Genomic DNA, 54536 nt, shown 5'->3' with positions numbered 1-54536 from the left:
CGGGCTCACGGTCGGGGCTCCTTGGGGGGTACGTCCTGATCGAGGTCCTTCAGCGGGGTGAGCAGCACCTCGCTGCGGCTCGCCGTCAGCAGGGTGCGGTCCGGCACCTCGCGCCACAGCGGGTCGTCGTCGTACGGCTCGGAGGCCACGACCGCGCGGTGGCCCGGCTCGGCCAGGTACCACAGGGTGTCGCCCCAAGCGGTCGCGGCGATCGTCTCGCCGTCGGTGAGCAGCAGGTTGAGCCGGGAACCCGGCGCGGCCCGGGCGGTCTCGGCGACCGTGTCGGCCAGCGCCTGGCCCATCTCGTCACCGGCCCGCAGCCGGGCCAGCACCAGCGCCCACACCAGGGCCGAGTCGGTGCGGGCCTCCAGCGCCAGCAGGTCCTCGGGGGGCAGGGTGCGCGAGAGGGCGGCCAGGGAGCGCGGCCAGCCGGCGATCGCGCCGTTGTGGCTGAACAGCCAGTGGCCCGAGGCGAACGGGGCGGCGGCGGCCTCCGCGTCGGCCCCGGCCAGCGTCGCGTCCCGTACGGCGGCCAGCAGTGCCCGGGTGTGCACCACACGGGCCAGGTCGGCGAAGGACTGGTCGGCCCAGATCGGCCCGGCCCGGCGGTAGCGCGCCGGCACCGGGTCGCCCTCGGCGTACCAGCCGACGCCGAAGCCGTCGGCGTTGACCGTGCCGTAGCGCTGCCGGCGGGGAGCCCAGGACTGCCGGTACAGGCCGTGCGCGGGCTCCACCAGGAACCGGCCGAGCGGCTCCTCGTCTCCCACCCAGGCGATGTGACGGCACATCAGATGTGCTCCACGGAACGTGCGGTGCGGAAGCCGGAGAAGATCTGCCGCCGGATCGGGTAGTCCCAGTTGCGGAAGGTGCCCCGGCAGGCCACCGGGTCCACCGCGAAGGAACCCCCGCGCAGCACCTTGTACTCGGGCCCGAAGAACACCTCCGAGTACTCCTTGTACGGGAACGCCGTGAAGCCCGGGTAGGGCAGGAAGTCGCTCGCCGTCCACTCCCACACGTCGCCGATCAACTGCCGTACGCCGAGTGGCGACTCGCCCTTCGGGTAGCTGCCGGCCGGGGCCGGGCGCAGATGGCGCTGGCCGAGGTTGGCATGCTCGGGCTCCGGTTCGGCGTCGCCCCACGGGTAGCGCATCGAGCCGCCGGTCGCCGGGTCGAAGCGGGCGGCCTTCTCCCACTCCGTCTCCGTCGGCAGCCGCCGCCCGGCCCAGCGGGCGTAGGCGTCGGCCTCGTACCAGCACACGTGCAGCACCGGCTCCTCGGGCGGGACGACCTCGGTGACGCCGAAGCGGCGGCGCAGCCACTGCCCGCCGTCGCGGCGCCAGAACAGCGGTGCGTGGATGGAGTGGCGGCGGATGTGGTCGAAGCCCTCGCGCGTCCACCAGCGGGGGTCGTCGTAGCCGCCGTCCTCGATGAACGCCTGGTAGGCGCGGTTGGTCACCGGGGTGGTGTCGATCGCGAACGGCGCCACCTCCTTCACGTGCGCGGGCCGCTCGTTGTCCAGCGCCCACGGCTCGCTGGACGTGCCCATGGTGAACGGGCCGCCGGGCACGACCACTTCGGCCGGGCCGGTGAACAGCGGCGCCGGCTCGGGGTCCGCGGCGGTCAGGGCCGGCGGTCCCGTGCGCAGCTGATGGGTGATCAGCATCGTCTCGTCGTGCTGCTGTTCATGCTGCGCGATCATCCCGAACGCGAAGCCGGCCTCGGTCAGCCGGGTGCCGTCCAGCCGGGCGGACTCCAGCACGTCCAGGGCCCGGGTGCGCACCTGGGCCGCGTACGTGCGCGCCTCGTCGGGCGGAAGCAGCGGCAGGGAGGGCCGTTCGGCGCGGGGATGCTCGAAGGCGTCGTAGAGATGGTCGATCTCGGGGCGTATCGCCTCCTGCCCGCCGACCGTGCGCAGCAGCCACATCTCCTCCTGGTTGCCGATGTGCGCGAGGTCCCAGACCAGCGGGGACATCAGCGGCGAGTGCTGCGCGGTGAGGTCGGGGCCCTCGACGCAGGTGGTGAGCAGGGTGGTGCGCTCGCGGGCGGTGGTGAGCGAGGTGAGGGCGCGCTCGCGGAGCGTCCCGGCGTCGGGCGCGGGCTCGGTCATCGCAGGTCGTCCTTCCCGTGGGCGCGCGCGTCCGCGCCGCGCAGTCGGTCCAGCAGATCGTCGGCGGGGCAACGGCCCCTGAGCACATAACGGTCCCGGTACGCGGCGACGGCGTCCGTGACCTCGGTGGTGGCGCCGAGGCGGGGCAGCGCCGCGAGTGCGGCCGTGAAGCAGTCGGCGGCCGCCTCCGCGAGTTCCGGGTCGGCGAGGCCGTCGCGGGCCGCGTCGGCCCACAGCGGGTTGTGCGGGGCGGGCAGTGCCAGCGTCCGCTCCGCCAGCGGCTTCACCGTGCGGTAGGCGGTCTCGGCTGCCTCCGGGTCGTCGAACAGGGCGGCCGTCACCGCCAGCGGGACGATCCAGCCGTCGTCGCCGGGCTGCGCGTCGATCATCCGCAGCTCCAGATGACCGCGTGGCCGCACCGGCGGGAACAGCGTCGTGAGGTGGTAGTCGAGGTCGGCGCGGGTCGGCGGCCGGGGTGCCCCGGAACGCGTCCACTCGCGGAAGGTGAGCCCGTCGGGCACCTCCCACGGGCCGTCCTCGCGCCGGACGCACATCACGGGCGCGTCCAGCACGTGCCGGGCCCACGCGGCGCGCGGCTCGCCGTCCGGTACGGGGGCGCCCGCGCGGCCGGGACCGATCTCCATCCAGCGCAGCTGCCGGGTGGAGCGCCAGCCGGTGGGGCGGTGCCCGGCCATCGGGGAGTGCGCGAAGGCCGCCACCAGGACGGCGCCCAGGGTGTGTGCCAGCCACCAGCGGCGCCCATGGCCCAGCGGGCCGGGCTCCTCGTGTCCGGCGTCCACGCAGACCTGCACGGAGGCGGAGGCGCGCATCATGGCGCGGCCGGCCGGTCCGGTGCGGTCCAGGGCGGTCTCCATGGCGTCGTAGCGCGGTTCGCGCAGGTACCGGCGCGGGGAGTGCCAGGGTTCCTGGCCGATGCCGGCCAGGACCAGGCCGTCGCGGCGCAGTACGGCGCGGACGGCGGCGAGGTCGGCGGAGACGGTGCCGACGCACTCCATCAGGGAGGCGGCGGGCGGCGAGCTGAGCTCCAGCTGGCCGCCGGGTTCGACGGTGAGGGCCGAGCCCAGGGGCACGCTCCGCAGTGCGGCGTAGGCCGCGTCGAGCCGGTCGTGGGTCACGGGGCGTTGCGGCTCGCGCTCCTCGTGGACCAGCCATTCCACTTCCACCCCGAGCCGGCGGGGTGGTCCGGTCTTGAAGCAGATGCCCCTGACCAGGGCCTCCACCTCGGCCTCGGTGACGCGGGTACGGGGCTCGGCGTGCTCCGTACAGTCACCCGCCGCGGTGGTCGACGAATCGGACATGTCGGGATCCTCCTGAGAGTCCACCATGCCGCCGGCCCGTTTCGGGTGGCCCGGGCGCGGCGCGCTCGTCCCACCCAAGACGCTCCTGCCGATTCGCACAAGAGTGCCAGGCGGCAAGTTCCGGGCTTCGTAAGGTTCCTTTCCCGCAGGTTTTCCGCCGCGTTCCACGCCCGGGAAAACGCGTTGCGATCCACGACCAGCATCGCTCAGGATGCGTGCATGAGCACGACGGGGGAACGCGCGCTCGGGGCGTCCACGGGGGTGACGCCGTGAGCGCGCGGTTGCGCGGCATCGCGCGGGAGACGGAGAAGATCGTCGAGGCGGGCCGGTACGTCCGGTCGGACGGGCACACGGTGTCGCTCGCGCAGGCGATCGAGGCGGCCCGGCAGGACACGCGGATGCTCGGTCCGGAGCCGGTGCCCGTGCCCGGGGCGCCGCCGGTCGACGCGCGGATCGAGGTCACCGGCGAGAGCAGCCTGGAGGCCGCCCGCCGCCTCGCGCACCACGCGGTGGCCGTCCTGAACTTCGCCTCCGCGCGCAATCCGGGCGGCGGCTATCTGAACGGGGCGCAGGCCCAGGAGGAGGCCCTGTGCCGGGGCTCCGCGCTGTACACCTGCCTGCTGCGCGCGCCCGGGTTCTACGACCATCACCGCACCCACCGCGACCCGTTCTACACGGACCGGGTCATCCACTCCCCGGCCGTGCCGGTCTTCCGTGACGACCGGGGCCGCCTGCTGGACGAGCCGTACCACGTCGGCTTCCTGACCGCCGCCGCGCCGAACGCAGGCGTCGTCCTGCGCTCGGCCCCCCGGCGCGCGGCCGAGCTGCCCGCCGCCCTGGCGATACGGGCCGAACGGGTGCTGGAGACGGCGGCCGCGCACGGCTACCGGCGGCTGGTGCTGGGCGCCTGGGGCTGCGGCGTGTTCCGCAACGACCCGGCCCAGGTGGCCGAATCGTTTCGGGCGCTGCTCGCGCCCGGCGGGCGGTTCGCCCACCGGTTCGAGCACGTGGTCTTCGGCGTGCTGGACCGCAAGGGCGACACCCGCACGGCGTTCGAACGCTGCTTCGAGGGCTTGGCCGCTCAGGTCCAGCCGTAGCGCTCCGCCAGCCGCCTGCGCACCAGGTCGAAGCGCATCCGGTCCAGGGCACAGGCCTCGCGGCGCATGCCCTGCTCGTGCAGCCGCAGCACCCGGTCCACGTCCACCCAGGAGTCACGCCCGGAGCGGTCCCACGGGCCGCTGCCGATCGGCACCCACTCCCGGTCGCCGTCGTGCCGCTTGCTCGACAGCTGCACCGCCAGGAAGGTGCCGGCCGCCTCCCGGGCCACGACCAGCACCGGCCGGTCCTTGCCCCGGCCGTCGTTCTCCTCGAACGGCACCCAGGTCCACACGATCTCGCCGGGGTCGGGATCGCCGTCGTGGGCGGGGGAGTACTCGGTACGCACCCGCCCGACCTGGCGCGGGTCGGCCTCGGTGGTGGCCGTGGGGCCGTAGCGGCCCGGGACGTTCTCTTCGGTGAAAGCGGTCACGGAGGCACCCTAGAGGGTCCCCCGTGACCGCGCGATCAGAGGCTCACGCGTCCTGCACCGGCACCCTCTGCGGTGCGGCACCGTTGAGGGACGGACCAACCTGGTTACGGTCGTCCGGGTTCTGGCTGTTCGCGCTCCGGCCGTTCGCGTTCTGGCCGTTCGCGTTCATCGACGCCAGCAACTGGCGGGCCAGTCCCAGGCCGGTGCCGCCCATGGTGAGCGCCTTGGCGAACACCTCCGCCATGCCGTCGGCGCCGTTGAGCAGCACCATGTTGTCGACGTTGCCGAAGGCGGACGCCCCGGCCCGGACGATCTCCGGCCACTTCTCGGCGAGTTGCTGGGCGACGACCGCCTCCTGGTTCTCGGCGAGCGCCGCGGCCCGCGCCTTGATGGCCTCGGCCTCAGCGAGACCGTGGGCCTTGACCGCCTCCGCCTGCGCGAGCCCCTTGGCCTGGGCGGCGGCCGCCTCGGCCTCACCGGTGGCCCGGGTGGCGGCGGCACCGGCCTCACCCCGCGTCCTGGTCGCCTCGGCCTCCGCGCCCGCGGCCGCCTTGACCCGGGTCGCCTCGGCCACCGCAGCCAGCTCCGTCTCCTGCGCCTTGGCCTGCGCCGCCGAGATCCGCGCGTCACGCTCGGCCTCGGCCAGCGTGCGCGTCTCGTAGGCGCGGGCGTCGGCCGGCTTGCGCACGTCCGCCTGGAGCTGCTGCTCGCGCCGGTGCGCCTCCAGTTCGGCGACCCGGGTCTCCTGCACGACGACCTCCTGCCGGGCCCCGGCCTCCGCGAGCGGTCCGGCCTGGCGGGCCTTCGCGGCCGCCTTGTCCCGCTCGGCCTGGTAGCCGGCCTGGAGGATCTCGCTGTCCCGGGTCGCCTCCGCCATCCGCGCGAAGGACTGCTGCTCGGCCTCGGTCGCCAGCCGGTTGGCCTCGGCCTGAGCGATCCGCGCGTCCCGCTGCACGGCCGCCGCGTGCGGCATCGCCAGGTTCTGGATGTACCCGGTCGGGTCCTCGATCTCGTGGATCTGCAGCGAGTCCACAATCAGACCCAGCTTCTCCATCTCCGTGCCGCACGCGGCACGCGTCTGACCCGTCAGCTTCTCCCGGTCGCGGATCATGTCCTCGACCGTCAACCCGCCCACGATGGAGCGCAGATGACCGGCGAAGACGTTGTGCACCCGGTCCGACATCAGCTTCTGCTGGTCCAGGAAGCGGCGGGCCGCGTTCGCGATCGACACGAAGTCGTCGCCCACCTTGAAGATGACCACGCCGCGCACCTTCAGCGGAATGCCCTGGTGCGTCACGCAGTCCACATGCAGCTCGGTCTCGTTCAGATCCAGCGAGAGCCTGCGCACCGCCTGCACGCCGGGCAGCACCAACGTGCCGCGCCCGGTGACGATGCGGAAGCCCATGCCCTCCTCCAGGCCCTCCGTGCGGTGCTTGGAGCCGGAGATGACGAGCGCCTCGTTCGGTTCGGCGACGCGCCACATGAGTTTGAACAGACCGATCAGAAGCAGGACGGCAACGACGACCGCCCCCGCAACGACGCCGACGACCATCGGCATTCGCCCCCTTTGCATGGTGCCCTTTCGGCACCGAACGAAGGGAGTGTGCGCCCGGTGGGGCCGCGCGGGAAGACGTCAGCGAATCCTTGTTGCAATCTTGACGCGGGCGCCTCTCACCTGCGCCGCAGCGGGCTCAACTGCCGTACGCGGCCGTGACGTAGACGGTCCGCGGCGGCAGGTACTCGACCACCATCACGACCGTGCCGCACTCCAGACGGCCGGCGCCGGAGGCGGGGTGGGCGAGGAAGTGCTCGGCGCCGCCGCGCACCCGGACGATCACCTCGCCGACCAGTCCGGGCCCGACCGTCCCGGTGACCCGCCCCATGAGCCCGACCATCGACGCATCGTCCATCGTCACAGCGTACGGGCCTCTCCCGGCGCGGCCCATGCCCGCGGCGGCCACCGTTCGTGCCAGCGCAGCTCCGCCTCCAACTGGGCGGCGAGCGACACCAGCAGCGGTTCGCTGTGGGCGGGCCCGAGCAACTGGGCGCCCACCGGGAGCCCGTCGGCGGTGAACCCGGCGGGCACGTTGACCCCGGGCCAGCCGAGCACGTTCCACGGCCAGGCGTAGGGGCAGGCCGCGATCACCGCCCGGTCGGTGGCGAACCCGCCCAGCGCGTGCAGGGCGCCGATGCGGGGCGGGGGAGCGGCCGTGGTGGGCGCGAGGATCACGTCGTACGACCCGAAGAACGCGCCGATACGGCGCTGCAGCACCGCCTCCGCCCGCCGGGCCGTCCGCAGCGGCACCCCGCCGAGCAGCCGGCCCAGCCGGGCGGCGCCGCGGGTGCGCGCGTCGAGCAGGTCGGGGAACGGTGCCCCGGCGACGCGTTCGGCGATGCCGGCGGTGGCGCGCGGCACGAAGGTCAGCCCGATCGGCCCGTACGGCGGATCGGCCTGCTCCACCTCGTGCCCCGAAGCGGCGAGTTGTTCCGCGAGCGCGACGACTCGGGCGCGCACCTCGGGCCGCAGCCGGGCCGGGACCGCGGTGAACGGCGGCTTCAGCGACAGCGCGATCCGCAGCCGGCCGGGGTCGCGGCCGACCGCCTCGGACACGGTGAGCGCGGGCGGCCGGTGCGGGTCACGCGCGTGGTTGCCGCTCGCCGCGTCCAGCAGCAGCGCGGCGTCGGCGACCGTGCGGGCCAGGGTGCCGTTGACGGTGATGCCCTGGAAGGACTCGCCGCGCGGCCAGGTCGAGATCCGGCCGCGCTGCGGCTTGATGCCGACGAGATGGGTCCAGGCGGCCGGGATGCGCACCGAACCGGCTCCGTCCGAGCCGAGCGCGGCCGGCACCAGCCCGGCGGCGACGGCGGCAGCCGACCCCCCGGAGGACCCGCCCGGCGTGTGCTCCGGGCTCCACGGGTTGCGGGTGGCGCCGAACGCGGGGCCCTCGCTGTGTGGCCACTGGCCGAACTCGCAGGTGTTGGTCTTGCCGACGATCACCGCCCCGGCCGCGCGCAGCCGCCGTACCGCCTCCCCGTCCTCGGCGACGGGCGGGAAGTCGCCGCAGCAGCCGAACGCGGTGGGCTCGCCCGCCACGTCCATGTCGTCCTTGACGGCGACCGGTATGCCGAGCAGCGGCCTGCGCACCCCGGCGGCCAGCTCCCGGTCCGCCGCGTCGGCCTCGGCGAGCGCGGCCCTGGCCCGCACGATCCGGAACGCGTTCACCGTCGCCTGTGAGGCCTCGATCCGCTCCAGCGTGCGCTCGGTCAGCTCCCGCGCGCTCACCTCGCCCTCGGCCAGTGCACGGGCGGTCTCGGCCAGTCCTGCACAGCGGTCGAGCGTCATACGGCGCACCTCCGGGACTCCGTCGTCTACCGAACGGTAACCTGCGCGGCGCGGGCGGCGGAACACCCCGGCGCCCGGCCGGGGTCGGGCGGGAACCTTCCTTACGATGGCGGTGGTCGTGCTGGAGGGGGCGGCGGGGGCGGACTCCGCGTCAGGGGGCGGGTGTGTACCGGGACGAGGGGCGTCCACAGGGGGAAGGCGCGGGCGGCGCCGGAGCGACGCCGCCCACCGGGCAGGAAGGCCGGCGTGCGCGGCCGCGGGGGCTGCCACGCCGCGCTGCGGGGTTCGTCGGGCGCACGCTGTGGAACGAGTTCCGCGGCATAGTGGCCGACCCGGTCGTCCGGCTCCTGCGCCGCGGGCCGTGCGCGCTGCTGCTGGGGTGCGTGGCCTGTGTCGGGGTGATCTTCTTCCACGCGATCGCGCAGTACCCGGTGGGCGCGACAGTGGTGCGCGTCCTCGGCGGCGTCCAGGGCGATCTGCCGCTGTGGCTGGCGCTGCTGCGCACGCCGGTGTCGCTCTATGTGCCGGCCCTGGACCTGCCGGTGTGGGCGGGCCTCACATCGCTGTTCCTGGCGTTCGCGCTGGCCGAGCTGGCGCTCGGCCGGGCCCGGACGCTGGCCGTCGCCTACGCGACCACACTGGCCGGGACGCTCGCCGCCCGGGTGATGATCGCGCTCGGCCCCGGCTGGTGGGGGCTCGGCCTGCCGCCCGAGGCCGGCCGGGTGCTCGACACCGGCCCCTCGGCCGCGGTCGTGGGGCTGTTCACCTACATGGCGGTGACCCGCCGGGCGCCCGTGCTGTTCACGCTCACCGGCGGGTCGATGGTGTGGGAGTCGATCGCCGTGCCCAACCTGGCCGGACGCGAACACCTGGTCGCGGTGGGCGCGGCGATCGTCCTCGCCGTGGTGCACGGACGCCTGTGGCGACCGCCTATTCGGGACCTGCGTCGGGCGCGGGAATGCGGCCCGGTTCCTGTTCCTCCAGCCCGCGCGTCAGATACGGAGTGATCATCAGCCGGTAGATCGCGGCGCCGACCACACCGCCGACGAGCGGTCCGACGATGGGCACCCACCAGTACAAATTGCCGTACTGATCTCTCCAGGCGGTGCCGTACCCGGTGATGAAACTCGCCAGCCGGGGGCCGAGGTCACGGGCCGGGTTGATCGCGTACCCGGCGTCCGTGCCCCAGGCCATGCCGATCGCCACGACGATGAGGCCGATGATGAACGGCGCGAGGTTGGCGCCGGGCGGGGTGTTGAGCAGGTCGGTGACCGCGAAGATCAGCAGCACCAGGATGGCGGTGCCGATCACCTGGTCACGCAGCGCACCCCACTCGCTCACCGGGGCGGAACCGTTGCCGGGCAGGGTCGAGAAGACGAACTGCGACTTGATGGTGTGGCCGGGGTCGAACTTGGCCAGGACCTCCGTGTAGTTCCAGCGCACGATCAGCGCCGCGACGAACGCGCCGGCCGTCTGGGCCACCGCGTAGGGCAGGACCTTGCGCCAGGAGAAGCCCTTGAAGCAGGCCAGGGCCACGGTCACGGCGGGATTGAGATGCGCGCCGCTGACCCGGGCGGCGACGTACACACCGAAGGTGACGCCGAGGCCCCAGGCCCAGGTGATGCTGTCGTGATCTCCGAGTCCGCCGGCCACGACCTGGGCGACCACGCCGACGCCGAAGAGGATGAGGATCATGGTGCCGAGGAATTCCGCGACCAGCTCGCCGGTCATTCCTCTGGCGGTCGTCCTGTCTGCCATGGAGCACCGCCTCCACCTTCTGAGGGGGGATGGGTGTGGTGACGATGGGGCGTTTTGCATGCGACCGTAGTGATTTGATGCTGGACGTCCAGAGCCGGAACGTCAACCGGAGCGCCATCTTCCGTGTGGATCTGTTGCCCGTCGGCCCGGTGTACGGCCGTACGCTGGGCGCCGTGTGGAACAGCTCCGACGGTCTGGATGCCGGTGCCGTGGCGGCCCGGTTCACCGGCGCGCGGGTCACCGGACAGCAGCGGCTGTCCGGGGCGCTCGCCGAGGTCGTGCTGGACGACGGGCGCGTGGTGATGGTCAAACGCGCCGGCGAGACCGGCGCGTTGCGCGCCGAGGCCGCCGGACTGCGCTGGCTGGCGGACGCAGGCGCGGTACGGGTACCCAGGGTGCACGGGCAGGACGAGCGCTGGCTGGTGACCGACCGCGTCCCCGGCGGGCCGCCCACGGCCGAGGCCGCGGACCGCTTCGGGCGCGCGCTGGCCGCGCTGCACGCCGCCGGCGCCCCCGCCTTCGGCGCCGCGCCGCCCGGCGGGCCGCGGGACGCCTGGATCGGACGGGCCCCGATGCGCAACGCCACCGGCCCGGACTGGCCGCGCTGGTACGCCGAGCACCGCGTCCTGCCCTACCTGCGGCGCGCCGTCGACCTGGGGACCGTCCGGGTGAACGAGGCGCCGGTCGTCGAGCGGGTCTGCGAGCGGCTGCCCGAGCTGGCCGGGCCCGCCGAGCCGCCCGCCCGCTTGCACGGCGACCTGTGGAACGGCAACGTGGTGTGGGGAGCCGACGGGCAGGCCTGGGTCATCGACCCGGCCGCCCACGGCGGTCACCGCGAGAGCGATCTCGCGATGCTGCATCTCTTCGGCTGCCCCCACCTTCAGCGGGTGCTGGAGGGCTACCAGGACGCGGCACCGCTCGCCGCGGGCTGGCGCGAGCGGCTGGCCCTCCATCAGCTCTTCCCGCTGCTGGTGCACGCCGTCCTGTTCGGCCGCGGCTATGCCGAACAGGCGCTGACGGCTGCCCGGACGGCCGCCGGGGGCTGAGCCGGGGACAGGCGGGGACCAAGTGTCGAGCGGGGGCTCGGTGCCCCCGTCACGTTCCCTGGTGACTCCCCGGCAGCACCGCGCATGCGCCCCCGCACGGCCCCCCGGGCGCCCAGCACGGGCGCCCGCACACAAATGCCCCCGTCACCCCGGACGAGTCCGGGGTGACGGGGGCACGGAAGACCGGCTAGGTGCGGTCGCCCTTGGGCTTGCCGCGCTGGTCCGGGGTGCCGTGCGGCGGAGGGCTGAAGGGCTCGGGGGAGGTTGCCGGGGACACCGGGGAACCCGTGCGGCCCTCGCCCTGCTCGGGGCGCAGGGCCCCCGGATCGCCCGCCGAGGGTTCGGCGCCGGCCCGCAGCTGATCCAGGCGCGCCGTCAGAACCTCGGTGATCGGCAGGCGGTCGGCGTGGGTGCGCTCGTAGGCGAGCAGCTCCTCCACCTCCTCGGCGGTCAGCGACCGCACACGGCTCTCCAGACCGCCGATCGGCAGGTGGTCGTAGTCGGGCAGGGGCAGGGTGCTGCGGCCGGGGTCGGCCATGTGGACCTCACTTCCCTTCGTGCGTGGGCTCCGGTCCGGGCGAGCGCCTCCCGGCGGCCGGGCGCCCCGCGGGTGCGGGGCGCCCGGCCGCCGGGCGGGCGACTGCGGGGTGCCGGGGGCTCAGTGGGCGCCCAGGCCGCCTCCGCCGAACGAGCCACTGGAGCCCTTGCCCCACTTGGGCCGTTCCTGCGACTCGCTCGGCCGGGTGCCGAGGTTGCCGAACTCGTGCGGAAGCCGGCGGCGTCCGTCGCGGGGCACCTCCTCGGGTTCCCGGTTCTCCTGGATGCCGTGGACCGCGCCGCCCGGGGGCAGATGCGGCTGCTCCTCGGGGCGCGGCGGAGCCGGCTCGCGGCTCTTGAAGACGTCACCGAACCAGAAGGCGCCGATCAGCCCGCCGACGAGGAAGACCCCGGCGATGACCGGGCCCAGGACCCAAGCGCCGCTCGGGGCGGCAATCTGCATCAATGCGCTGCTCATACCACACGAATACCCCCCAAACGGATTCGCTACCAGTTCACTCCGAACGGGATTGCCGGGTCCGCGAGCGGTTGGCCTTGCGGACCGCCTCGAGCAGCTCGGACTTCGACATCCGCGAGCGCCCCTCGATGTCCAGTCGCCGCGCGAGGTCGTAGAGGTGCTCCTTGGTGGCCTGCTCGTCGACGCCCTCGCCGCTGCGCCCGCCCTGCTGCCGGGGCCGGGCCGAGCGCGGGTCCGAGGGGCCCTTGCGGCCGTCCTCCTTGCGCTCCCAGTGGTCGCCGACCTTCTCGTGCGTGTGCTTGAGCGCCCCGTAGGCGACCCGGTGGGCCCGCTCGCCCTCGCCGTAACTCTCGACGGCGGAGTCGTGCGCCTTGATCCAGGTCTCCTGCGCGTGCTGCGAGGAGCGCTCGAGGGTCGACGGCAGCTCCTGTCGTCCGGGCACGTCGCTCACCTCCTCGGGTGCGGCCTCCGGGCTTCTCCGGGTTCCCGCGCCGGCGGCGCGGGAAACGGGCGGGGTGCCGGGCCCGGCCGGGTTTGGTGCGAGGGGCACCGGCTACCCGCACGGCGTGACTTCGACGACGACCCAGCAGGAGCTCATACGGTTCCTCGAGGACCGCTTCGCATGTGCCCAGGCGTGCACCGAGTGCGCCAGGGCCTGCGCGCTGCGGGCGAGCCTGGTGGACCCCGGAGGGACCGAGGAGCAGGAACTGACGCGACGCAAGGGCATCATGTGCGCCGAGGTGTGCGATGCCACCTGCCGCGTGCTGTCCGAGCAGAACAGTGTGGACGAGGCCGGCATCCGCGTGCAGGTGGAGTGGTGCCGGACCGTCTGCCTCGAAGCGGCCCACGTCTTCGACCGCCACCAGGGCGCCGAGGACACGGCACAGCACTGCCGGGACTGCGCCCGGGCGTGCTCGGACTTTCTTCGCACGCTCGCCTGATCCCGTTCACGGCACCCTCCAGGTGCCCTCGGAGAGGGAGGTGCCCCGGACTCCTACGACTGAAGTGCGTTCTGAGCATCGACGGCGCGGCGCACGTCGAGCAGATGGTGGCGCAGCTCGTGCAGCGTATGCACGGCGAGCCAGCGCAGGGAGCGTTCCGCGCGCTCGGGGAAGCTGTAGACCAGCGTGCGGTCCCAGCCGGCGGGCGACAGCCGGCCCAGCACATGCCCGAACATCAGCGCGCCGTCGCGCAGCTGCCGTGCGACATCGGCGGGCTGCTGCTCGGCGTAGCCGTCGTGCTCGACCCGCTCGTCACGCCCCATGGGCTCGGCGACCGGCGTGTTTGAACGGAGCGCGGCCAGCGCCCGCTCCCGCTGCACGAACAGCACGTCGCGGACGTGGCAGGCGTACTCCAGCGGCGACCACACCTGTGGCGCCGGCCGCCGCCTCAGCACCGCGGCGTCCAGGGCGAGCTGCGGCACCGACGGGGCCCGGGAGAGGTCGTACTCGAAACCGCATTCCGCGCACGTCGTCATGCGGGCACGCTGTCAACGCCGTCGCTAGCATGGGCAGATGCCGTCGCAACGGAGCGAACCCTCGGGGTGGCAGCTGCTGGCGCCGCTCGTGGACCTGGTGACCCCCATGGCGGTCAGAGTGGCCGCCACCCTGCGCCTGGCCGACCTGATCGCCGCCGGTGCCGAGCAGGTGGACGAGCTGGCGGAGCGCAGCGGTACCGACGCCGACGCGCTGGGCCGGCTGCTGCGCCACCTCGCCCGCCACGGGATGTTCGAGGAGGTCTCCCCGGGGCGGTTCGTGCTCGACGAGCGGGCCGAGCTGCTGCGCTCGGACCATCCCTCGGATATGCGGACCTGGTTCGACCTGGACGGTTTCGGCGGCCGGATGGACCTGGTGTTCGCCGGGCTGCTGCACACCGTCCGCACCGGCCGGCCCGCCTGGGAGGAGGTCTTCGGCGCACCCTTCTGGGACCATCTCGCCGCCGACCCCGCCCTCGCGGCCTCGTTCGACGCGACGATGGCGCGCTCGCTGCGCAGAACGGCGGCCGCCGACTACGACTGGTCCGGGGTGAAGCACGTCGTCGACGTCGGCGGGGGCACCGGCGCGCTGCTGGCCGAGGTGCTCGGCGCGCATCCCGGTCTGCGCGGCACCCTGGTCGACCTGCCGGAGACCGTCGCCCGCGCACGCCGGTTCCTGGGGCGAGCGCGGCCTGGCGGAGCGGTGCGCGTTCGCCGGGCAGAGCTTCTTCGACCCGCTGCCCGCCGGCGGCGACGTGTACGTGCTCAGCGCCGTGATCCACGACTGGGCCGACGAGCCGGCCGTCGCCGTGCTGCGCCGGTGCGCCGAGGCCGCGGGCCGGGACGGCCGGGTCCTCCTCGTCGAGACGCACGGCAGGGCCGGCGACGACGCGGCCATGTTCGCCGAGATGGACCTGCGCATGCTGGTGATCTCCGGTGGACGCGAGCGCAGTACCGAGGAGTACACGGCGCTCGCCGCGGCGGCCGGGCTCGCCCCGGCCGAGGCCCGCACGACAGCGTCGGGGCACCTGCTGATGGACCTCCGGGCAGCCTCCTGATTCCGCCGGACCGCAGAGGGGGACCACGTGAGCGACGCCGACCCGGGCCTGTTCGGCCCCGACTCGGTGACCTGGCAGCTGCACGGCGACCCCATGATGTGGGTCGCCGGCGTCCGCGCGCTCTATCTCCAGGCCCTGCACCCGCGCGCGGTGCGGGGCGTCCTGCAGAACAGCGACTTCCGGCGCGACGCCTGGGGACGGCTGCGGCGCACGGCGCACTTCGTCGGTACGACGACGTACGGTACCCGCGAGGCCGCCGAGCGGGCCGGTGAACGCGTCCGGGCCATCCACCGCCGGCTCACGGCCACCGACCCGGCCACGGGCGAGCGGTACCGGATCGACGACCCCGAGCTGCTGCTGTGGGTGCACTGCGCCGAGATCGACTCCTATCTGCACGTGCTGTGGCGCTCCGGCTTCCCGCTCACCGACACCGCCGCGGACCGCTACCTCGCCGAACACCGCGTCAGCGCCCGCCTGGTCGGCCTCGACCCCGACGCCGTGCCCGCCGACCGGGCGCAGCTCGCCGCCTACTTCGAGCAGGTCCGACCGCACCTGGCCGCCACACCCGAGGCACGCGTCGTCGACGACTTCCTGCTGCGCCCACCGACGCATCCCCTGCTGGTCCCGGCGCGCGAGGTGCTGTGGCGGCGCGTGGCGCAGCTGGCGTACGCCTCCCTGCCGCCGTACGCCCACGCGCTGTACGGCAGAGCGGCCCCGCCGCCCGCCGCCGTGACCCGGCGACTGCGGGCGACTGGCGCCGTGCTGCGCCGCATCCCTACGGGTGTGCGCTGGCAGCTGCCGCCCAAACACATCCTGCGCGCGGTCGCCCGGCTCGGCCCGGACGCCCGCCCGGCACCGTACAAAGCAGGGCGATAGCCCGCCGTCTGGGCAGGCCAGGTGGGGGGACTGGGCCCAGGCCATCCGGACGCCGTGTCCGCCCGCACCGACGAGGCCCGCTGTCTGAACGCTGTCTGCGGCGACTCGGACGGCGCGCCGAAGCGGCCGCTGCACACCGGTACGAGGCGAGGTGAATGGGCCGCACGCCCGGGGATACCCGGGGCGAAAGGGTGAAGCCGTACATCGTCCGCACGACCTGCCGAGGAGGCTCTGATGGCGGATCTCAGCCCCATCGACCTGCAGAAGGCACTCAGCGGGATGGACTACCCCACGGACAAGAAGCACCTGGTGGAGGTCGCCCGCAAGAACAAGGCAGCCGACAAGATCGTGAGCCGTCTCGACGGCCTCAAGGAGGACCACTTCGACGGCCCGAACGAGGTGCAGAAGGCGGTCTTCAACTCCTAGACGTCCGCATCCCCGGCGCGTCCCCGACCGCGTAGGCTCGGCGGATGGACAAGTCCACCGTCGCGCTTCGGACAGAAGCGGCCGAGGGCGCGCCGGCCCTGCTGCTGCGGCCCTGGGCCCCGTGCGACATACCGCAGCTGATCGAGGCCCACCGGGACGCGGAGCTGCGCCGCTGGATCACCACGCTCGTGCACGACGAGGAGAGCGCCGCCCGCTGGGTGCAGGACCAGCGCAGCGGCTGGGACAGCGGCGAGCGCCTCGCCTTCGCCGTCGTGGAGCCGGCCGCGGCCGACGGCGGCGAGACCGTGGTGGGACATGTCGTCCTCAAGAGGACCGGCACCCCCACCGGCGCCGAGGTCGGCTACTGGACCGCCGCCGCTGCCCGGGGCCGTGCCGTGGCACCCCGGGCCCTGCGCACCCTCACCGACTGGGCCTTCACCGCCCTGGACCTGACGCGCCTGGACCTGCTGCACCGGACGGACAACGCCGCCTCCTGCCGGGTGGCGGAGAAGGCCGGGTACCGGCTCGAGGCCGTGCTGCCCGCCGGCCCCGCCGGCGTTCCCGGAGACGGGCCACCTGCACACCCGGGCCGCCGAACCGCCCTTGCCCTAGTCCGCCGACGCCGACCAGCCCTTCGCCTCGATCCGTGCCGCGTCCGCCGGCCGGCGTTCGTCGAAGAGCGGGCCGTCGGCCGTCTCCACGCGCAGTGCGTCGACGTACGCCCCCCGGCCGACGTAGAGCCGGTCGGTGCCGTAGCGCCAGCGCAGGGTCAGGGACCGAGCGGGCGGCAGGGGTGCTGTGAGCCGGTGCCAGGTGCGCTCCGACCAGCCGGTGACCGTACCGACCGGGTGTTCCTCTTTCCGGCCGTCGGCGCCGGCGGTCGTGGCGAACGGCACCGGTTGCCAGGTGGCGCCGCCGTCGGGGGACGCCTCCAGCGCCAGGACGTCCGCCTCCGGTTCGGTGTCCCACCACAGCGCGCAGGTCAGCCGCGAGCCGGTCGCCGACGTGTCCAGCGGGGGCAGCGTGAGCGTGGCGGAGGCGGCGCTCGCCATCCCGGAGAACCAGGCGGTACGGCCCTGCCGCGGGCGGACCGGCACGGCGCGCGCCAGGTTGTTCCCGGCGGCGACCCGCGGCGCCGAGCCGGAGCGCCAAGTGCGCACGGGATGGACCGAGTTGCCGAGCACGACGAGGAAGGAGTCGGTCGTCGGGTCCAGGACCAGCGACGTACCGGTGAAGCCGGTGTGGCCGGCCGTGCGCGGGGTGGCCATCGCGCCCATGTACCAGTGCTGGTAGAGCTCGAAGCCCAGCCCGTGCTCGTCCCCGGGGAAGGCGGTGTTGAAGTCCGTGAACATCAGCTCCACGGACCGTGGACGCAGGATGCGGGCCCGGCCGTAGCAGCCGCCGTTGAGCAGCGTGCGCGCGAGCACGGCCAGGTCCCAGGCGCAGGAGAACACCCCGGCGTGGCCGGCGACCCCGCCCAGGCTGTAGGCGTTCTCGTCGTGCACCTCGCCCCACACCATCCCCCGGTCGAGACCCGACCACGGTCTGCGGGCGTCCTCGGTGGCGGCGATCCGGGGTCTCCAGGAGGCGGGCGGGTTGTAGCGGGTGCGGGTCAGGCCGAGCGGGCCGGCGATCTCCTCCTGCACCAGCGTGTCCAGCGGGCGCCCGGTGATCCTCTCCAGGACGAGCTGCAGGGAGATCAGGTTCAGGTCGGAGTAGAGGTAGGCGGTGCCCGGCGGGTTCAGCGGCGCCTCGTTGTAGATCAGCCGCAGCTTCTCCTCCCGCGACGGCGCGTTGTACAGCGGTATCCAGGCACGGAAGCCCGACGTGTGGGTGAGGAGCTGGCGGATCGTCATGTCCTGTTTGCCCGCGGCCCCGAACTCCGGCACGTACGAGGCGACCGGCGCCTCGAGCCGCAGCGCGCCGCGCTCGATCTGCTGCACGGCCAGCAGTGAGGTGAACAGCTTGGACACCGACGCCAGGTCGAACACGGTGTCGCGGGTCATGGGGATCTGCTGCTCGGGCGGGAGTTCGACGCCGGTGTCGGTCTTCTCGTCGTAGGCCCGGTAGCGCACCGCCATGCCGATCGGCTCGTGCAGCGCGACGGTGCCACCGCGCCCGGCGAGCAGCACCGCGCCCGCGTACCAGGGATGTTTGGGGGAGGGGCCGAGGAAGGCCCGCGCGTCGGTGATCAGCCGGCGCAGATGCCCGTCGAGCAGTCCGGCGCGCTCGGCCGAGCCGTGCCGCAGCGTGGGCCCGCCGCCGCGCGGCCCGGCGGCCGCCGCCGGACCGGCCGGAAACGGCACCACGGCCAGGGCGCCGCCCAATGCCACTGCCGCCGACCCGAGTTGACGTCGCGTCAGTCCGCCCACCGCTGCCTCCCGCGCAACCCCTGAAAGTATCTTTCCGCGACCGTTGGGCCGGATGAAACTTTCCCGTCAGTCCTGTGGGCGTGTCAACGGGCGTGCAGCGCAGGGAAACTGACGGAGGGACGGAAAAAGCCGCTATGCGTGGTCGCCGGCGTCGCGGGAGCAGACGGGGGCCGCGCTGCCGTCGCCGGGGTCCGTCGCCTCGTCGACCAGCTCGACGCAGCACACTCCCGCGTGCGGTTCCAGTACCGCCGTGGTGCGCCGGTGCCCGGAAGCGGTGAGGTAGCCGCTCAGGAAGGCGTGGTTCATCCCGCACACCAGCTCCGGCGCCTGCGCGGCCACCGGGTGGAACGGGCAGTTGTGCAGCACGGTACGGCCGCGGCCGTCGTCGGCGGGCTCGAACCCCAGGGACTCGAGGAACGCGGCCACATCTCCTCCGCGCGCCTCGGCGCCCAGCGACGCGCCGCGCTCCCGGGCGATGCGCAGCGCCGCCTCGTGCGCACTCTCGCCCGGCCGCACCGCGGTCACCGCCTCGGTCAGCAGGGACGCCAGCAGTTCGTGCCGGCGCGGCGGCAGGGTGATCTCCAGCGTCTGTGTGCTGGGCTCGTAGACCTTCGGGGCGCGCCCCACGCGACGCGGCCCGTGGCCCCCGTGCCCGGCCTGAAGCAGCCCGGCGTCGACGAGCTTGTCCAGATGGAAGGCGGCCAGCTTGCGGGAGATCCCGACCGCCGCCGACGCCTCCTCCCGGGTGACCGGACGCCGGGCCCGCCGCACGAAGTCGAACAGCCGCCGCCGCGACTCGTCGCCCAGGACGGCGAGCGCGGCCACGGAATCGGTGGTGGTCGTGGCCGGGGTGCCCGCGGCGGAGGAATCGAACGTCACGCGCCCACGGTAACTCCGTGACCCGCGGGTTGACGCCGGGCTTGACCAGCGCACTGAATAAGACCAACAATCGTTGGTGAAATACCCCACAGGTGAGGTGCAGGTATGACCGCGAACACTGATCTTCGTCAGGCCAAGCAGCCGGTCAGCGGTGCGCTGGCGGGGCCGTACGGTCACCCCTTCCACCCGATCCTGGTGACGGTGCCGATCGGCGCCTGGGTGAGCAGCCTGGTCTTCGACATCGCCTCGCACGTCGTCGACCGGCCCGCTTTCCTGGTGCGGGGCTCGATGTGGCTGATCGCCATCGGGGTGATCGGCGCGCTGGCGGCGGCCTGCGTCGGCTTCCTCGACCTGTTCGCGATCCCCACCGGCACCCCGGCCTTCCGCACGGCGCTGGTCCACATGACGCTGAACCTGTGTGTCACCGCCGCCTACGCGGGCGGCTGGGCCTGGCGGCACAGCGCCGGCACCGCCGGACAGGAGGGCGTCGGCCCCGGGCAGCTGACGCTCTCCGCCGTCGCGCTCGCCGCCCTCGGCCTGTCCGGGTATCTCGGCGGAAAGCTCGCCTACCGCTACGGAGTGCGGGTCGCCGACGAGGCCACGCAGGCCGACGGCTACCGCACCCCGTCATCGTCCTGACGCACTCTGGAGATCGCCCATGGACATCGCCGCTCTCGTCGCCTGGATCGTCACCGCCCTCGGCGGTTTCGTCCTGCTCGGCCGCTGGATCGCCCGCGGCGGCCTGCGCCCGGCGCAGCAGGCGGCGCCGACCCGCCTGCCCGCGCCCGTCGTCTTCGGCCACTTCCTGCTCGCCGCGGCCGGCCTGGTGGTGTGGATCGTCTACCTCGTCGCCGACAAGAGCGCCCTGGCGTGGACGTCCTTCGGGGTGCTCGTGGCGGTCGCGCTGCTCGGCTTCACCCTGTTCGGCCGCTGGCTGCCGGTGTACCAGGGCACGTCGGGCGAGACGGCGCCCCCGAGCGTCACCTGCCCGTCCCCGTGGTCGCCGCCCATGGCCTCCTCGGCGCCACGACCCTGGTGCTGGTGCTGCTGGCCGCACTGGGCGTCGGCGGCAGCTGAGGCACGGCGTGACGCAGCGGCGCCCGGGAGACGGACCCCGGGCGCCGGCCGCGTCACCCCTTCTCGCCGACCCTGACCACCCGCAGCACCGGAGAGGTGAGGATGTCCTTCTCGCAGAAGCGGGAGGTCACCCACTGCCCTGCCGAGAACAGCCGCGTCTGGTCGCTGAAGTGCGGCGAGTCCGGATTCGAGGACTGGGAGTACGTCAGCAGGGTGCGGGCCACCGGGCACCGCGAGCCGTCCCAGCCCACCGCCTGGAGGTAACTGGAGCCGTGAGCCACCTCGGTGTAGCCGCCGCCGGCCGCGTTCCACACCGGCTCGGCCTTGTTCCACACGCCGAGCGACTCCGTGCCCCCGGGCACCGGGATGCGCTGCCCGCCGCGCACCACGAACTGGTGCTCGCCCAGCGGGGAGTCCAGCGGGATGCCCGACGCCCGCAGCTCGGTCACCGCGTCCGCGAGGGCCGTGGCGAACGCCGGGCTGTCCGTGTTCAGGGTGTTCGGCGTACCCACCGGGTCGGCAGGCGAGAAAGGCACCTTCCACAGCTGCGCGGCCGGCAGCCTGCGCCACAGCCGGTCGAAGAGCAGCGCCCCGCGGCTGGAGGTGTTCACGGTGTGATCCCACGCCGCGAGCACCCCGCACGCCTCCCGCACGTCGACGGCCCCGCCGCCGCTGCCGGTCGCCGTGGAGCCCGGCAGCGCGGCGCACGCCTTCGCCGCGTCCGCCGCGGCCAGGTCGCCCGCGGGCACCCGGTCGGCGAACTGCTGCGCCTGCAGGTCCCGCACGGTCAGATGCCCGCGCGCCGCCATCGCCGCCACGTCCTCGAGCGCACCCCGGGTGCGCAGCGAGCGCGCGGTGCCGATGGTGCCGAAGATCCGCTCGTAACCGGTCAGCGGCAGCTCCGCGTTGGCCAGCCAGGCGCTGTCGTTGGAGTTCTCCGCGTACGGCGCGTCCTTGAGCACCGGCATCCGCGCGGGCCCGAACACGCCGGGCTGTACGGCGTCGGGGTCTCTGCCGAGCGCGCAGTCACCGCGCGAGCCGTCCAGGACCGCCAGGCCCGACGCCGGATAGGTGGCCCGGCCCAGCGGGGTCAGGCAGCGCTGCGCCAGGTCGTCGGTGACGCGCGGCAGTACCTGCGACTGGGTGTACAGGCTGTGGCCGCGGGAGTCGGCGGCGATCGTGTTCACCCACGGCAGGCCCTGGGTGCGGCGCAGCGCGGCGAGCACGTCGTCGGTGGAGCGGGCGGTGCTGAAGCCGAGGGCGGTGTCGGCGCCGCGCAGGTTGACCGCGTTGGGGTCGCCCACGGCGTACGCCGTCGTGGCCGTCCAGGGCAGCGGCAGCGAGGCGCCGAGGGAGGTGGTGACGGGGCCGTAACGGGTCCACCACTGGGTGCGGGTCAGCGGCGCGCCGTTGCTCACCGCGACCGTGACGGTCCGCCGCGTCATGCGCTCCCGTCCGCCGTCGACCAGGTAGACCGTCGGGTCGGCCGGGTCCAGCGTCAGCTGGTGCAGGTTCAGGGTGACGCCGGTAGCGACCGTGTGGCTCCAGGCGACGTACGCGGTGTGGCCGATGGAGATCGTCGGCGAGCCGAGCAGCGAGCCGCCGGCCACGTTCAGCACGCCGGGGATGGTCTGCTGGGACTGCCAGAAGCGGCGGCCGCCCTGCCAGGGGTAGTGCGGGTTGCCCAGCAGCAGGCCGCGGCCGTTCGCCGTGGTCGCGCCGCTGAACGCCACCGCGTTGGACCCCATGTCCGCGGAGTCGGTGGCGAGCAGCGCCCGTGCGGCCCGCGCGGCGTCCCCGGCGTCGGGCGCCTGCGCGCCGGAGGACCCCGCCACCGGCGGCTGCGCGGCCGTGATGCCGTCGATCGCCCGGCCCTCACCGCCGAGCACGGCCAGCGCGTAGGAGCGCGCGGCCACGTCCAGCGCGGTCACCGGGCGCACCCAGGCGGCGTTCCGGCAGGCCGGGTCGGTGATCCGGTGCTGCGCCAGCCAGGCGTTGTACCCGGCGGCGAAGCCCCGCATCAGCTCCTTGACGTCACGGCTCGGCCCGGCCGGCACCGGCTGCCGCAGCAGCTTCTCCACCGTGCCCGCCTCCCGTACGCCGCGGAAGTACAGGTCGCTGGAGAGATTGGTGCCGGCCGAGGACAGCGAGCCGTCGGTCGCCGCGTCGGCGCCGAAGTACCGCGAGCGCTCGCCCCGCACGGTCACGAAACCGTCGGCCAGCGTGCAGACCTGGTCGGCGGCCTGCGCCCAGCCGGTGCCGAAGCCGAGGCCGGCGTAGGAGCGGGCCAGGATGTGCGGGATGCCGTACTCGGTGTACCGGATGACGGCGGACAGACCGCCGTGCGCGGGACGGTCCTCGCGGACGGGCCGCTCGGCGGCTGCCGCCGGCAGCGCGGACGCGGCGGTGAGCAGGGCCGCGGCCGCGACGGCGGCTCGTCTCAGGCGGGTGCGCATCGTGCCTCCCAACATCGTCGGGGGAAGGAGCGGCCGAGCGTACCAGCCGGTATGTCCCGTTGGCAGCAGGTGTGTTGAAGGGTTCGGTCGCATCGCGGGGGACGGCGCCGTGCGATGCCGGATGCCGTGCGGGCCGGGCCGGGATCCCCCGGACTGCGCACGTGTCTTGACCGCCCCGGCGCGTGCGTCGAGGATCATGAGGCATGACGCCCGGACATGGCAGCACCGTCGACGGCGTGCTGCGCCGCAGCGCCCGCCGCACCCCCGCGCGCGTCGCCGTCACCTACGGCGAGCGCTCCTGGACGTACGAGGAACTCGACGACGCCGTCTCCCGCGCGGCGGGCCTGCTGCGGGGCGAGGGCCTCTCCCCGGGCGACCGGGTCGCCGCCTACGGCCACAACTCCGACGCCTACCTCATCGCCTTCCTCGCCTGCGCCCGCGCCGGCCTGGTGCACGTCCCCGTCAACCAGCACCTCACCGGCGACGACCTCGCCTACCTCGTCCACCAGTCGGGCAGCGCGCTGGTGCTCACCGACCCCGCCCTCGCCGGTCACCTGCCGGACGGCGTGACGACCCTGCCGTTGCGGGACGCGGACGACGCGCTGCTCGACCGGCTGCCCGCGACCGCGCCGTACGACGGGCCGGAACCGCGCGGTGAGGACCTGGTCCAGCTGCTGTACACCTCCGGCACCACCGCCCTGCCCAAGGGCGCGATGATGACCCACCGCGCACTGGTCCACGAGTATCTGAGCGCCATCACCGCCCTCGACCTGAGCGCCGGTGACCGCCCGGTCCACTCGCTGCCGCTGTACCACTCGGCGCAGATGCACGTCTTCCTGCTGCCCTGCCTCGCCGTCGGCGCCACCAACGTCATCCTCGACGCCCCGGACGGGGAGCGGCTGTTCGACCTCATCGAGACGGGCCGCTGCGACAGCCTCTTCGCGCCGCCCACGGTGTGGATCGCCCTGGCGAACCGCCCCGACTTCACCACCCGTGACCTCGACGGGCTGCGCAAGGCCTACTACGGCGCCTCCATCATGCCGGTGCCCGTGCTGGAGCGGCTGCGCGGCCGGCTGCCGCACCTGGCCTTCTACAACTGCTTCGGGCAGAGCGAGATCGGCCCGCTGGCGACCGTGCTGGGACCCGACGAGCACGAAGGGCGCATGGACTCCTGCGGCCGGCCCGTGCTGTTCGTGGACGCGCGGGTGGTCGACGAGGACGGCAAGGACGTGCCGGCCGGCACGCCCGGTGAAATCGTCTACCGTTCCCCGCAGTTGTGCGAGGGCTACTGGGACAAGCCCGAGGAGAGCGCCGAGGCCTTCCGTGACGGCTGGTTCCACTCCGGCGACCTCGCGGTGCGCGACGCCGACGGCTACTTCACGATCGTCGACCGGGTCAAGGACGTCATCAACTCCGGTGGCGTGCTGGTCGCCTCCCGCCAGGTCGAGGACGCCCTGTACACACACGAGGCCGTCGCCGAGGCCGCGGTGGTGGGGCTGCCCGACGAGCGCTGGATCGAGGCGGTCACCGCGGTCGTCGTCGCGCGCGGCGAGGTGACCGAGGCCCAACTCATCGCCCACGCCCGGGAGAAGCTCGCCGCGTTCAAGGCGCCCAAGCGGGTCGTCTTCGTCGACGCGCTGCCGCGCAACGCCAGCGGGAAGATCCTCAAACGGGAGCTGCGGGACCGGCTCAAGGACGGGTGAGGCGGCTCAGCGCAGCGCCGTCTCCACCAGCCGCCGGATCTCCTCGGCGCACACCGCGCCGCCGCTCACCAGCCGGTCGAAGACCAGGCCGTCCACGCAGGTCAGCAGCGTCAGCGTGCGTTCCTCGGCGTCCGTGTGCCCGTGCGCCGCGACGAAGGCGCGCACCAGGTCGCGGCCCGCGTTCTCGCGCGGCCGCAGGATCTCCCTCAGCTCCGGGTGCCGCACGCTCTCCAGCGCGCACGCGTAGCGCGCGAGGGAGCGGCGCCGCCCCTCCCCGGTGAGCCGGCGTTCGGTGAGCGCGGCGATCCCGGCGACCAGGTCGTCCGCGGTCCGCGGTGTCGGCGTCGCTGCCCCGGCCGCCTGCAACTCCGCCTGGTCGAGCGCCACCAGCCGCCTGACCAGCGCGGTCAGCAACGCCTGCCGGGTGCGGAAGTACGCCGATGTCGTCCCGGAGGGCAGGCCCGCCGCCCCGTCGACGGCGCGATGGGTCAGCCCGCGGATCCCGGCGTCGGCCAGGACGCCGATGGCCGCGTCGGCGAGCACGGTGCGTCGGTCGGTGGTCACCGGTCCTTTCTACACCCCGGCTTCTACAGCTGTAGAGGGCGGGCGTACGCTGCTGCCGTCTTCTACAGATGTAGAAGACCGGCAGCGAGGAAGACGAGAAATAGGGGGCGGCATGCGCGGACGTGCGGTGGTCGTGGGAGGGGGCATCGGTGGGCTGGCGGCCGCGATCGGACTGCGCCGGACCGGCTGGGAGGTGACCGTCGTCGAACGCGCGCCGGTCCTCGCGGACGTCGGCGCCGGTATCTCCCTGCACTCCAACGGTCTGCGCGCGCTGGACGCGCTCGGCGCCGGCGCGGCGGTGCGGGCGGCCGCGCGGCCCGTGCACACCGGCGGCACCCGTACCCCCGACGGCCGCTGGCTGACCCGGCTGGACGGCGCCGCGCTGGCCCGCGCCGTGGGGGACCCGATCCACGGCATCACCCGGGCCGACCTGCACCGGCTGCTGCGCGAGACACTGCCCGCCGACCGGCTGCACGTCGGCACACAGGCCACCGGCATCGACCTCACCGACCCCGCCCGGCCGCGGGTGCTGTTCGCGGACGGTGCCCTGGAGGCCGACCTGGTGGTGGCCGCCGACGGCGTCAACAGCCGGCTGCGCGCGCAGCTCCTGCCCGGTCATCCGGGGCCGGTGCACAGCGGCTCCACCGTCCTGCGGGCGCTCACCGACGGGCCGCTCGCCGTGCCCACCGACTTCTGTCTGACCTGGGGCCCGGGTGCGGAGTTCGGCCACCTCGCCCTGGCGGACGGCCGCGCGGAGTGGTTCGCGGTGCTGGGCGCGCCGCCGGGCACCCGGTACGCCGACGCCCTGGCCGCCGTACGGGAACGGTTCGCCGGCTGGCACGACCCGATCCCTGAGCTGCTGGCGGCCACCCGCCCGCAGGACGTCCTGCACCACGACATCCACGAACTGGCCACGCCCCTGCCCACGTTCGCCTCCGGCCGGGTGGCGCTGCTCGGCGACGCCGCCCACGCCATGACCACCAACCTCGGCCAGGGCGCCTGCCAGGCCCTGGAGGACGCGGTGGTGCTGGCCGCCGCCCTGGCCGCCGAGCCGTCCGTCGAGGCGGCCCTCGTCCGCTACGACGCCGAGCGCCGCCCGCGCAGCGCCGGGGTCGCCCGCGCCGCGCGCCAGGCCGGCCGCATGGGCCACCAGCTCACCCACCCGCTGGCCGTCGGCCTGCGCAACACCGCGGTACGGCTCACTCCGCCCGCCGTGATGCTGCGCGGCCTGCTGCGGCACGCGGACTGGACGCCGCCCGCGCTGACATGACGGCGGTCCGCGATCGCTGACGTGACGGCGGACCGCAACGCGTCGAACGCCGGCGGGACCCGTCGGCGCCCGCCTGCACGACTATGCGGCCCGCGCGCGTACGTGGCCCCGGCCCGCACGCATATGTGGCCCCGCGGATACGTGGCCCGCGGGATGTTCGGGCCGTAAGCACCGTGCGAACAACTGCGCGGCCTTTCGACGCCTGCCCGCGCGTCTACGCGGCGCCATTGGTGCCGGGCTGCCCGGTTGTGCGCACGGCTGCGGGGCCGCGCGACGGACCACCCGTCGGCGCTTGCCCGGGCGACTGCGGGCCCCGGCGCTCGCCCGCGCGCCCGCGCGGCACCGGCGCCCGCCGGGGTGACCGCGCGGCCCGTCGCCTCCGCGCACTCGGCTGCGGCCCCTCGGCGCTCGCCCGCGACGGCCCGCGCAGACCGCGCTCGCCCGCGCAACGGCCCGCGCAGACCCGCCGCGCCCGTCTCAGCGCGGGCGCAGGTCGACGATCCGGCGGATCTTGCCGACCGAGCGTTCCAGGGACTCCGGGTCGACGATCTCGACGCCGACCGAGACCCCGATGCCGTCCTTGACGGCCGTCGCGATGGACCGGGCGGCGGCCTCACGGGCCTCGCGGCCGGCGTCGGGGCGGGCCTCGGCGCGGACGGTGAGGGCGTCCATGCGGCCCTCGCGGGTCAGCCGCAGCTGGAAGTGCGGCGCGATGCCCGGTGTGCGCAGCACGATCTCCTCGATCTGGGTCGGGAAGAGGTTCACGCCGCGCAGGATCACCATGTCGTCGCTGCGGCCGGTGATCTTCTGCATCCGCCGGAACACGCGGGCCGTGCCCGGCAGCAGCCGGGTCAGATCACGGGTGCGGTAACGGACGATGGGCATGGCCTCCTTGGTGAGCGAGGTGAAGACCAGCTCGCCCTCCTCCCCGTCCGGCAGCACCTCGCCGGTGATCGGGTCGACGACCTCCGGGTAGAAGTGGTCCTCCCAGATGTGCAGGCCGTCCTTGGTCTCCACGCACTCCTGCGCCACGCCGGGGCCGATCACCTCCGACAGCCCGTAGATGTCGACGGCGTCGATGCCGAACCGCGCCTCGATCTCCCGGCGCATCTCCTCCGTCCACGGCTCGGCGCCGAAGACACCCACCTCCAGCGACGTGGAGCGCGGGTCGACGCCCTGCCGCTCGAACTCGTCGAGCAGGGTGAGCATGTACGACGGCGTCACCATGATGATCCGCGGCCCGAGGTCCTGGATCAGCTGCACCTGGCGGGCGGTCATCCCGCCGGACGCGGGGACGACCGTACAGCCGAGGCGCTCGGCGCCGTAGTGGGCGCCCAGGCCGCCCGTGAACAGGCCGTAGCCGTAGGCGATGTGCACGATGTCGCCGGGGCGGCCGCCCGCCGCGCGGATCGAGCGGGCCACCATGTCCGCCCACAGCGACAGGTCGCCGTCGGTGTAGCCGACGACCGTGGGGCGGCCGGTGGTGCCGCTGGAGGCGTGCAGCCGGCGGACCCGGTCCCGGGGGACGGCGAACAGCCCGAAGGGGTAGTTCTCGCGCAGGTCGGCCTTGACGGTGAACGGGAACCTCGCGAGGTCCTCCAGCGAGCGGCAGTCCTTCGGATGCACGCCCGCCTTGTCGAAGGCCTCCCGGTAGAACGGCACGTTCGTGTACGCGTGCCGCAGCGACGACCGCAGCCGCTCCAGCTGCAGCGCGCGCAGGGCGTCCCGGTCGAGCCGTTCCCCCGAGTCCAGCAGGTCCGCCGTCGCATCCGCCATCGGGACTTCTCCCTCACCAACCATGCCAATCCGGGCGACCGATCATTCGGTCGAGGTGCTGTGGATCAGTAATCCAGGCGACTGCGGAGCAGGCAAGAGGGAAGGGCGCACTTTTTCGCCTCGGTCCCGGAAATACCTTGCGGGGCACGGGTACGACGACCGATGCTCTCGATCATGCCGACCTTCACCGCTGCCGACGGCACCGAGCTGGCGTACCACCAGCGCGGTACGGGCGACCCCCTCGTCGTCGTGCCCGGCGGCCCCATGCGGGCCTCCGCCTACCTCGGGGACCTGGGCGGCCTCGCCCGGCACCGCCGCCTGGTCCTGCTGGACCTGCGCGGCACCGGCGACTCGGCGGCACCGGCCGACCCGGCGACGTACCGCTGCGACCGGCTGGTGGGCGACGTCGAGGCGCTGCGGGTCCACCTCGGCCTGGACCGGATGGACCTGCTCGGGCACTCGGCGGGCGGCAGCCTCGCCGCCCTGTATGCGGCCCGCCACCCGCACCGGACGGCCCGGCTCGCGCTCGTCACCACCGCCCTGCGGCCGCTGGGGCTGCGGGCGAGCCCGCAGGACCGGCTGACGGCGGCCCGGCTGCGGCAGCGCAGGCCGGGCTTCGAGGACGCCTTCGCCGCGCTGCGGGCCTGGCTGGCGGGGGAGCGGGAGTACGGTCTCGACGTCGCGCCCTTCTTCTACGGCCGCTGGGACGACGCCGCCCGGGCGCACGCGGAGTCCGAGGAAGCGCAGACCAACGACGACGCGGCCGACCGCTACTTCGACCCGGAGGCCTTCGACCCGCCGGCGACCCGGGCCGCGCTGTCCGCGCTGAGTTCCCCGGTGCTGTTCCTCGCCGGAGAGCTGGACGGCGGCCCCAGCCCGGCCCTGACCCGGCGCGCCGCCGAATCCTTCCCGCACGCGGAGGTCGCCGTACAACCGGGCGCCGGGCACTACCCGTGGCTCGACGACCCCGAGTGGTTCGTACGGCGCGTGACGGCGTTCCTCGACACGGCGGCGTAGGCCCTGGTCGGGCCGGACAACGCGACGCCGGTCACCACCCGCGGCGTACCGCTCCGCGCCCCACCGCCGACAGCAGGGAGCCGATCGTGGCGCCGACGGCCAGGTTCACCGCGGCGATGCCGATGTGGGCGCCGGTGCTCGCGGCCGTCGTGAAGGGCAGCACGACGGCCGCCGCCGTGCCCGCCGTGACCAGCCAGGTGAACATGCGGCCGGGGCGCGGAACGGTCAGGACGAGGACATGGACCAGACCGGTCGCGACGAGGGCGGCCACGGCCGCGCCCGCCGCCGGAATCCTCGTGGAGGCGCTCTCCATCACGTCGTCGCCCCGGGGCACGAACAGCGCAACCCCCAGCACCCCGCGCACGACCAGCAGTGCCGCGACGGCCGCGAGCCCGGCGACCCCGGCCGCCATCACCCCGCCCGCCCACAGCCGCCCGGCGTTGAGGCCGGGTGCGCGCCGCGCGGGCGGGGCAGCGGCGGAGGAGGGCGGCGTCTGCGGCGGTGACGGTGAGACGGTGGCGGAGGGTGCCGCCTGCGGGGACGAGACGGCGGTGGCGGGGACCGCCTGGGCCGCGTGCGGGGAGTCCTGGGCCGCCCGGGGGGCGTTCTCGGGCGGGTCGGGTGTCTCCATGCGTGACCTCCTGCCGTGCTGCTGCCGGGCCTTCGCTGCCCTCAGTCAAGAGCCCCGGCGCCCCGGCCGCATGTCGGGGCGGTCCGGCAGGTCACGGTTCACCCGGACGGGCTCAGCCCGGCCGGCGCCCCGACCGGCTCTCAGCCCAGCCGCTTCAGCAGCTCGGCCGCGAGCGGCGCGGAGGAGGCCGGGTTCTGGCCGGTGACCAGGGTGCGGTCGGTCACCACGTGCGGCGCCCACGGCTCGGCCGCCTCCACCAGCACGCCCGCCTCGGTGAGCCGGTCCTGCAGCAGCCACTTCACCTGGTCGGCGAGGCCGCCCTGGATCTCCTCGGCGTTGGTGAAGGCGGCGACCCGGTAGCCGGCGAAGGCGTTGCCGCCGTCCGACGAACGGGCCGCCAGCAGTGCGGCCGGGCCGTGGCAGACCACGCCGAGCGGCGTGCCGGCGGCCAGCGCCTCGGTCAGCAGCCGGCCGGAGCCGGCGTCGACCGCCAGGTCCTCCATGGGGCCGTGACCGCCGGGGTAGAAGACGGCGGCGTAGTCGCCGAGGGTGACGTCCTCCAGGCGCACCGGCCGCCGCAGCTCGGCCATCGCGTCCAGCGCGGCGGCGATCCGGTCGGCGTTGTCCTGGCCGCCGTTGACCTCGGCCTCGAGGCTGGCCTTGTCGACGGGCGGCACCACACCGCCGGGCGTGGCGACGACGATCTCGTGTCCGGCGGCCTTGAACGCCTCGTACGGGGCGACGGCCTCCTCCGCCCAGAAACCGGTCGGGTGCTGGGTGCCGTCGGCGAGCGTCAGCCGGTCGGCACCGGTCATCACAAAGAGGATCTTCGACATGGGTCTCTTCCGTGAGGTTCGTGAGGGGTGACTGTCACGGTCGACCGTAGGGCGGCCGGCCATAGGAATCCAATGAACATCTCCATGACTGCCATTGGTCTGCCTATGGCTCGGCCGGTCTTCGGCCCCGTACATTCGACGGGTGACCGACCAGCTCGACCTCAACCAGTTGCGCACCTTCCTCGCCGTGTACCGCTCCGGCTCCTTCACGGGCGCCGCCCAGCTGCTGGGCCTGTCCCAGCCCACGGTCACCACGCAGATGCGGGCCCTGGAGCGGCAGACCGGGCGCGAGCTGTTCGAGCGCGGCCCGCGCGGCGTCGTGCCGACCGCCGTCGCCGACGAACTCGCCGCCCGGATCTCCACGCCGCTGGACGAGCTGGCGACCGTGGCCGGCCCCGACCCGGCCGCCGGCGACCGCCGCGCTCCCGTGCACCTTGCCGGGCCCGCCGAGCTGCTGTGCAGCCGCGCCCTGCCCGCGCTGGCCCCGCTGGTCGCCGACGGCGTACGGCTGCGCGTGAGCCCCGGCCTGACCGACGCGCTGCTCGACGAACTGCGCGCCGGCCGCCACGACCTCGTCATCGCCACCGCCCGCCCGCGCGGCCGGGCCCTGACCTCCGTGCCGCTGACCGACGAGGAGTTCGTGCTCGTCGCTGCCCCCGTCTGGGCCGACGCCCTCAAGGAACGGCTCGCCGTCGAGGGCCCCGCCGTGCTGCACCCCGTCCCGCTCGTCAGCTACGCCGAGGACCTGCCGATCGCCCGCCGCTACTGGCGCCATGTCTTCGGCCGCCGGCTGTCGTGCACGGCGGCCGTCACGGTGCCGGATCTGCGCGGGGTGCTCGCCGCGGTGGAGGCGGGCGCCGGGTTCACCGTGCTGCCCCGCTACCTGTGCCTGGACCAGCTGGCCCGCGGCACCCTCGTCCCGCTGCACGAACCCGACGACCCACCCATCAACACCGGTTTCCTGGTGCAGCGCCCCGGCGTCGGCGACAACCCGGACGTCGCCCGGGTGCGCGAGGTGCTGCTGCGGGCCGCGCGCGGCTGGTAGGCACCGTCGGGGGGGGGGGGCCCCCCCCCCCCCGGGGGGGGGGGGGGCGCCCAGGCGTGCCCCGCCCGGCGAGGGGTGGAGCCGCCCAGAACACTCGAACCCTCCGGGGGCCCGGGGGGGCCGCCCCGCGGGCACGGGGTCTCGTGGTGCCGGACGGCGCCCGGGCCGTGGTGCTGTTCGCGCACGGCAGCGGCAGCTCCCGGCACAGTCCGCGCAACCGCATGGTCGCCGACCGGCTGCGGGAGGCCGACCTCGCCACCCTCCTCGTCGATCTGCTCACCGAGGACGAGGACGAGCGCGACCGGATCACCGCCGAGCACCGTTTCGACATCTCACTGCTCGGCGCGCGGCTCGCGGCCGCCCTCGACTGGCTCGGCCGGGAGGCGGCCACCCGCGAGCTGCCCGTCGCGCTGTTCGGCGCCAGCACGGGCGCCGCGGCGGCGCTGGTCGCGGCGGCGCGGCGGCCCGAGCGGGTCCTCACGGTCGTCTCCCGCGGCGGCCGCCCCGATCTGGCGGGCGACGCCCTGGGCGCCGTACGCGCGCCGGTCCTGCTGCTGGTCGGCGGCCGGGACGGGGAGGTGCTGCGGCTCAACGAGGCCGCCGCGCGCGAGCTGGGCGGCCCGCACACGCTGCACGTCGTGCCCGGCGCCACGCATCTCTTCGAGGAACCCGGCACCCTGGAGGAGGTCGCCGACACGGCCCGGCAGTGGTGCGTCGACGTCCTGGACGCCGCCGGGGGCGCCCAGGACGGATGAGGACGGCGGGTCTCAGGGCAGCGGTGTCCCACCCGTCGCGTTGACGATCTCCGCCGTGATGTACGACGCCTCCTGCGAGGCGAGGAACACATACGCGGGCGCCATCTCGGCGGGCTGCGCGGGCCGCCCGATCGGTGCCTGCTTGCCGAACTCGGCCGTGTCCGGCAGCGTCGCCGGGATCAGCGGCGTCCACACCGGCCCCGGAGCCACGGCGTTGACCCGGATGCCCCGGTCGATCAGCATCTGCGCGAGGCCCTGCGTGAAGGTGACGATCGCGCCCTTGGTCATCGCGTAGTCCAGCAGATGCGGGCTGGGCTTGTACGCCTGCACCGAGGCGCTGTTGATGACACTGCCGCCCTCGGGGATGTGCGGCACGGCGAACTTCGTCAGCCAGAACATGCCGTACAGGTTGGTGCGCATGACCCGGTCGAACTGCTCGGTCGAGATCGCCTCGATGCCGTCCGGCTGGGACATCTGGTAGGCGGCGTTGTTCACCAGCACGTCGATCCGGCCGAACTCCTGCACCGCCCGGTCGACCATCGCGCGGCAGGTGTCCTCCTCGCGGATGTCCGCCGGCACCGCGACCGCCCGGCGGCCCGCCTCCTGGACCAGCCGGGCGGTCTCGGCCGCCTCGTCCTTCTCGCTGTCCAGGTGGGTGAACAGCACGTCGGCGCCCTCGCGGGCGAACGCCAGGGCGACGGCCCGGCCGATTCCGGAGTCGCCGCCGGTGATCACCGCCTTGCGGTCCGTCAGCCGTCCGCTGCCCCGGTAGGACTCCTCACCGTGGTCGGGCGGCGGGTCCATGGGGCCCGTCCAGCCGGGATGCGGCTGGTCCTGGGCGGGGAAGTCGGGCTGCGGGTGCTGCTCGGCGGGGTGCTGGGGTTCGTTCACGGTTCGCCTTTCTCCGTGTTCTTCACGTTCTTCGCGTTCTTCCCGCCCGATCACCGCTGGTAGAGGCCCACCAGGGTGCCGCTCGCGAGCTGCTGCTTCTCCACCGCCTCGTGCACCTGCTCGGCCGAGGGCGCGTCGGGCAGGGCGCACGGCGCACCGAGGGCGTAGAGGCGGAAGAAGTACCGGTGCGCCTCGTCGCCGGGCGGTGGATGCGGCCCGCCCCAGCCGCGCCTGCCGTAGCCGTTGACGAGTTCGGTGCCGCCGGGCGGGCCGCTGCCCGTCTCCGCGCCCGTAGTGCCCGGGTCGACTCCTACGACGACCCAGTGCACGAAGGTGCCGGACGGGGCGTCCGGGTCCTCGCACAGCAGCACCAGTTCCGCCGTGCCGTCCGGCACACCGGACCAGGCCAGCGGAGGAGAGACGTTCTCGCCTTCCAGGGCGTAGCGGCGCGGTATGACGGCATGGTCGTTGAACGCGCTGCTTCTCAGTTCGATACCGGCCATGCGGCCGGAGTACCCGTGGGACTGTCGTGCATGCGGGGGGCCCGGGGTACGTGGGTTGCGTCCGGCGGGGCCGCCCCGGCAGGGTGGGGAGCCGTGGCCACCTTGCTGATCGTCCATCACACGCCGTCGCCGAACTGCCAGGCGCTGTTCGAGGCCGTCGTCTCCGGCGCGAGTGCCCCCGAGATCGAGGGCGTACGGGTCGTACGGCGCCCGGCGCTGGCCGCGACCGTCTCCGACGTGCTGGAGGCCGACGCGTACCTGCTCGGCACCCCGGCCAACCTCGGCTACATCTCCGGGGCCCTGAAGCACTTCTTCGACCAGGTCTACTACCCGTGCCTGGACGCCACGCGCGGCCGGCCCTTCGGCGCGTGGGTGCACGGCGGCAACGACGTGACGGGCGCGCTGCGGGCCCTCGACGCGATCACGACCGGCCTGGGCTGGCGCCGCGCCGCCGAGCCGGTGACCGTGACCGGCGAGCCCGCCAAGGCCGACATCGAGGCGTGCTGGGACCTGGGGGCCACCCTGGCGGCCGGCCTCATGGAGTGACCCCCGGTCGTGTGCCCGGCCGTCTCACCGACGCAGCTTCACCTTGCTGATCGCCGAGACGCCGAGTGCCGCGAGGGCGATCTGGATGAGCCACTCGATCCAGTCGACGCCCTTGGTGTTCGCCACGCCGAGCCCGGAGGCGATGCCGGTGCCTATGAACGCGGCGACGATGCCGATCACGATGGTCCACAGGATGCCGATGCGCTGGCGGCCGGGGACGGCGAGCCGGCCCAGAACGCCGATCACAATGCCGATAACAAGGGCGCTGATGACGCCGGAGATCTCCATGAGCGGTCTGTCACCCCTTCGTGGTTGGTGACTGCGTCGTTGATGGCGCCCGAGTGCCCGTTCGAACGGCCGGCAGTCCTCACGGCGCCCCGCCCGGCAGTCCTCACGGCACCCCGCCCGGCCGTCCGTTTGCCGTAGCCCGTTCGGGCTACGCTGCAAGCAGTCAGCGTTCCCCGGACGGGGGAGGTACCCCATGAGCCGGCTCATTCGTGACGTGATGCACCCCGGCGCGGTCGCGGTCGAACCTATGACCACCCTGGAGCGGGCCGCCCGGGTGATGCGCGAACAGGACGTGGGTGACGTCCTCGTCGCCTACGACTGCGACCTGTTCGGCGTCCTCACCGACCGCGACATCGTGATCCGTGCCGTCGCCGACGGCTGCGACCCGCACACCACGGCCGTCGGCACGGTGTGCAGCCGGCCGCCCGTGGTGACCGTGGCACCCACCGACACCACCGACCACGCGATCAAGCTCATGCGCGAGCACGCCGTACGGCGCCTGCCGGTCGTCGAGCACGGCGGCTGCCCGGTCGGCATGGTCAGCCTCGGCGACCTCGCCACGCTGGAGGACTCCACGAAGGCCCTGGCCGGGATCAGCGCGGCGACACCCAACCACTGAGACCCGGGCGCTCCCCGGGGTTCGCCTCCGCTGGTCGCGGCGGGGGCTTGCCGCGCCGCACGCGCTCTGCTTGGATTGTGAGTCCAGACATTGGACACACAATCCAAGGAGTGCTGGTGACCCCGTCGGACACCGCCCGGGACGGCGAACGTGACGCGATCCTCGCCGCCCTGGTGCCGGTCGTGCACGGCATCGCGGCCACCTTCGGCCCGGTGTGCGAGGTCGTGCTCCACGACTACCGGGAGCCGGAGAAATCGGTCGTCGCCGTGGCCGGATCGGTGACCGGACGGACGGTCGGCGGCGCGATGAGCGAGATCGGCATGCGCGTCCTGGCCCGCGGCGACGAAGCGGACGACGACCTGAACTACGTCACCCGCACCGCCGACGGCACCCGCGTCAAGTCCTCCACGATCGTGCTGCGCGACTCCACCGGCGCGGTCTTCGGCGCTCTGTGCGTCAACCTCGACGTCACCGCCGTCGACCGTGCCCACGCCCTGCTCGGCGCGCTCGCCGGGGCCGCGGGCGGCGCGTCGGAGCCGCCGGTCACCACCTTCGGCGACGACATCGACTCCGTCGTCGACGCGATCGTCGACGCGCATCTGCGCCGGCAGGACCAGACCTGGGCCGGCCTGGACCGCACCCGTCGGCTCGCCCTGTTCCGCAGCCTGGACGACCAGGGCGTCTTCGCCGTGCGTCGCGCGGTCGAGCAGGTCGCCGGCCGCCTCGGCATCTCCCGCGCCTCGGCCTACAGCTACCTCGCCCAGTCCCGCGCCGCCGCCCCGACCCCCGAGGGAGCCCACCCGTGACCCCAGCGCCGATCACCCTGGACGACGTCCGCGACGCCGCCGAGCGGATCAAGGGCGTCGCCCACCGCACCCCTGTCCTGCGCTCGCGCACCCTGGACGAGCGCGTCGGCGCCGAGGTCTTCCTCAAGTGCGAGAACTTTCAGCGCGTGGGCGCCTTCAAGTTCCGCGGCGCCTACAACGCCGCCTCCCGGCTCACCCCCGAGCAACTGGAGCGGGGCATCGCCGCCTACTCCTCCGGCAACCACGCCCAGGCAGTCGCCCTGGCCGCCCGCGAACTCGGCACCACCGCGGTCATCGTCATGCCCGAGGACGCCCCGCCGTCCAAGCGGGCGGCCACGGAAGGGTACGGCGCCGAGATCGTGACGTACGACCGCTACACCGGCGACCGGGTCGCCCTCGCCGAGGCGCTGGCCGCCGAGCGCGGTCTGACGCTCATCCCGCCCTACGAGCATCCGCACGTCATGGCCGGCCAGGGCACCGCCGCGCTGGAACTCCTCGAGGAAACCGGGGAACTGGACGCCCTGGTGGTCCCGGTCGGCGGCGGCGGGCTGATGGCCGGCAGCGCCACCGCCGCGACCGGACTGCGCCCCGGCATCCGAATGATCGGCGTGGAGCCGGAGGCCGGCGACGACACCAAGCAGTCGCTGGCGGCCGGCCGGCGGATCGAGATCCCGGTGCCGCGCACCCTCGCCGACGGCCAGGCCCTGCCCACGCCCGGTGAGCTGACGTTCTCCGTCAACCGGAGGCTCGTGGACGACATCGCCCTGGTCACGGACGACGAGATCCGGCAGGCGATGGTGTTCGCCTTCGAACGGCTCAAGATCGTCCTGGAGCCCAGCGGCGCCACCCCGCTCGCCGCCCTGCTGGCCGGCCGTGCGGGGACCGTGCCCGGGAGGGTCGGGCTGATCCTGTCCGGCGGCAACGTCGACGCCGAACGCTTCTCCCGGATCGTCCGTGGAGAGAGCTGAGAGAGCTTCACCGGCCGGCGACTGTTCACCCGAATGGCGGTCGCGCGCCTGCGGGCGGACGATGGTTGCACAGGGTTCGGCCCCGCCGCTCACGCCTGCTCCGCAGGAGGACGAGACCGGCCCCGGTCGCCGGGAGGCGGCGGGAAGGGAGGAGCGTCATGTTGGAGGCCAAGACGCTCGACAAGCCGGACGAACGGCGCGATTTCCCCAAGGGGCACCTCGAAGCCGTCCATCTGACCGGATGCGACTTCGCCGTGGCGACATTCGAGCCCGGCTGGCGCTGGACCGAGTCGGTGGGACCGATCGCCGGCACCGACACCTGCCAGGTGCACCACAACGGCTACATCGTCCAGGGCCGGATGCAGCTCCACATGGACGACGGCACCGAGGTCGAGGTCGGCCCGGGTGACGTCTTCGTGTGCTCGCCCGGACACGACGCCTGGGTGCTGGGCGACGAACAGTGCGTCGTCTACGACTTCCAGGGCCAGATGGCCAAGGAGTACGCCAAGAAGTGACGCGGTGTCGCACGGTGGGGCGTCAGATCGGGAGCAGACGCCCCACCAGCGCGCTCAACTGACCCACGGTGCGGCACTCGTACATCTCCACGACCTCCGCGTACTCGGGCGCGGCCGAGTCACCGGTGCCCCACTGGGCGAGCGGCTCCGGGTTCAGCCAGTACGTCCGGCGGGCCTGCCCGGCGATCTGCCGAAGCGCCGGCAGGTTCGGGTCGCTCATGTTGGTGCGGGCGTCGCCCAGCACGAACACCGTCGTGCGCGGACCCACCGCACCGCCGTACCGCTCCGCGAACTCGCCCAGCGCCACCCCGTAGTCGCTGCTGCCGTGCCAGCCGGTCAGCGTGGCCTCGGCGCGGATGCGCCCGCCGAGCCCCTCGGCGTCGGCGGTGCCGCGCACCAGCAGCCCGGTCACCTCGTCGACCCGGTTGACGAACGCGAACACCCGCACCTTGCTGAACTGGTCGTGCAGCGCCTGCACCAGCAGCATCGTGAAGTCCGAGAACCCGGACACCGACCCCGACACATCGCACAGCAGCACCAGTTCCGGCCGGGCCGGCCGGCGCCGGCGCAGCACCGGCCGCATCGGCACGCCGCCCGTCGACAGCGAACCGCGCAGCGTGCGCCGCAGATCGATCGTGCCGCGCGCCGCCCGTCGGCGCCGGGCGGCCAGCCGGGTCGCGAGCTTGCGCGCCAAGGGCTGCACCGTGCGCCGCAGTTCGGCCAGTTGATCCCGGCCCGCATACAGGAAGTCGACCCGGTCCACCGTCGGGGCCACCGCCCGCCGGGCGATCTCGTCCCGCCCGCGCCGCTCCGCCACCCGCCGCCGCGCCTCCGCCGCCACCAGCGCCCGGAAGGCGTCGATACGCCGGCGGATCTCGTCCTCCAGCAGCCGGCCGGCGAAGCCGCCGCCTCCGCCCCGCGCCCGCATCTGTTCCCGGACGGGCGCGAGCAGCGTCTGCGGCCGCAGCCGGTCCAGGGTCTGGTACGAGGAGAAACCGTCCGAGCCGGGTGAACTCCCGTACCCGCCGAGCGCGTCGACGGCGTCCACGGCGAGCCGGCCCATGGCCTCGGCGTCGCCGGCCGCCAGAGCCGCCGCGAGCCGCTCCCGCAGGTCCTCCCGGCCCGCCGGCTCCTGCCCGGGCCCGCCGACGGCGCGCGGGAAGTACAGGTCGAAGACGGGGTCGAACACCGGCCGCTGACCCGGGCCGTGCAGCAGGGTGGCGGCCAGCCCTTCCCGCAGCAGCTCCCGGTCGGCCAGCCCCAGCGCCTGCACGGCCTGCGCCGCGTCCACGCTCTCCCCGGTGCCGATCCGCATCCCGTGCGCCCGCAGCGCGGCGACGAACCCGGTCAGCCGCGCCGCGACGCCGCCCTGCTCGACCGGCACCGTCATACGGCGTCCAGGTCCAGCTTGGCCGCCGCCCTCAGCACGTCGTCCTGATGCTTGAGCAGCACACCGAGGGTCTCCCGGACCACCGCCTCGCCGAGGCTGTCCGCGCCGAGCGCCAGCAGGGTGCGCGCCCAGTCGATGGTCTCCGCGACCGACGGCACCTTGCGCAGGTCCATCGCGCGCAGCGCACCGACCACCCGCACCACCGACTCGGCCAGCGCCGTGTCGAGGTCCGGCACCTTCAGCCGGACGATGCGCCGCTCCAGCTCCTGTTCGGGGAAGCCGATGTGCAGGAACAGACAGCGGCGGCGCAGCGCCTCCGACAGCTCACGGGAGGCGTTGGAGGTGACCACCACGAACGGGCGGCGGGTCGCCGTGATCGTGCCCAGCTCCGGCACGGTCACCTGGAAGTCGCTGAGCACCTCCAGCAGCAGCCCCTCCACCTCGACGTCCGCCTTGTCCATCTCGTCGATCAGCAGCACCTTCTGCTCCTCGCCGCGGATCGCGGTGAGCAGCGGCCGGGAGAGCAGGAACTCCTCGCTGAAGATGTCCGTGCGCGCCTCGTCCCACGTCTCGTCACGGCCGGCGCTGATCCGCAGCAGCTGCTTGGCGTGGTTCCACTCGTACAGTGCCCGGGACTCGTCCACGCCCTCGTAGCACTGCAACCGCACCAGCCGTGCCCCGGCCACCTCGGCGACGGCCTTGGCCAGCTCCGTCTTGCCGACCCCGGCGGGTCCCTCCACCAGCAGCGGCTTGCCGAGGCGCGCGGCGAGGAAGACGGTGGTGGCCACGGCAGGTGAGGCGAGGTAACCGGTCTCGGCGAGGCGGGCGGAGACATCGTCGACGGACGTGAACAACTGCGCCTCCGGTGCGGTCGCGGACTGATCGGCGTACGGCTCCTATCTAAGCGCTTGTTCAGCCCACTGTCACTGCCCACCGGGGACACGGCCCGGGAGCGGATCAGCCGACGAGGACGACCTCCAGGGTGCGCGGGCCGTGGACGCCCTCGACGCGGTCGAGTTCGATGTCGCTGGTCGCCGACGGGCCGGAGATCCATGTCAGCGGCCGGAGGGGGTCGAGGCGTTCGAGCGCCTGCGGAACAGACGAGACGACCTGCTCGGGCACGCGGACGACACAGATGTGGTGGTCCGGGATCAGGGTGATCCGGCGCCGGCCCTGGTCGGGGGAGCCGTCGAGGACGATGGTGCCGGTCTCGGCGATCGCCACCGCGCAGCCGGTGACCACGCTGCCGACCTTGTCCAGCTCGTGCGGCGTGCTCACCGCGCGGTCGTGCACCCGCGTGGGATCGGCGGCCGACATCCACTCCGGCGGCAGCCCCGGCGGCACCAGGACCAGATCGGAGCCGCGCTCGGCCAGCAGCCGCATGATCAGATACGGCAGCTCCTCGTCACTCGCGCGGTGCACGACGGCCCGGTAGTCCGCCAGATTCTCCGCCAGCAGCTCCACCGTCTGCTCGACGGTCCGCTCCCCGTGCTCGCGCAGATAGTCCCGCGCCACCGCCTGCTCGTAGGGACCTTCGTCCGCCGGTACGTCCGCCAGGGCGCGCCGCACCCGGCCCAGGATCCGTTCCCTGCTGCTCGCGTGGCTCACTTGGCTTCCTTCTTCCCACCGTGGGTGCGCTGCCACCAGTCCCGGAACGGCTCGGCGGGCACCGCCGGCAGATCCCGGCTGCCCGTCCACGCCCGGCCGGGCCCCGGCAGGGACCGGGGATGGAACCGGCGGGTGCGCGAGGCCAGCCGCTGTCCGGCGCCCAGCACACCGGGATGGGTGAACGCCCAGCGCGCCGCCCGCATCGCGGCGCGCTCGGCGGCGTGACCCTTGGCGGGCCTGAGCACCACCTTGTTGCCGCCGCGCACCGCGGGTCCGCCCTCGACGACCCGCTCCCGCAGATGCACCAGCACCTCGGGGATGTCGATCGCCACCGGACACACCTCGTAGCACGCCCCGCACAGCGACGACGCGTACGGCAGCGAGGCGTCGATCTCGCTCCCGGTGCCCCGCAGCTGGGGGCTGAGGATCGCGCCGATCGGGCCGGGGTAGACCGACCCGTAGGCGTGCCCGCCCGCCCGTTCGTACACCGGGCACACGTTGAGGCACGCCGAGCAGCGGATGCAGCGCAGGGCCTGGCGTCCGACCTCGTCCGCGAGGGTGTCGGTTCGGCCGTTGTCGAGCAGGACCAGGTGGAACGTGCGCGGACCGTCGCCGTCCGTCGTTCCCGTCCACGTCGACGTGTACGGGTTCATGCGCTCGGCGGTGGAGGAGCGGGGGAGGGTCTGCAGGAACACCTCCAGATCCCGCCAGGTCGGCACGATCTTCTCGATGCCGACGACCGAGATCAGCGTCTCGGGCAGGGTCAGGCACATCCGCCCGTTGCCCTCGGACTCCACGACGACCAGCGTGCCCGTCTCGGCGACCATGAAGTTGGCACCGGAGACGCCGACCTTGGCCCGCAGGAACTTCTCCCGCAGATGCAGCCGGGCCGCCTCGGCGAGTTCGGCGGGCGTGTCGGTCAGGCCCTCGGGCGCGGGGCGGCCCCAGCCGGCCATCTCCGCGCGGAAGATGTCCCGGATCTCCCCCCGGTTGCGGTGGATCGCCGGGACCAGGATGTGCGAGGGCCGGTCCTTGCCCAACTGCACGATCAGCTCGGCGAGATCGGTCTCGTAGGCGCGGATTCCCTCCGCCTCGAGCGCCTCGTTCAGCCCGATCTCCTGCGTGGCCATCGACTTGACCTTGACGACCTCCGACTCGCCGGTCGCCTTGACCAGGTCGGTGACGATCCGGTTGGCCTCCTCGGCGTCGGCCGCCCAGTGCACGACACCGCCCGCCGCGGTCACCGACTCCTCCAACTGCTCGAGGTAGCGGTCGAGATGGCGCAGCGTGTGGTCCTTGATCCGCTTGCCTGCCTCCCGCAGCGCCGCCCAGTCGGAGACCTCGGCGACCGCCTTGGCCCGCTTGGCGCGGATGGTGTGGGTGGCGTGCCGCAGATTGCCGCGCAGGGTCGGGTCGTTCACGGCGTCGTGCGCGGCCTCGGGGAAGGCCGGGTGGGTGGGCGGGGGAAACGCAGGCATGCCCAGATACGTTCCGCTCATACCGCCGGCTCCTCCTCCGTGCTCGCCAGGATCTCCGCGATGTGCACCGGCCGCATGCCCACCTTCAGCCGGGCCATGGTCCCGCCGATGTGCATCAGACAGGAGTTGTCGGCCGCGCACAGCACCTCCGCGCCCGTCGACTCGGCGTGGCGCACCTTGTCCACGCCCATCGCGGCCGAGACGTCCGCGTTCTTCACCGCGAAGGTGCCGCCGAACCCGCAGCACTCATCGGCACCCGGCAGCTCCATCAGCTCGAGTCCCTTGACGGCCTCCAGCAGCCGGCGCGGCCGGTCACCGAGGCCCAGCGCACGCAGCCCGTGACAGGTCGGGTGGTAGGTGACCGTGTGCGGGTACCAGGCGCCGACGTCGGTCACGCCGAGCACGTCCACCAGGAACTCCGTCAGCTCGTACGTCTTCGGCACGACCGGCGCCACCGCCTCGGCCAGCGAGCCCCCGCGCCCCTCGGCCCGGGCCCGCTCGCCCATGCGTGGATACAGCTCACGCACCATCGCCCCGCACGACCCCGACGGCGTCACGATCGCGTCGTAGTCGCCGAAGACCTCGGCATAGCGGCGGGCCAGCGGCTCCGCCTCGTGCCGGTACCCGGTGTTGTAGTGGGCCTGCCCGCAGCAGGTCTGCGCGACCGGAAAGTCCACGTCGACGCCCAGCCGGTGCAGCAGCCGCACCACGGCCCGGCCCGTGTCCGGATAGAGCGTGTCGTTGACGCAGGTCAGGAACAGGGCGACACGCATCGCGGCTCCTCGAGAACTCGATCATCTCACCAGTGCAGGGTAATCGGCGCCCAGGGGACCGGGGGAGACCCGGTTCACCGTGCGGCGAGCCGGGCCTCGGCCGCCCGCCACCGCCCCGTGTCGCCGCGCGGCTCGTACCGCGTGAGCGGCTGGGTGCGCACCAGCAGGCGCCGCATGTCGGTCAGGTCGCCGACGAGTCCGTGCGCGCGGGCCTGCACCAGCATGTTGCCGAGTGCGGCCGCCTCCGTCGGCCCCGCCACCACCGGCAGCCCGCAGGCGTCGGCGGTGAGCTGGCACAGCAGCGCGTTGCGGGTGCCGCCGCCGACCACGTACACCACGTCCACCGGATGCCCGGCGAGCCGCTGCGCGTCCTGGACCGCCCGCCGGTGGGCGAGCGCCAGGGAGTCCAGGATGCAGCGGGTGATCTCACCCGGCGTGCCGGGCACCGGCTGACCGGACGCCCGGCACGCCTCGGCGATCCGCTCCGGCATCCGGCCGGGCGCCAGGAACGCCGTGTCCCCGGCGTCGACCACCGACCGCAGCGCCGGCGCCGCGGCCGCCTCCCGCAGCAGCGCGCCCAAGTCCTGTTCGCCCCAGGCCCGCTGGCACTCCTGGAGCAGCCACAGCCCCATGATGTTGCGCAGATGGCGGACCGTGCCGTCCAGGCCCAGCTCGTTGGTGAAGTTGGCGGCCCGGCTCTCCTCGGTCAGCACCGGCGCGGTCAGCTCCAGACCGGCCAGCGACCAGGTGCCGGTGCAGATGTAGGCGAACCGCTCGCCCGTCGCCGGCACCGCGGCCACCGCCGACGCCGTGTCGTGCGAGCCGACTGCCGTCACCGGAACCGGCCCGGTGAGCCCCGTCTCCCGGAGCACCCGGTCCCGCAGGACGCCCGCCGGATCACCGGGCTCCCGCAGTGGCGCGAACAGCCCGAGGTCGATCCCGAGCCGGTCGGCGATCCCGTACGCCCATGACCGCGTCCGGGGATCGATCAGCTGGGTGGTGGAGGCGTTGGTCAGCTCGGTGCCCTGCTCCCCGGTCAGCCAGTACGTCAGCAGATCGGGAATCAGCAACAGCCGCCTGGCGAGCGCGAACTGAGCGGTACCGGCGGCGGCCGTCAGCTGGTAGAGCGTGTTGAAGGGCGCGTACTGGATGCCGGTCGCCGCGTACAGCTCGGCTGCCGGGACGGTCGCCCACACCTTCTCCGCGGCGCCCTCGGTGCGCTGGTCGCGGTAGTGCACCGGGTTGCCGAGCAGCGCCCCGTCGGCATCCAGCAGGCCGTGGTCGACGGCCCAGCTGTCGATACCGACGGAGTCCACCCGACCGGCCGCCCGCAGCCCGTCCAGCACCCCGGCGTACAGCGCCAGGATGTCCCAGCGCAGCCCCTCCGGCGTGCGCACGGGCCGGTTGGGGAAGCGGTGCGCCTCGGTCAGCTCCAGCGAGTCCGGGCCGACCCGCCCGGTCATGACGCGCCCGCTGGAGGCACCGAGGTCGACCGCGGCGTACGTCTTCACGCGTCCGCTCATCGCAGGAAGGCGGCGGCGACGCCGGCGTCGACCGGGACGTGCAGGCCGGTGGTGTGGGTCAGGTCGCCGCCGGTGAGCGCGAAGACGGCGTTCGCGACGTGCTCGGGCAGCACCTCCCGCTTCAGGATGGTCCGCTGCGCGTAGAACTCGCCCAGCTTCTCCTCCTCCACCCCGTACACCGCCGCCCGCTGGGCGCCCCAGCCGCCCGCGAAGATGCCGGAGCCGCGCACCACACCGTCCGGGTTGACGCCGTTGACACGGATCCCGTGCTCGCCCAACTCGGCGGCCAGAAGCCGCACTTGATGGGCCTGGTCGGCCTTGGTGGCCGAGTAGGCGATGTTGTTCGGCCCGGCGAAGACGGCGTTCTTGGACGCGATGTAGACGATGTCACCACCGAGTTCCTGGGCGATCATCACCCGGGCCGCCTCCCGCGAGACGAGGAAGGAACCGCGGGCCATGATGTCGTGCTGCAGGTCCCAGTCCTTCGCGGACGTCTCCAGCAGCGGCTTGGAGATGGAGATCCCGGCGTTGTTCACCACCAGGTCCACCCCGCCGAAGGCGAGGACGGCCGCACGGAACGAGGCGGCGATCTGCTCCTCGTCCGTCACGTCCACGGTCACCGCGACGGCCCGGTCCGGCCCGCCCAGCTCCTCGGCGACCTCGGCGGCGTTCCCACCGTCGAGATCGGCGACGACGACACACGCGCCCTCGGCCACCAGCCGGTGGGCGATCGCCTTCCCGATGCCGCTGCCCGCGCCCGTCACCAGCGCCACCCGGGTCGCCAGCGGCTCGGGCTTCGGCATCCGCCGCAGCTTGGCCTCCTCCAGCGCCCAGTACTCGATACGGAACTTCTCGGACTCCTCGATCGGCGCGTACACCGAGACGGCCTCGGCCCCGTGCATCACGTTGATGGCGTTGACGTAGAACTCGCCGGCCACCCGCGCGGTCTGCTTGTCCTTGCCGAAGGAGAACATGCCCACGCCCGGCACCAGCACGATCGCCGGGTCGGCGCCACGCATCGCGGGGGAGTGGGCGGTCGCGTGCCGCTGGTAGTAGGCGGCGTATTCCTCACGGTAGGCGGCGTGCACTTCCTTCAGTCGCGCGACCGCCTCCTCCAGCGGCGCGGCCGGGGGCAGATCCAGCACCAGCGGCCGCACCTTGGTCCGCAGGAAGTGGTCCGGGCACGAGGTGCCCAGCGCGGCCAGCCGTGGATGCTCGGCCCGCGCCAGGAAGTCGAGGACCGCGTCGGAGTCGTCGAAGTGCCCGACCTGCGCCCGGTCCTGCGAGGCGACCGCGCGCACATACGGCGCCAGCGCGGCCGCCCGCTCCCGCCGCTCGCCCTCGGGCAGCGCCTCGTACCCCTCGATCACGGGGCCGAACGGCTCTGCCCTGCCCCGCTCGGCGAGGAACTTCTCCGCGGTGCGGATGATGTGCAGCGAGTTGCGCTCGCACTCCTCGGAGGTGTCACCCCAGGCGGTGATTCCGTGCCCGCCGAGAATGCAGCCGATGGCCTGCGGGTGGGCCTCCTTGATCGCGGCGATGTCCAGCCCCAGCTGGAACCCGGGCCGCCGCCACGGCACCCACACCACGGTGTCGCCGAAACACTCGACGGTCAGCTTCTCCCCATCGGCGGCACACGCCAGCGCGATGCCGGAGTCCGGGTGCAGATGATCGACGTGCGGGGCGTCGACGAGCCCGTGCATGGCGGTGTCGATGGACGGCGCGGCCCCGCCCTTGCCGTGCAGGCAGTAGTCGAACGCGGCGACCATCTCGTCCTCACGCTCCACACCGGGATACACCCCGACGAGCGCCCGCAACCGATCGAGCCGCAACACGGCGAGCCCGCTTTCGGTGAGCGTGCCGAGGTCGCCTCCCGACCCCTTCACCCACATCAGCTCGACGTCCCCACCCGTGACGGGATCGGTGGCAGTGCCCTTCGCGGAGGCGTTGCCGCCGGCGTAGTTGGTGTTCCGGGGATCGGAGCCGAGCCGATGCGAACGGGCGAGGAGAGCGGCGGCTTCGGGATGGACAGCCATGACTTTCAGTTCCTTTTCGAAGAGGGGGAGTGAAGAAGGGGCGGGGGGAACTGCGCGACCAGCCACAGCGGCCCCGCACCCCGCAACGAACAAGAACCCGGCAGACGCGTCACGCCCCCCACCCGGCCTGCTCCCCACCCACCCGCTCAGCCACGATCTTCCCGGCCCACCCGGACCGCGCATACGCAGCCAGGGGATCGGGATCCAGCCCCATCTCCGCCCGCACCTGACGCAGCAACGGCCGCACATCCGTGTTGAACGCATCCATCAGCACGGCATTCGCGCCCAGCACATCCCCCGCGGCCTGCGCCGCAGCCAACGCCCCCCGATCGACCAACAGCGCTTTCGCCGTCGCCTCCTGCACGTTCATCACGGAACGCACAATCGCCGGGATCTTCGCCTCGATGTTGTGGCACTGGTCGAGCATGAACGCCACCTCGGAGGCGAGCCCACCCCCGCGCACGACCTCGTACATGATCCGGAACAGCTGGAACGGATCGGCCGCCCCCACCATCAGGTCGTCGTCCGCGTAGAACCGCGAGTTGAAGTCGAACCCGCCGAGCTTCCCCTCCCGCAGCAGCGTGGCGACGATGAACTCGATGTTGGTCCCCGGCGCGTGGTGCCCCGTGTCCACGACGACCTGTGCCTTCTCGCCCAGCCGCAGACAGTGCGCGTACGCCGTCCCCCAGTCCGGCACATCGGTCGTATAGAACGCCGGCTCGAACAGCTTGTACTCCAGCAGCATCCGCTGCCCCTCGCCCAGCCGCTCGTACACCTCCGCTAGCCCCTCGGCCAGCCGGTCCTGCCGGGCACGGATGTCGTCCTGCCCCGGATAGTTCGTCCCGTCCGCGAACCACAGCTTCAGATCGGCGGAGCCCGTCGCGTCCATGATGTCGACGCACTCCAGCAGATGATCGACGGCCTTCCGGCGCACCGCCGCGTCCGGGTGGCAGATGCTGCCGAGCTTGTAGTCGTCGTCCTGGAAGGTGTTGGAGTTGATCGCGCCGAGCTTCAGCCCGCGCTCCTCCGCGTGCTTGGCCAGCGCCGCGTAGTCGTCGACCTTGTCCCAGGGGATGTGCAGCGCCACGGTCGGCGCGACGCCGGTGACGGCGTGCACCTGGGCCGCGTCGTCGAGCTTCTCGTACGGGTCACGGGGTACGCCCGCCTGGGCGAACACCTTGAAGCGGGTGCCGGAGTTCCCGTACGCCCATGACGGCGTCTCGACGGCCTGGGTCTTGAGCGCGGCCTTCACCGCGGCGAGGTCGGTCACTTCCGGACTCCTGGTGGCATCGGAGAAACGTGGGATCGATGCGGGGGCATCGAGGAACGGCGTCAATGAAACGATTCAGAAAGCGAAGCTATGAGCCCCCCGGAAGCGTGTCAAGACCCCGGTCGAGCACTCTTCGCCGTAATCTGGGCGTGACCTTCTGGCGTCGAAAGTTTTTCGATACGAACCCATTGACGCAGACGAGTGACGCTGTCTACGGTCCCGGCAATCCAGTTGAAACCTTTCACGGCGCTGCGAAGGTCCGACCTGCCGGCGTCGTCGAGGAGCCCTCATGACCCACCCGTCCGACTCGGGGCCGGTCCCGGTGCTGGCGCTCAAGGACGTCTCCAAGTCCTTCGGCGCCGTACGGGCCCTGCGGGACGTCCGCCTGGAGCTGTTCCCCGGCGAGGTGCACGCCCTCGCCGGGGAGAACGGCGCCGGAAAGTCGACCCTGATCAAGACGCTCGCCGGGGTGCACCGGCCGGACGCCGGCCAGGTGCTGCTCGACGGCCGTCCCGTCGCCTTCCACGGCCCCGGCGACGCCCGTGACGCGGGGATCGCCGTGATCTACCAGGAGCCCACGCTCTTCCCGGACCTGTCGATCGCCGAGAACATCTTCATGGGCCGCCGGCCGAAGAAGGCCCTCGGCCGCATCGACCACAAGGCCACCCACGCCGCCACGCTCGCCCTGATGCAGCGCCTCGGCGTCGGCCTCGACCCCGACCGCCCGGCACGCGGCCTGTCCATCGCCGACCAGCAGATCGTCGAGATCGCCAAGGCGCTCTCCTTCGACGCCCGCGTACTGATCATGGACGAGCCGACCGCCGCCCTCACCGGCAGCGAGGTGGCCCGCCTCTTCGGCGTCGTGCGCACCCTGAGCGAGCAGGGCGCAGCGGTGCTGTTCATCTCGCACCGGCTGGAGGAGATCTTCCAGATCTGCCGGAAGGTCACCATCCTGCGCGACGGCGCCTGGATCGCCGGCGAACCGCTGGACGGCATGACCGAGGACGACCTGGTGCGCCGCATGGTCGGCCGCGACCTCGACGAGCTGTACCCCAAGCAGGACGTCCGCCCTGGCGAAGTAGCCCTGAGCGTGCGGCGGTTGACCCGGGAAGGGGTGTTCACCGACGTCTCCTTCGAGGTGCGCAGCGGCGAGATCGTCGGCCTCGCCGGACTGGTCGGCGCGGGCCGCACCGAGGTCGCCCGGGCCGTCTTCGGCATCGACCGCCGGGACGCCGGCGAGGTTTCCGTGGACGGAAAGCGTCTGGTCAACGGGGCGCCGTCGAGCGCGATGGCCGCCGGACTCGCGCTCGTGCCCGAGGACCGGCGGGCCCAGGGCCTGGTGATGGACATGTCCATCGAGCGCAACATCGGCCTCACCGGTCTGCGCACGACCGTGAAGGCCGGCCTCATGGACCGCGGCGCCGAACGCAGCCGCTCCCTCGACTGGGCGGTCAGGCTCCGGGTGAAGTACGCCCGGATCGCGGACGCCGTCTCCACGCTCTCCGGCGGCAACCAGCAGAAGGTCGTCCTCGCCAAGTGGCTGGCCACCAGCCCCCGGGTGCTCATCGTCGACGAGCCGACCCGCGGTATCGACGTCGGCACCAAGGCCGAGGTGCACCGGCTGCTGTCCCGGCTCGCCGCCGACGGGGTCGCCGTGCTGATGATCTCCTCCGACCTGCCCGAGATCCTCGGCATGGCCGACCGCGTGCTCGTGATGCACGAGGGCCGGCTGACCGCCGAGATCCCCCGCACCGAAGCCACCGAGGAAACCGTGATGGCCGCCGCCACCGGGAGGGCCGCCGCATGACGCCCACCGCTTGTGACAGGAGCCGCCGCATGACGCCCACCGCTCCCGTCAGGAGGGCCGCATGACCGTGACCGCTCCCGACCACGCTCCCGTCGCCGACGTGCCCAAGTCCGGCGGCACCCGTCTCGTCGACCGCGTCTTCAAGATGCGCGAACTCGCCATCCTGGTCGTCTTCCTGGTGATGATCGCCGTCACCCAGGCCGGCAACAGCCAGTTCCTGTCCGAACAGGGCATCAAGGACCTGCTGCTGAACGCGACGATCCTGGTGCTGGTCGCCACCGGCCAGTCCCTCGTCGTCATCACCCGCAACGTCGACCTGTCCGTCGGCTCCGTCCTCGGCATCAGCGCCTTCGCCGCCGGCACCTACCTCCAGGGCGGCGGCAACCCCGTCGTGGCGATCGTCCTCGCCGTCCTGCTCGGCGTCGGCTTCGGGCTGCTCAACGGCCTGCTCGTCAGCCTCGGCCAGGTGCCCGCCCTCGTCGTCACCCTCGGCACCCTCTACATCATCCGCGGCATCGACTCGATCTGGGTCGGCTCCCGCCAGATCACCGCGGCCGACCTGCCCGGCTCCTTCGTCGACTTCGGCTCCGGCGGCTTCTCCGCGGTCCCCTACCTGGCCCTGATCGCCCTCGTGGTGCTCGTCGCCACGGCGTACTACCTCAAGCACTACGGCAGCGGACGCGAGTTGTACGCGCTCGGCTCCAACCCCGAGGCGGCGCGGCTCGCCGGCATCCCCGTGCGCAAGCGCATCCTCGCCGCGTACACCTTCTGCGGCGCGCTCGCGGGCCTCGCCGGCGCCCTGTACCTCGCACGGTTCGGCAACGTCGACTCCGGGACCGGCAGCGGCTTCGAACTCACCGTCGTCAGCGCGGTGGTGGTCGGCGGCGTCGTCTTCACCGGCGGCTCCGGCAGCGTCTACGGTGCCGCCCTCGGCGCGCTGCTGCTGACCTCCGTCAACAGCGTGCTGCCCGCGCTCGGCGTCAGCAGCGTGTGGGTGCTCGCCATCAACGGGGCGCTGCTGCTGCTCGCCATCGCGGTCGACCGGATCGTCGCCCTGCGGGTGGCCGCCGCCCTGAAGAAGAAGTCGGCCCATGTGAAGCCGCTCCCGCAGAAGGGGGACACCCGCCATGCCTGAGTCCCTGACCCGTGCCGTCCGCTGGGACACGGTGGTCGGTGCCCTGCTGATCGTCCTGCTCCTGCTGTCGTTCTCCCTCGTGGACGGTTTCGGCAACGCGCTGAACCTGTCCTTCCTCATCGGCAACACCTTGCCGATCGCCCTCATCGCCCTGCCGATGACCCTGCTCGTCGTCTCGGGTGAGATCGACCTGTCCGTCGCCTCCACCGCCGGGCTGTCCGGCGCGGTGATGGGCCGGCTGTGGAACGAGGGCATGGCCATCGAGACGATCATCCCGCTGTGCCTGCTGCTCGGCGGGGTCTGCGGCCTGGTCAACGGCCTGCTCGTGACCCGGCTGGGCCTGCCCTCGCTCGCCGTCACCATCGGCACGCTCGCCCTGTACCGGGGCATCGCGCAGATCGTGCTCGGCTCGAACGCGGTCACCGACTTCCCCTCCGGGTACCTGGACTTCGCCGCCGGGCGCGTCGGTGACAGCTTCCTGCCTCAGGCGTTCCTGCCCTTCCTCGCGCTGCTCGTCATCGCCGTCGTCGTGCTGCACGCCACCCCGTTCGGGCGGTCACTGTTCGCGATCGGCGCGAGCGAGGAGGCGGCACGGTTCGCGGGCATCCGCGTCAAGCGGTCCAAGCTCCTGCTGTTCGTCGCGACCGGTTTCATGGCCTCGCTGACCGGCATCTTCTGGGCGCTGCACTACGCCAGCGCGCGCTACGACAACGCCACGGGCCTGGAACTGTCCGTGGTCGCGGCCGTGTTGCTCGGCGGTATCGACTTCGACGGCGGCAAGGGCACGCTGGGCGGCGCGATCGCCGGGGTGTTCCTGCTGGGTGCGCTGCAGAACGTGATGAGTCTGCTGAACGTCTCCGCGCAGTCGCAGATCGTCGTCACGGGTGTGTTGCTCGTGGTGTCCGTGCTCGGGCCGCGCGTCGCCCGTCAGATCGTCGTCGCCCGCGCGGTGCGCTCCGCGGCTCGCTCCGCCGGCTAGGCCGTTGTGAAGCTGCGGGCCGTCTGTGGCTGGTCGCGCCCGCGCGGCGGCGCCGCACATCAAATACAGCCGCGCGCCCCTTTGGGGCGCGTCCAGCTCACCTCCGTATCTAAGGACTCCCCGCCATGCGTAAGTCTTCCCTCCGCCGTGCCTGTGCCGCCCTCGCCGCCGGGACCTCCCTCGCCCTCGCCCTCACCGCCTGCGGCGGCACCACCAAGAACGACGTGCAGGACCAGGGCTCCGGCTCGGGGGCCGCGGCCGGCAAGGCCGACCCGAACGCCGCCACCAAGAAGGGGCTGACCGTCGGCTTCCTGCCCAAGCAGGTCAACAACCCCTACTTCACCACCGCCGACAAGGGCGGCCAGAAGGCGCTCACCGAGCTGGGCAGCAAGTACAAGGAGGTCGGCCCGTCCAGCGCCACCGACACCGCCGGCCAGGTCTCCTACGTCAACACCCTCACCCAGCAGCAGGTGAACGCGATGGCGGTCTCCGCGCAGGACCCCGGTGCCCTGTGCACCGCGCTGAAGCAGGCCATGAGCAACGGCATCAAGGTCGTCACCTACGACTCCGACACCAAGACCGACTGCCGCAACGCCTTCGTCTCGCAGGCCTCCGCCGAGGACCTCGGCCGCACCGAGGTGCAGCTCCTCGCCCGGCAGATCGGCTACAAGGGCGAGATCGCGATCCTGTCCGCCGCGCAGACCGCGACGAACCAGAACACCTGGATCGGCTTCATGAAGGACGAGCTGAAGGACCCCAAGTACAAGGACGTCAAGCTGGTCAAGATCGCCTACGGCAACGACGACCCGCAGCAGTCCTTCCAGCAGACCCAGGGCCTGCTCCAGGAGCACCCCGACCTGAAGGGGATCATCTCCCCGACCACCGTCGGCATCAAGGCGGCCGCCCAGTACCTGTCCGGCTCCAAGTACAAGGGCAAGGTCAAGCTGACCGGCCTCGGCACCCCCAACGACATGCGCAAGTACGTCAAGAACGGCACCGTCGAGGCGTTCGAGCTGTGGGACCCGGCCCAGCTCGGCGACCTCGCCGCCCGTACCGCCGTCGCGCTGTCGTCCGGGCAGATCACCGGCAAGGAGGGCGAGACGTACAAGGCCGGCTCGGCGACGTACACCATCGGCAAGGACGGCGTGATCAGCCTCGGCAAGCCCACCGTGTTCGACGCCAAGAACATCGATCAGTTCAACTTCTGACGCACGAGGGGGGGACCCGTCCGATGCAGCGCGTGTGCTTCCTGCTGAAGGTCCGCGAGGACCGCGTGGCCGAGTACCGGGAACGGCATGCAGCCGTGTGGCCGGAGATGCGCGAGGCGCTGGCGGCCACCGGCTGGCACAACTACTCGCTCTTCCTGCGCGACGACGGCCTGCTGGTCGGCTATCTGGAGACGGAGGACTTCGAGGCCGCCAAGGCCGGGATGGAGGCCACCGAGGTCAACGCCCGGTGGCAGGCCGAGATGGGGCCCTTCTTCGAGTCCCTCGACGGCGCCCGCCCCGACGAGGCGATGAAACCGCTCACCGAGGTCTTCCACCTGGCGTGACGTAGTGTGAAGCTCTCCCCGCCGCTCCAGAAACCCCAGGAGGTCCCTGCCCGATGGCCCAGTCGGTGGGTATCAAGGACGTCGCCCGTGCCGCCGGAGTCTCCGTCGGCACGGTGTCGAACGTGATCAACCGGCCCGACACGGTCGCCAGTGAGACCCGGGCGCGGGTGCTGTCCGCGATCGACCGGCTCGGCTACGTCCGCAGCGAGTCGGCGCGCCAGCTGCGCGCGGGCCGCAGCCGGATCATGGGCCTGCTGGTGCTGGACATGGGCAACCCGTTCTTCGTGGACGTCGCGCGCGGCGCCGAGCGGGCCGCGCGCGAGGCAGGGCTCGGCGTGATGGTCTGCAACAGCGCCCAGAGCGCGGGCGAGGAGGCCGAGTACCTCTCCCTCTTCGCCGAGCAGCGCGTGCGGGGCGTGCTGCTCACCCCCACCGACGCCTCCGGCCGCAACATCGGCGCCTTCCGCCGGCACGGCATCCCGTTCGTGCTGGTCGACCGGGTCGCCGAGGGCGCCGCCGAGTGCTCGGTGTCCGTCGACGACGTCGCCGGCGGTGCCCTGGCGGTGCGGCACCTGGTGGACGCCGGGCACCGCTCGATCGCGTACGTCAGCGGTCCGTCCGGACTCAACCAGGTCCGTGACCGCCGCACCGGCGCCCTCAACGCCCTCGCCGAGGCCGGGCTCGGCCCGGACGCGCTGCGCGAGATCCCCACCGAGCGGCTCGACGTCGCCGCCGGCCGGGACGCCGGCGCCCGCCTGCTCGGCCTCGCCGAGCGGCCCACGGCCGTCTTCTGCGCCAACGACCTGCTCGCCCTCGGCGTGCTCCAGGCCATGTACGCCGCCGGGGTCGGCGTCCCCGACGACCTCGCGATCGTCGGCTACGACGACATCGAGTTCGCCGCCGCCGCGGCCGTCCCGCTCACCTCGGTGCGCCAGCCCGCCGTCACCATCGGCGCCCTGGCCGCCGAGCTGCTGCTGGAGGAGACCGAGGAGCGGGGCAAGCAGCCGCACGAGCACCGCCGGGTGGTCCTCCAGCCGGAGCTGGTGGTACGCCGCTCCAGCCTGCCGGGACGCTGACCCACCGGTCAGCGACGGGTGAACCGACGTTCAGTTGCCCCGGCGGGGCGCGGCGACCCGGCGTGTGCTGGACTGGGACCGATCGCACCCACCGTCCGCACCGGGGAGACGCGTTGACCACCAGCTACCGCCAGCCCGGCGTCCACCTGACCGACCGCCGCTTCACCGTGCCGCTCGACCACGCCGACCCCGCGGGGGAGACCATCGAGCTGTACGCCCGCGAGGCGGTCGCGAGCGACAAGGCCCGCCAGGACCTGCCGTGGCTGGTGTACCTCCAGGGCGGCCCCGGATTCGGCGCACAGCGCTTCACCGGCCGCACGGGCTGGCTGGACCGCGCGCTGCGCGAGTTCCGCGTGCTGCTGCTGGACCAGCGCGGCACCGGCGCCTCCACACCCGCCAACCGCCAGACCCTGCCGCTGCGCGGTGGTCCGGCCGCGCAGGC

At 73.3% G+C, this 54536-nt stretch carries 57 protein-coding genes and 2 pseudogenes (2 of these 59 only partly in view); 28 read left to right on the top strand and 31 right to left on the bottom strand.

Annotated features, from left to right (window positions below):
• The 4 genes in view from egtD to egtA are tightly spaced (each overlapping or abutting the next) and all read right to left on the bottom strand, a layout consistent with a single transcriptional unit that may run on beyond the window.
• Positions 1-9, bottom strand: partial view of an L-histidine N(alpha)-methyltransferase gene (gene egtD, locus AB0J12_RS10330; RefSeq protein ID WP_363263832.1) — the beginning only. Its footprint begins 954 nt before the window's first position; 9 of the gene's 963 nt are visible here — the first part of the coding sequence; the start codon lies at positions 7-9; its stop codon lies off the left edge, out of view.
• Entirely contained in the window at positions 6-788 is a 783-nt protein-coding gene (gene egtC, locus AB0J12_RS10325) for an ergothioneine biosynthesis protein EgtC (RefSeq protein ID WP_363263831.1), read from the bottom strand. The genes egtD and egtC overlap by 4 nt, the downstream gene beginning before the upstream one ends.
• Complete coding sequence (gene egtB / locus AB0J12_RS10320) at positions 788-2107, bottom strand: ergothioneine biosynthesis protein EgtB (RefSeq protein WP_363263830.1); 1320 nt, start codon at positions 2105-2107, stop codon at positions 788-790. Before egtB ends, egtC begins: the two co-directional genes overlap by 1 nt.
• Positions 2104-3426: an ergothioneine biosynthesis glutamate--cysteine ligase EgtA gene (gene egtA / locus AB0J12_RS10315; RefSeq protein WP_363263829.1), complete on the bottom strand. Its 1323-nt coding sequence runs from the start codon at positions 3424-3426 to the stop codon at positions 2104-2106. Before egtA ends, egtB begins: the two co-directional genes overlap by 4 nt.
• A 269-nt stretch (positions 3427-3695) precedes the next feature.
• On the opposite strand from egtA, the gene AB0J12_RS10310 reads away from it, so the two are divergent.
• Positions 3696-4523, top strand: a complete 828-nt coding sequence (locus AB0J12_RS10310) for a TIGR02452 family protein (RefSeq protein WP_363263828.1) — start codon at positions 3696-3698, stop codon at positions 4521-4523.
• On the opposite strand, the gene AB0J12_RS10305 is transcribed toward AB0J12_RS10310, so the two are convergent.
• The 4 genes from AB0J12_RS10305 to AB0J12_RS10290 form a co-directional block, all read right to left on the bottom strand.
• Complete coding sequence (locus AB0J12_RS10305) at positions 4508-4954, bottom strand: type II toxin-antitoxin system PemK/MazF family toxin (RefSeq protein WP_363263826.1); 447 nt, start codon at positions 4952-4954, stop codon at positions 4508-4510. The two genes, AB0J12_RS10310 and AB0J12_RS10305, sit on opposite strands and share 16 nt — an antisense overlap.
• A gap of 43 nt (positions 4955-4997) precedes the next feature.
• Positions 4998-6512: an SPFH domain-containing protein gene (locus AB0J12_RS10300; protein ID WP_363263825.1), complete on the bottom strand. Its 1515-nt coding sequence runs from the start codon at positions 6510-6512 to the stop codon at positions 4998-5000.
• 133 nt (positions 6513-6645) lie between these two features.
• Complete coding sequence (locus AB0J12_RS10295) at positions 6646-6864, bottom strand: hypothetical protein (RefSeq protein ID WP_363263824.1); 219 nt, start codon at positions 6862-6864, stop codon at positions 6646-6648.
• Between the two features lie 2 nt (positions 6865-6866).
• A complete protein-coding gene (locus tag AB0J12_RS10290; RefSeq protein ID WP_363263823.1) occupies positions 6867-8297 on the bottom strand; it encodes an amidase in 1431 nt (476 codons plus the stop codon).
• Positions 8298-8560: 263 nt separating this feature from the next.
• Between AB0J12_RS10290 and AB0J12_RS10285 the strand changes: the two genes are divergently transcribed.
• Positions 8561-9304: a hypothetical protein gene (locus tag AB0J12_RS10285; protein WP_363264166.1), complete on the top strand. Its 744-nt coding sequence runs from the start codon at positions 8561-8563 to the stop codon at positions 9302-9304.
• Here the strand turns inward: AB0J12_RS10285 and AB0J12_RS10280 are convergent.
• Positions 9228-10055 carry an MIP/aquaporin family protein gene (locus AB0J12_RS10280; protein ID WP_363263822.1) on the bottom strand — a complete coding sequence of 276 codons (828 nt, stop codon included), beginning with the start codon at positions 10053-10055 and terminating at the stop codon, positions 9228-9230. The two genes, AB0J12_RS10285 and AB0J12_RS10280, sit on opposite strands and share 77 nt — an antisense overlap.
• 173 nt (positions 10056-10228) lie before the next feature.
• Between AB0J12_RS10280 and AB0J12_RS10275 the strand changes: the two genes are divergently transcribed.
• Positions 10229-11101: a fructosamine kinase family protein gene (locus AB0J12_RS10275; RefSeq protein WP_363264165.1), complete on the top strand. Its 873-nt coding sequence runs from the start codon at positions 10229-10231 to the stop codon at positions 11099-11101.
• Between the two features lie 187 nt (positions 11102-11288).
• On the opposite strand, the gene AB0J12_RS10270 is transcribed toward AB0J12_RS10275, so the two are convergent.
• The 3 genes from AB0J12_RS10270 to AB0J12_RS10260 form a co-directional block, all read right to left on the bottom strand.
• Positions 11289-11639: a hypothetical protein gene (locus AB0J12_RS10270; protein WP_363263821.1), complete on the bottom strand. Its 351-nt coding sequence runs from the start codon at positions 11637-11639 to the stop codon at positions 11289-11291.
• A gap of 120 nt (positions 11640-11759) precedes the next feature.
• Entirely contained in the window at positions 11760-12116 is a 357-nt protein-coding gene (locus AB0J12_RS10265) for a DUF6479 family protein (RefSeq protein WP_363263820.1), read from the bottom strand.
• 37 nt (positions 12117-12153) lie between these two features.
• On the bottom strand, positions 12154-12558 hold the full coding sequence (locus AB0J12_RS10260) for a ChaB family protein (protein WP_363263819.1): 405 nt from the start codon (positions 12556-12558) through the stop codon (positions 12154-12156).
• A gap of 124 nt (positions 12559-12682) precedes the next feature.
• Here AB0J12_RS10260 and AB0J12_RS10255 point away from each other — a divergent pair, with 124 nt between their 5' ends.
• Entirely contained in the window at positions 12683-13057 is a 375-nt protein-coding gene (locus tag AB0J12_RS10255; protein ID WP_363263818.1) for a ferredoxin, read from the top strand.
• Between the two features lie 53 nt (positions 13058-13110).
• Here the strand turns inward: AB0J12_RS10255 and AB0J12_RS10250 are convergent, their stop codons facing one another.
• Positions 13111-13593, bottom strand: coding sequence for a DinB family protein (locus AB0J12_RS10250; protein WP_363263817.1), 483 nt, complete (start codon positions 13591-13593; stop codon positions 13111-13113).
• Between the two features lie 37 nt (positions 13594-13630).
• Between AB0J12_RS10250 and AB0J12_RS10245 the strand changes: the two are divergent.
• The 5 genes and pseudogenes from AB0J12_RS10245 to AB0J12_RS10225 all read left to right on the top strand — a co-directional run.
• Positions 13631-14221 (top strand): annotated as a pseudogene (locus AB0J12_RS10245) (methyltransferase); the annotation flags it as partial.
• Complete coding sequence (locus tag AB0J12_RS10240) at positions 14205-14648, top strand: methyltransferase (RefSeq protein WP_363264164.1); 444 nt, start codon at positions 14205-14207, stop codon at positions 14646-14648. The pseudogene AB0J12_RS10245 and the gene AB0J12_RS10240, both read left to right, overlap by 17 nt.
• Before the next feature lie 27 nt (positions 14649-14675).
• The gene (locus AB0J12_RS10235) at positions 14676-15524 is read left to right on the top strand and encodes an oxygenase MpaB family protein (protein WP_363263816.1); all 849 of its coding nucleotides are present in this window, start codon (positions 14676-14678) and stop codon (positions 15522-15524) included.
• 234 nt (positions 15525-15758) lie between these two features.
• Entirely contained in the window at positions 15759-15950 is a 192-nt protein-coding gene (locus AB0J12_RS10230) for a DUF2795 domain-containing protein (RefSeq protein ID WP_363263815.1), read from the top strand.
• A 44-nt stretch (positions 15951-15994) separates the two neighbouring features.
• A pseudogene (locus AB0J12_RS10225) lies at positions 15995-16414 on the top strand (GNAT family N-acetyltransferase); the annotation flags it as partial.
• Between the two features lie 144 nt (positions 16415-16558).
• Here the strand turns inward: AB0J12_RS10225 and AB0J12_RS10220 are convergent.
• Together AB0J12_RS10220 and AB0J12_RS10215 are read right to left on the bottom strand one after the other, a co-directional pair.
• Positions 16559-18322, bottom strand: coding sequence for a serine hydrolase (locus AB0J12_RS10220; protein ID WP_363263814.1), 1764 nt, complete (start codon positions 18320-18322; stop codon positions 16559-16561).
• 132 nt (positions 18323-18454) lie between these two features.
• Positions 18455-19201 (bottom strand): helix-turn-helix domain-containing protein, encoded by a 747-nt coding sequence (locus AB0J12_RS10215; protein WP_363263813.1) that lies wholly within the window; start codon positions 19199-19201, stop codon positions 18455-18457.
• Between the two features lie 105 nt (positions 19202-19306).
• On the opposite strand from AB0J12_RS10215, the gene AB0J12_RS10210 reads away from it, so the two are divergent.
• Both AB0J12_RS10210 and AB0J12_RS10205 read left to right on the top strand, forming a co-directional pair.
• Positions 19307-19840 (top strand): DUF2231 domain-containing protein, encoded by a 534-nt coding sequence (locus AB0J12_RS10210; protein ID WP_363263812.1) that lies wholly within the window; start codon positions 19307-19309, stop codon positions 19838-19840.
• 19 nt (positions 19841-19859) lie between these two features.
• Positions 19860-20354: a hypothetical protein gene (locus AB0J12_RS10205; protein ID WP_363263811.1), complete on the top strand. Its 495-nt coding sequence runs from the start codon at positions 19860-19862 to the stop codon at positions 20352-20354.
• On the opposite strand, the gene AB0J12_RS10200 is transcribed toward AB0J12_RS10205, so the two are convergent.
• The gene (locus AB0J12_RS10200; RefSeq protein ID WP_363263810.1) at positions 20332-22734 is read right to left on the bottom strand and encodes a penicillin acylase family protein; all 2403 of its coding nucleotides are present in this window, start codon (positions 22732-22734) and stop codon (positions 20332-20334) included. The two genes, AB0J12_RS10205 and AB0J12_RS10200, sit on opposite strands and share 23 nt — an antisense overlap.
• A 203-nt stretch (positions 22735-22937) precedes the next feature.
• On the opposite strand from AB0J12_RS10200, the gene AB0J12_RS10195 reads away from it, so the two are divergent.
• Positions 22938-24437, top strand: coding sequence for an acyl-CoA synthetase (locus AB0J12_RS10195; protein WP_363263809.1), 1500 nt, complete (start codon positions 22938-22940; stop codon positions 24435-24437).
• A 6-nt stretch (positions 24438-24443) separates the two neighbouring features.
• Here AB0J12_RS10195 and AB0J12_RS10190 read toward each other — a convergent pair whose 3' ends face one another.
• Entirely contained in the window at positions 24444-25001 is a 558-nt protein-coding gene (locus AB0J12_RS10190; RefSeq protein WP_363263808.1) for a TetR family transcriptional regulator C-terminal domain-containing protein, read from the bottom strand.
• Between the two features lie 112 nt (positions 25002-25113).
• Between AB0J12_RS10190 and AB0J12_RS10185 the strand changes: the two genes are divergently transcribed.
• The gene (locus AB0J12_RS10185) at positions 25114-26271 is read left to right on the top strand and encodes an FAD-dependent monooxygenase (protein ID WP_363263807.1); all 1158 of its coding nucleotides are present in this window, start codon (positions 25114-25116) and stop codon (positions 26269-26271) included.
• Positions 26272-26748: 477 nt separating this feature from the next.
• On the opposite strand, the gene paaK is transcribed toward AB0J12_RS10185, so the two are convergent.
• Complete coding sequence (paaK, locus tag AB0J12_RS10180) at positions 26749-28047, bottom strand: phenylacetate--CoA ligase PaaK (protein WP_363263806.1); 1299 nt, start codon at positions 28045-28047, stop codon at positions 26749-26751.
• 174 nt (positions 28048-28221) lie between these two features.
• Between paaK and AB0J12_RS10175 the strand changes: the two genes are divergently transcribed.
• Entirely contained in the window at positions 28222-29064 is an 843-nt protein-coding gene (locus AB0J12_RS10175) for an alpha/beta hydrolase (RefSeq protein ID WP_363263805.1), read from the top strand.
• A gap of 31 nt (positions 29065-29095) precedes the next feature.
• Here AB0J12_RS10175 and AB0J12_RS10170 read toward each other — a convergent pair whose 3' ends face one another.
• Positions 29096-29695 (bottom strand): DUF6069 family protein, encoded by a 600-nt coding sequence (locus tag AB0J12_RS10170; protein ID WP_363263804.1) that lies wholly within the window; start codon positions 29693-29695, stop codon positions 29096-29098.
• 140 nt (positions 29696-29835) lie between these two features.
• On the bottom strand, positions 29836-30531 hold the full coding sequence (locus AB0J12_RS10165) for a type 1 glutamine amidotransferase domain-containing protein (RefSeq protein WP_363263803.1): 696 nt from the start codon (positions 30529-30531) through the stop codon (positions 29836-29838).
• Positions 30532-30673: 142 nt separating this feature from the next.
• On the opposite strand from AB0J12_RS10165, the gene AB0J12_RS10160 reads away from it, so the two are divergent.
• Both AB0J12_RS10160 and AB0J12_RS10155 read left to right on the top strand, forming a co-directional pair.
• The gene (locus AB0J12_RS10160; RefSeq protein WP_363263802.1) at positions 30674-31576 is read left to right on the top strand and encodes a LysR family transcriptional regulator; all 903 of its coding nucleotides are present in this window, start codon (positions 30674-30676) and stop codon (positions 31574-31576) included.
• Between the two features lie 143 nt (positions 31577-31719).
• Positions 31720-32331: an alpha/beta fold hydrolase gene (locus tag AB0J12_RS10155; RefSeq protein WP_363263801.1), complete on the top strand. Its 612-nt coding sequence runs from the start codon at positions 31720-31722 to the stop codon at positions 32329-32331.
• A gap of 12 nt (positions 32332-32343) precedes the next feature.
• Here the strand turns inward: AB0J12_RS10155 and AB0J12_RS10150 are convergent, their stop codons facing one another.
• Positions 32344-33222: an SDR family oxidoreductase gene (locus AB0J12_RS10150; protein ID WP_363263800.1), complete on the bottom strand. Its 879-nt coding sequence runs from the start codon at positions 33220-33222 to the stop codon at positions 32344-32346.
• A gap of 50 nt (positions 33223-33272) precedes the next feature.
• A complete protein-coding gene (locus AB0J12_RS10145; RefSeq protein ID WP_363263799.1) occupies positions 33273-33725 on the bottom strand; it encodes a YbhB/YbcL family Raf kinase inhibitor-like protein in 453 nt (150 codons plus the stop codon).
• 93 nt (positions 33726-33818) lie between these two features.
• On the opposite strand from AB0J12_RS10145, the gene AB0J12_RS10140 reads away from it, so the two are divergent.
• On the top strand, positions 33819-34271 hold the full coding sequence (locus AB0J12_RS10140) for an NAD(P)H-dependent oxidoreductase (RefSeq protein ID WP_363263798.1): 453 nt from the start codon (positions 33819-33821) through the stop codon (positions 34269-34271).
• 24 nt (positions 34272-34295) lie between these two features.
• On the opposite strand, the gene AB0J12_RS10135 is transcribed toward AB0J12_RS10140, so the two are convergent.
• Positions 34296-34559 carry a GlsB/YeaQ/YmgE family stress response membrane protein gene (locus AB0J12_RS10135; RefSeq protein ID WP_363263796.1) on the bottom strand — a complete coding sequence of 88 codons (264 nt, stop codon included), beginning with the start codon at positions 34557-34559 and terminating at the stop codon, positions 34296-34298.
• Positions 34560-34752: 193 nt separating this feature from the next.
• On the opposite strand from AB0J12_RS10135, the gene AB0J12_RS10130 reads away from it, so the two are divergent.
• The 4 genes from AB0J12_RS10130 to AB0J12_RS10115 all read left to right on the top strand — a co-directional run bounded on the left by AB0J12_RS10130 (position 34753) and on the right by AB0J12_RS10115 (position 37467).
• Complete coding sequence (locus AB0J12_RS10130) at positions 34753-35178, top strand: CBS domain-containing protein (protein WP_363263795.1); 426 nt, start codon at positions 34753-34755, stop codon at positions 35176-35178.
• Between the two features lie 116 nt (positions 35179-35294).
• On the top strand, positions 35295-35984 hold the full coding sequence (locus AB0J12_RS10125) for a PAS domain-containing protein (protein ID WP_363263794.1): 690 nt from the start codon (positions 35295-35297) through the stop codon (positions 35982-35984).
• The gene (locus AB0J12_RS10120) at positions 35981-36952 is read left to right on the top strand and encodes a threo-3-hydroxy-L-aspartate ammonia-lyase (protein ID WP_363263793.1); all 972 of its coding nucleotides are present in this window, start codon (positions 35981-35983) and stop codon (positions 36950-36952) included. The genes AB0J12_RS10125 and AB0J12_RS10120 overlap by 4 nt, the downstream gene beginning before the upstream one ends.
• A 158-nt stretch (positions 36953-37110) precedes the next feature.
• Complete coding sequence (locus AB0J12_RS10115) at positions 37111-37467, top strand: cupin domain-containing protein (RefSeq protein WP_363263792.1); 357 nt, start codon at positions 37111-37113, stop codon at positions 37465-37467.
• A 22-nt stretch (positions 37468-37489) separates the two neighbouring features.
• Here AB0J12_RS10115 and AB0J12_RS10110 read toward each other — a convergent pair whose 3' ends face one another.
• The 8 genes from AB0J12_RS10110 to rhaI form a co-directional block, all read right to left on the bottom strand.
• On the bottom strand, positions 37490-38857 hold the full coding sequence (locus AB0J12_RS10110; RefSeq protein WP_363263791.1) for a VWA domain-containing protein: 1368 nt from the start codon (positions 38855-38857) through the stop codon (positions 37490-37492).
• Positions 38854-39711, bottom strand: a complete 858-nt coding sequence (locus AB0J12_RS10105) for a MoxR family ATPase (protein WP_363263790.1) — start codon at positions 39709-39711, stop codon at positions 38854-38856. The genes AB0J12_RS10110 and AB0J12_RS10105 overlap by 4 nt, the downstream gene beginning before the upstream one ends.
• 103 nt (positions 39712-39814) lie before the next feature.
• Positions 39815-40465 carry a lactate utilization protein C gene (locus AB0J12_RS10100; RefSeq protein WP_363263789.1) on the bottom strand — a complete coding sequence of 217 codons (651 nt, stop codon included), beginning with the start codon at positions 40463-40465 and terminating at the stop codon, positions 39815-39817.
• The gene (locus AB0J12_RS10095) at positions 40462-41964 is read right to left on the bottom strand and encodes a LutB/LldF family L-lactate oxidation iron-sulfur protein (protein WP_363263788.1); all 1503 of its coding nucleotides are present in this window, start codon (positions 41962-41964) and stop codon (positions 40462-40464) included. Before AB0J12_RS10095 ends, AB0J12_RS10100 begins: the two co-directional genes overlap by 4 nt.
• The gene (locus tag AB0J12_RS10090) at positions 41961-42716 is read right to left on the bottom strand and encodes a (Fe-S)-binding protein (protein ID WP_363263787.1); all 756 of its coding nucleotides are present in this window, start codon (positions 42714-42716) and stop codon (positions 41961-41963) included. The genes AB0J12_RS10095 and AB0J12_RS10090 overlap by 4 nt, the downstream gene beginning before the upstream one ends.
• A 74-nt stretch (positions 42717-42790) precedes the next feature.
• Entirely contained in the window at positions 42791-44239 is a 1449-nt protein-coding gene (locus tag AB0J12_RS10085; protein WP_363263786.1) for a rhamnulokinase family protein, read from the bottom strand.
• Positions 44236-46275, bottom strand: coding sequence for a bifunctional aldolase/short-chain dehydrogenase (locus tag AB0J12_RS10080; protein ID WP_363263785.1), 2040 nt, complete (start codon positions 46273-46275; stop codon positions 44236-44238). Before AB0J12_RS10080 ends, AB0J12_RS10085 begins: the two co-directional genes overlap by 4 nt.
• 109 nt (positions 46276-46384) lie before the next feature.
• Complete coding sequence (rhaI, locus tag AB0J12_RS10075; protein ID WP_363263784.1) at positions 46385-47545, bottom strand: L-rhamnose isomerase; 1161 nt, start codon at positions 47543-47545, stop codon at positions 46385-46387.
• Positions 47546-47834: 289 nt separating this feature from the next.
• Between rhaI and AB0J12_RS10070 the strand changes: the two genes are divergently transcribed.
• From AB0J12_RS10070 to AB0J12_RS10040, 7 genes are all read left to right on the top strand, one after another.
• Positions 47835-49352 (top strand): sugar ABC transporter ATP-binding protein, encoded by a 1518-nt coding sequence (locus tag AB0J12_RS10070; RefSeq protein ID WP_363263783.1) that lies wholly within the window; start codon positions 47835-47837, stop codon positions 49350-49352.
• Positions 49353-49413: 61 nt separating this feature from the next.
• The gene (locus AB0J12_RS10065; RefSeq protein ID WP_363263782.1) at positions 49414-50487 is read left to right on the top strand and encodes an ABC transporter permease; all 1074 of its coding nucleotides are present in this window, start codon (positions 49414-49416) and stop codon (positions 50485-50487) included.
• Positions 50480-51466, top strand: a complete 987-nt coding sequence (locus AB0J12_RS10060; protein WP_363263781.1) for an ABC transporter permease — start codon at positions 50480-50482, stop codon at positions 51464-51466. The genes AB0J12_RS10065 and AB0J12_RS10060 overlap by 8 nt, the downstream gene beginning before the upstream one ends.
• Before the next feature lie 125 nt (positions 51467-51591).
• The gene (gene rhaS / locus AB0J12_RS10055; RefSeq protein WP_363263780.1) at positions 51592-52674 is read left to right on the top strand and encodes a rhamnose ABC transporter substrate-binding protein; all 1083 of its coding nucleotides are present in this window, start codon (positions 51592-51594) and stop codon (positions 52672-52674) included.
• A 23-nt stretch (positions 52675-52697) separates the two neighbouring features.
• On the top strand, positions 52698-53018 hold the full coding sequence (locus AB0J12_RS10050; RefSeq protein ID WP_363263779.1) for an L-rhamnose mutarotase: 321 nt from the start codon (positions 52698-52700) through the stop codon (positions 53016-53018).
• Between the two features lie 53 nt (positions 53019-53071).
• On the top strand, positions 53072-54094 hold the full coding sequence (locus tag AB0J12_RS10045) for a LacI family DNA-binding transcriptional regulator (RefSeq protein ID WP_363263778.1): 1023 nt from the start codon (positions 53072-53074) through the stop codon (positions 54092-54094).
• A gap of 113 nt (positions 54095-54207) precedes the next feature.
• A protein-coding gene (locus tag AB0J12_RS10040; protein WP_363263777.1) for an alpha/beta fold hydrolase crosses the window boundary here: on the top strand, positions 54208-54536 show its 5' end (the start). It continues 973 nt past the right edge of the window; only the first 329 of its 1302 coding nucleotides appear in the window; its start codon is at positions 54208-54210; its stop codon lies beyond the right edge, outside the window.

It is taken from the genome of Streptomyces sp. NPDC049915, from assembly GCF_040656475.1.
Classification (GTDB): Bacteria; Actinomycetota; Actinomycetes; order Streptomycetales; family Streptomycetaceae; genus Streptomyces.
Note: the sequence above shows the minus strand (reverse complement) of the source record. Positions and strands in the feature narration are given on the sequence as shown.

What these genes read in the sequence shown, in the direction of transcription:
- AB0J12_RS10290 (WP_363263823.1), bottom strand. Translation starts at nt 8,297, where the DNA reads ATGACGCTCGACCGCTGTGCAGGACTGGCCGAGACCGCCCGTGCACTG.
- AB0J12_RS10095 (WP_363263788.1), bottom strand. Translation starts at nt 41,964, where the DNA reads ATGAGCGGAACGTATCTGGGCATGCCTGCGTTTCCCCCGCCCACCCAC.
- egtA (WP_363263829.1), bottom strand. Translation starts at nt 3,426, where the DNA reads ATGTCCGATTCGTCGACCACCGCGGCGGGTGACTGTACGGAGCACGCC.
- AB0J12_RS10170 (WP_363263804.1), bottom strand. Translation starts at nt 29,695, where the DNA reads ATGGAGACACCCGACCCGCCCGAGAACGCCCCCCGGGCGGCCCAGGAC.
- AB0J12_RS10270 (WP_363263821.1), bottom strand. Translation starts at nt 11,639, where the DNA reads ATGGCCGACCCCGGCCGCAGCACCCTGCCCCTGCCCGACTACGACCAC.
- AB0J12_RS10210 (WP_363263812.1), top strand. Translation starts at nt 19,307, where the DNA reads ATGACCGCGAACACTGATCTTCGTCAGGCCAAGCAGCCGGTCAGCGGT.
- AB0J12_RS10080 (WP_363263785.1), bottom strand. Translation starts at nt 46,275, where the DNA reads ATGGCTGTCCATCCCGAAGCCGCCGCTCTCCTCGCCCGTTCGCATCGG.
- AB0J12_RS10045 (WP_363263778.1), top strand. Translation starts at nt 53,072, where the DNA reads ATGGCCCAGTCGGTGGGTATCAAGGACGTCGCCCGTGCCGCCGGAGTC.
- AB0J12_RS10115 (WP_363263792.1), top strand. Translation starts at nt 37,111, where the DNA reads ATGTTGGAGGCCAAGACGCTCGACAAGCCGGACGAACGGCGCGATTTC.
- AB0J12_RS10205 (WP_363263811.1), top strand. Translation starts at nt 19,860, where the DNA reads ATGGACATCGCCGCTCTCGTCGCCTGGATCGTCACCGCCCTCGGCGGT.
- AB0J12_RS10090 (WP_363263787.1), bottom strand. Translation starts at nt 42,716, where the DNA reads ATGCGTGTCGCCCTGTTCCTGACCTGCGTCAACGACACGCTCTATCCG.
- AB0J12_RS10085 (WP_363263786.1), bottom strand. Translation starts at nt 44,239, where the DNA reads ATGAGCGGACGCGTGAAGACGTACGCCGCGGTCGACCTCGGTGCCTCC.
- AB0J12_RS10135 (WP_363263796.1), bottom strand. Translation starts at nt 34,559, where the DNA reads ATGGAGATCTCCGGCGTCATCAGCGCCCTTGTTATCGGCATTGTGATC.
- AB0J12_RS10050 (WP_363263779.1), top strand. Translation starts at nt 52,698, where the DNA reads ATGCAGCGCGTGTGCTTCCTGCTGAAGGTCCGCGAGGACCGCGTGGCC.
- AB0J12_RS10185 (WP_363263807.1), top strand. Translation starts at nt 25,114, where the DNA reads ATGCGCGGACGTGCGGTGGTCGTGGGAGGGGGCATCGGTGGGCTGGCG.
- AB0J12_RS10065 (WP_363263782.1), top strand. Translation starts at nt 49,414, where the DNA reads ATGACCGTGACCGCTCCCGACCACGCTCCCGTCGCCGACGTGCCCAAG.
- rhaS (WP_363263780.1), top strand. Translation starts at nt 51,592, where the DNA reads ATGCGTAAGTCTTCCCTCCGCCGTGCCTGTGCCGCCCTCGCCGCCGGG.
- AB0J12_RS10295 (WP_363263824.1), bottom strand. Translation starts at nt 6,864, where the DNA reads ATGGACGATGCGTCGATGGTCGGGCTCATGGGGCGGGTCACCGGGACG.
- AB0J12_RS10230 (WP_363263815.1), top strand. Translation starts at nt 15,759, where the DNA reads ATGGCGGATCTCAGCCCCATCGACCTGCAGAAGGCACTCAGCGGGATG.
- AB0J12_RS10175 (WP_363263805.1), top strand. Translation starts at nt 28,222, where the DNA reads ATGCCGACCTTCACCGCTGCCGACGGCACCGAGCTGGCGTACCACCAG.
- AB0J12_RS10060 (WP_363263781.1), top strand. Translation starts at nt 50,480, where the DNA reads ATGCCTGAGTCCCTGACCCGTGCCGTCCGCTGGGACACGGTGGTCGGT.
- AB0J12_RS10200 (WP_363263810.1), bottom strand. Translation starts at nt 22,734, where the DNA reads ATGCGCACCCGCCTGAGACGAGCCGCCGTCGCGGCCGCGGCCCTGCTC.
- egtB (WP_363263830.1), bottom strand. Translation starts at nt 2,107, where the DNA reads ATGACCGAGCCCGCGCCCGACGCCGGGACGCTCCGCGAGCGCGCCCTC.
- AB0J12_RS10110 (WP_363263791.1), bottom strand. Translation starts at nt 38,857, where the DNA reads ATGACGGTGCCGGTCGAGCAGGGCGGCGTCGCGGCGCGGCTGACCGGG.
- AB0J12_RS10300 (WP_363263825.1), bottom strand. Translation starts at nt 6,512, where the DNA reads ATGCCGATGGTCGTCGGCGTCGTTGCGGGGGCGGTCGTCGTTGCCGTC.
- AB0J12_RS10195 (WP_363263809.1), top strand. Translation starts at nt 22,938, where the DNA reads ATGACGCCCGGACATGGCAGCACCGTCGACGGCGTGCTGCGCCGCAGC.
- paaK (WP_363263806.1), bottom strand. Translation starts at nt 28,047, where the DNA reads ATGGCGGATGCGACGGCGGACCTGCTGGACTCGGGGGAACGGCTCGAC.
- AB0J12_RS10250 (WP_363263817.1), bottom strand. Translation starts at nt 13,593, where the DNA reads ATGACGACGTGCGCGGAATGCGGTTTCGAGTACGACCTCTCCCGGGCC.
- AB0J12_RS10265 (WP_363263820.1), bottom strand. Translation starts at nt 12,116, where the DNA reads ATGAGCAGCGCATTGATGCAGATTGCCGCCCCGAGCGGCGCTTGGGTC.
- AB0J12_RS10165 (WP_363263803.1), bottom strand. Translation starts at nt 30,531, where the DNA reads ATGTCGAAGATCCTCTTTGTGATGACCGGTGCCGACCGGCTGACGCTC.
- AB0J12_RS10280 (WP_363263822.1), bottom strand. Translation starts at nt 10,055, where the DNA reads ATGGCAGACAGGACGACCGCCAGAGGAATGACCGGCGAGCTGGTCGCG.
- AB0J12_RS10070 (WP_363263783.1), top strand. Translation starts at nt 47,835, where the DNA reads ATGACCCACCCGTCCGACTCGGGGCCGGTCCCGGTGCTGGCGCTCAAG.
- egtC (WP_363263831.1), bottom strand. Translation starts at nt 788, where the DNA reads ATGTGCCGTCACATCGCCTGGGTGGGAGACGAGGAGCCGCTCGGCCGG.
- AB0J12_RS10130 (WP_363263795.1), top strand. Translation starts at nt 34,753, where the DNA reads ATGAGCCGGCTCATTCGTGACGTGATGCACCCCGGCGCGGTCGCGGTC.
- AB0J12_RS10145 (WP_363263799.1), bottom strand. Translation starts at nt 33,725, where the DNA reads ATGGCCGGTATCGAACTGAGAAGCAGCGCGTTCAACGACCATGCCGTC.